Origin of the sequence: Endozoicomonas sp. NE40 (assembly GCF_040549045.1) — a bacterium.
GTDB classification, from domain to species: Bacteria; Pseudomonadota; Gammaproteobacteria; order Pseudomonadales; family Endozoicomonadaceae; genus Endozoicomonas_A; species Endozoicomonas_A lisbonensis.
In genome coordinates this window covers 57672-115342 of sequence record NZ_JBEWTB010000001.1, presented here as the reverse complement: position 1 = coordinate 115342, position 57671 = coordinate 57672, and the positions used below count along the sequence as shown (strand labels likewise).

46 protein-coding genes (2 of these 46 cut by a window edge) are annotated in these 57671 nt (G+C 50.3%); 22 read left to right on the top strand and 24 right to left on the bottom strand.

The annotated features are described in order from the left end of the window. Positions 1-885, top strand: partial view of a hypothetical protein gene (locus V5J35_RS00405; RefSeq protein ID WP_354011692.1) — the 3' portion only. 429 nt of this gene lie to the left of the window's left edge; only the last 885 of its 1314 coding nucleotides appear in the window; its start codon lies beyond the left edge, outside the window; its stop codon occupies positions 883-885. A 79-nt stretch (positions 886-964) separates the two neighbouring features. Here V5J35_RS00405 and V5J35_RS24250 read toward each other — a convergent pair whose 3' ends face one another. Further along, a complete protein-coding gene (locus tag V5J35_RS24250) occupies positions 965-1075 on the bottom strand; it encodes a hypothetical protein (protein ID WP_419095796.1) in 111 nt (36 codons plus the stop codon). Between the two features lie 543 nt (positions 1076-1618). On the opposite strand from V5J35_RS24250, the gene uxaC reads away from it, so the two are divergent. From uxaC to V5J35_RS00390, 3 genes are all read left to right on the top strand, one after another. Beyond that, positions 1619-3034, top strand: coding sequence for a glucuronate isomerase (gene uxaC, locus V5J35_RS00400; protein ID WP_354011691.1), 1416 nt, complete (start codon positions 1619-1621; stop codon positions 3032-3034). 62 nt (positions 3035-3096) lie between these two features. Then, on the top strand, positions 3097-4029 hold the full coding sequence (locus tag V5J35_RS00395) for a sugar kinase (RefSeq protein WP_354011690.1): 933 nt from the start codon (positions 3097-3099) through the stop codon (positions 4027-4029). 24 nt (positions 4030-4053) lie between these two features. Further along, positions 4054-4680 (top strand): bifunctional 4-hydroxy-2-oxoglutarate aldolase/2-dehydro-3-deoxy-phosphogluconate aldolase, encoded by a 627-nt coding sequence (locus tag V5J35_RS00390; protein ID WP_354011689.1) that lies wholly within the window; start codon positions 4054-4056, stop codon positions 4678-4680. A gap of 161 nt (positions 4681-4841) precedes the next feature. Here the strand turns inward: V5J35_RS00390 and uidA (V5J35_RS00385) are convergent, their stop codons facing one another. The 6 genes from uidA (V5J35_RS00385) to V5J35_RS00360 all read right to left on the bottom strand — a co-directional run bounded on the left by uidA (V5J35_RS00385) (position 4842) and on the right by V5J35_RS00360 (position 12987). Then, the gene (gene uidA, locus V5J35_RS00385) at positions 4842-6689 is read right to left on the bottom strand and encodes a beta-glucuronidase (RefSeq protein ID WP_354011688.1); all 1848 of its coding nucleotides are present in this window, start codon (positions 6687-6689) and stop codon (positions 4842-4844) included. 388 nt (positions 6690-7077) lie between these two features. Then, a complete protein-coding gene (locus V5J35_RS00380; protein ID WP_354011687.1) occupies positions 7078-7971 on the bottom strand; it encodes an OprD family porin in 894 nt (297 codons plus the stop codon). Positions 7972-7976: 5 nt separating this feature from the next. After that, positions 7977-9044, bottom strand: coding sequence for an IS4 family transposase (locus tag V5J35_RS00375; RefSeq protein ID WP_354008024.1), 1068 nt, complete (start codon positions 9042-9044; stop codon positions 7977-7979). An 87-nt stretch (positions 9045-9131) separates the two neighbouring features. Next, positions 9132-9548, bottom strand: coding sequence for an OprD family porin (locus V5J35_RS00370; RefSeq protein ID WP_354011686.1), 417 nt, complete (start codon positions 9546-9548; stop codon positions 9132-9134). A gap of 223 nt (positions 9549-9771) precedes the next feature. Next, on the bottom strand, positions 9772-11589 hold the full coding sequence (uidA, locus tag V5J35_RS00365) for a beta-glucuronidase (protein WP_354011685.1): 1818 nt from the start codon (positions 11587-11589) through the stop codon (positions 9772-9774). A 51-nt stretch (positions 11590-11640) separates the two neighbouring features. Next, a complete protein-coding gene (locus V5J35_RS00360; protein WP_354011684.1) occupies positions 11641-12987 on the bottom strand; it encodes an MFS transporter in 1347 nt (448 codons plus the stop codon). A gap of 312 nt (positions 12988-13299) precedes the next feature. Between V5J35_RS00360 and V5J35_RS00355 the strand changes: the two genes are divergently transcribed. The 3 genes from V5J35_RS00355 (at position 13300) to V5J35_RS00345 (ending at position 16974) form a co-directional block, all read left to right on the top strand. After that, entirely contained in the window at positions 13300-14781 is a 1482-nt protein-coding gene (locus V5J35_RS00355) for a mannitol dehydrogenase family protein (RefSeq protein WP_354011683.1), read from the top strand. Between the two features lie 114 nt (positions 14782-14895). Next, on the top strand, positions 14896-16092 hold the full coding sequence (gene uxuA, locus V5J35_RS00350) for a mannonate dehydratase (protein ID WP_354011682.1): 1197 nt from the start codon (positions 14896-14898) through the stop codon (positions 16090-16092). 135 nt (positions 16093-16227) lie between these two features. Continuing rightward, positions 16228-16974: an FCD domain-containing protein gene (locus V5J35_RS00345; RefSeq protein WP_354011681.1), complete on the top strand. Its 747-nt coding sequence runs from the start codon at positions 16228-16230 to the stop codon at positions 16972-16974. Positions 16975-17184: 210 nt separating this feature from the next. On the opposite strand, the gene V5J35_RS00340 is transcribed toward V5J35_RS00345, so the two are convergent. After that, positions 17185-18213 (bottom strand): DNA-binding protein, encoded by a 1029-nt coding sequence (locus V5J35_RS00340; protein ID WP_354011680.1) that lies wholly within the window; start codon positions 18211-18213, stop codon positions 17185-17187. A gap of 540 nt (positions 18214-18753) precedes the next feature. Here V5J35_RS00340 and V5J35_RS00335 point away from each other — a divergent pair. The 7 genes from V5J35_RS00335 (at position 18754) to V5J35_RS00305 (ending at position 28947) form a co-directional block, all read left to right on the top strand. Further along, a complete protein-coding gene (locus V5J35_RS00335) occupies positions 18754-19524 on the top strand; it encodes a hypothetical protein (RefSeq protein WP_354011679.1) in 771 nt (256 codons plus the stop codon). 106 nt (positions 19525-19630) lie between these two features. Then, positions 19631-20821, top strand: a complete 1191-nt coding sequence (locus V5J35_RS00330) for a tyrosine-type recombinase/integrase (RefSeq protein ID WP_354011678.1) — start codon at positions 19631-19633, stop codon at positions 20819-20821. A gap of 368 nt (positions 20822-21189) precedes the next feature. After that, positions 21190-21327, top strand: a complete 138-nt coding sequence (locus tag V5J35_RS00325) for a hypothetical protein (RefSeq protein ID WP_354011677.1) — start codon at positions 21190-21192, stop codon at positions 21325-21327. 542 nt (positions 21328-21869) lie between these two features. Further along, positions 21870-22670 carry a ParA family protein gene (locus tag V5J35_RS00320; RefSeq protein WP_354011676.1) on the top strand — a complete coding sequence of 267 codons (801 nt, stop codon included), beginning with the start codon at positions 21870-21872 and terminating at the stop codon, positions 22668-22670. A gap of 2 nt (positions 22671-22672) precedes the next feature. Beyond that, positions 22673-23803: a ParB/RepB/Spo0J family partition protein gene (locus V5J35_RS00315; RefSeq protein ID WP_354011675.1), complete on the top strand. Its 1131-nt coding sequence runs from the start codon at positions 22673-22675 to the stop codon at positions 23801-23803. A gap of 26 nt (positions 23804-23829) precedes the next feature. Beyond that, the gene (locus tag V5J35_RS00310; RefSeq protein ID WP_354011674.1) at positions 23830-24426 is read left to right on the top strand and encodes a hypothetical protein; all 597 of its coding nucleotides are present in this window, start codon (positions 23830-23832) and stop codon (positions 24424-24426) included. Positions 24427-24735: 309 nt separating this feature from the next. Beyond that, positions 24736-28947, top strand: coding sequence for a hypothetical protein (locus V5J35_RS00305; RefSeq protein ID WP_354011673.1), 4212 nt, complete (start codon positions 24736-24738; stop codon positions 28945-28947). Between the two features lie 52 nt (positions 28948-28999). On the opposite strand, the gene V5J35_RS00300 is transcribed toward V5J35_RS00305, so the two are convergent. From V5J35_RS00300 to V5J35_RS00270, 7 genes are all read right to left on the bottom strand, one after another. Beyond that, positions 29000-29293, bottom strand: coding sequence for a PAAR domain-containing protein (locus V5J35_RS00300; RefSeq protein ID WP_354011672.1), 294 nt, complete (start codon positions 29291-29293; stop codon positions 29000-29002). An 80-nt stretch (positions 29294-29373) separates the two neighbouring features. After that, positions 29374-30540 carry a lipase family protein gene (locus V5J35_RS00295; RefSeq protein WP_354011671.1) on the bottom strand — a complete coding sequence of 389 codons (1167 nt, stop codon included), beginning with the start codon at positions 30538-30540 and terminating at the stop codon, positions 29374-29376. 28 nt (positions 30541-30568) lie between these two features. Beyond that, complete coding sequence (locus tag V5J35_RS00290; protein WP_354011670.1) at positions 30569-30982, bottom strand: DUF6795 domain-containing protein; 414 nt, start codon at positions 30980-30982, stop codon at positions 30569-30571. A gap of 81 nt (positions 30983-31063) precedes the next feature. Beyond that, positions 31064-31690: a DUF6931 family protein gene (locus V5J35_RS00285; RefSeq protein ID WP_354011669.1), complete on the bottom strand. Its 627-nt coding sequence runs from the start codon at positions 31688-31690 to the stop codon at positions 31064-31066. Position 31691: 1 nt separating this feature from the next. Beyond that, positions 31692-33551, bottom strand: coding sequence for a type VI secretion system Vgr family protein (locus tag V5J35_RS00280; RefSeq protein WP_354011668.1), 1860 nt, complete (start codon positions 33549-33551; stop codon positions 31692-31694). Positions 33552-33634: 83 nt separating this feature from the next. Further along, on the bottom strand, positions 33635-34123 hold the full coding sequence (locus V5J35_RS00275; protein ID WP_354011667.1) for an Hcp family type VI secretion system effector: 489 nt from the start codon (positions 34121-34123) through the stop codon (positions 33635-33637). A gap of 205 nt (positions 34124-34328) precedes the next feature. Next, positions 34329-36581, bottom strand: coding sequence for a PAN domain-containing protein (locus V5J35_RS00270; RefSeq protein WP_354011666.1), 2253 nt, complete (start codon positions 36579-36581; stop codon positions 34329-34331). Between the two features lie 252 nt (positions 36582-36833). Between V5J35_RS00270 and V5J35_RS00265 the strand changes: the two genes are divergently transcribed. Next, a complete protein-coding gene (locus V5J35_RS00265; protein ID WP_354011665.1) occupies positions 36834-37202 on the top strand; it encodes a VOC family protein in 369 nt (122 codons plus the stop codon). Between the two features lie 7 nt (positions 37203-37209). On the opposite strand, the gene nagA is transcribed toward V5J35_RS00265, so the two are convergent. The 5 genes from nagA to V5J35_RS00240 are packed head-to-tail and all read right to left on the bottom strand — an operon-like array spanning position 37210 to position 42672. Continuing rightward, the gene (nagA, locus tag V5J35_RS00260; protein ID WP_354011664.1) at positions 37210-38367 is read right to left on the bottom strand and encodes an N-acetylglucosamine-6-phosphate deacetylase; all 1158 of its coding nucleotides are present in this window, start codon (positions 38365-38367) and stop codon (positions 37210-37212) included. Next, on the bottom strand, positions 38357-39634 hold the full coding sequence (locus tag V5J35_RS00255) for a D-tagatose-bisphosphate aldolase, class II, non-catalytic subunit (RefSeq protein ID WP_354011663.1): 1278 nt from the start codon (positions 39632-39634) through the stop codon (positions 38357-38359). Before V5J35_RS00255 ends, nagA begins: the two co-directional genes overlap by 11 nt. A 44-nt stretch (positions 39635-39678) precedes the next feature. Beyond that, positions 39679-40506, bottom strand: coding sequence for a carbohydrate ABC transporter permease (locus V5J35_RS00250; RefSeq protein ID WP_354011662.1), 828 nt, complete (start codon positions 40504-40506; stop codon positions 39679-39681). After that, positions 40490-41428 carry a carbohydrate ABC transporter permease gene (locus tag V5J35_RS00245; RefSeq protein ID WP_354011661.1) on the bottom strand — a complete coding sequence of 313 codons (939 nt, stop codon included), beginning with the start codon at positions 41426-41428 and terminating at the stop codon, positions 40490-40492. The genes V5J35_RS00250 and V5J35_RS00245 overlap by 17 nt, the downstream gene beginning before the upstream one ends. Positions 41429-41439: 11 nt before the next feature. Then, positions 41440-42672 (bottom strand): ABC transporter substrate-binding protein, encoded by a 1233-nt coding sequence (locus V5J35_RS00240; protein ID WP_354011660.1) that lies wholly within the window; start codon positions 42670-42672, stop codon positions 41440-41442. 230 nt (positions 42673-42902) lie between these two features. Between V5J35_RS00240 and V5J35_RS00235 the strand changes: the two genes are divergently transcribed. The 6 genes from V5J35_RS00235 to V5J35_RS00210 all read left to right on the top strand — a co-directional run bounded on the left by V5J35_RS00235 (position 42903) and on the right by V5J35_RS00210 (position 49262). Further along, on the top strand, positions 42903-44024 hold the full coding sequence (locus tag V5J35_RS00235; RefSeq protein ID WP_354011659.1) for an ABC transporter ATP-binding protein: 1122 nt from the start codon (positions 42903-42905) through the stop codon (positions 44022-44024). Beyond that, complete coding sequence (gene agaR, locus V5J35_RS00230; protein ID WP_354011658.1) at positions 44021-44806, top strand: transcriptional repressor AgaR; 786 nt, start codon at positions 44021-44023, stop codon at positions 44804-44806. Before V5J35_RS00235 ends, agaR begins: the two co-directional genes overlap by 4 nt. 3 nt (positions 44807-44809) lie before the next feature. Continuing rightward, entirely contained in the window at positions 44810-45931 is a 1122-nt protein-coding gene (locus V5J35_RS00225) for an SIS domain-containing protein (protein ID WP_354011657.1), read from the top strand. Positions 45932-45967: 36 nt separating this feature from the next. Further along, the gene (locus V5J35_RS00220) at positions 45968-46876 is read left to right on the top strand and encodes an ROK family protein (RefSeq protein WP_354011656.1); all 909 of its coding nucleotides are present in this window, start codon (positions 45968-45970) and stop codon (positions 46874-46876) included. Between the two features lie 35 nt (positions 46877-46911). Further along, positions 46912-47766 (top strand): tagatose bisphosphate family class II aldolase, encoded by an 855-nt coding sequence (locus V5J35_RS00215; RefSeq protein ID WP_354011655.1) that lies wholly within the window; start codon positions 46912-46914, stop codon positions 47764-47766. Between the two features lie 200 nt (positions 47767-47966). Beyond that, a complete protein-coding gene (locus V5J35_RS00210; RefSeq protein WP_354011654.1) occupies positions 47967-49262 on the top strand; it encodes an OprD family outer membrane porin in 1296 nt (431 codons plus the stop codon). 55 nt (positions 49263-49317) lie between these two features. Here the strand turns inward: V5J35_RS00210 and V5J35_RS00205 are convergent, their stop codons facing one another. The 3 genes from V5J35_RS00205 to V5J35_RS00195 all read right to left on the bottom strand — a co-directional run bounded on the left by V5J35_RS00205 (position 49318) and on the right by V5J35_RS00195 (position 52120). Next, a complete protein-coding gene (locus V5J35_RS00205) occupies positions 49318-50046 on the bottom strand; it encodes a hypothetical protein (RefSeq protein ID WP_354011653.1) in 729 nt (242 codons plus the stop codon). 969 nt (positions 50047-51015) lie between these two features. Beyond that, a complete protein-coding gene (locus V5J35_RS00200; RefSeq protein ID WP_354011652.1) occupies positions 51016-51435 on the bottom strand; it encodes a nuclear transport factor 2 family protein in 420 nt (139 codons plus the stop codon). Further along, positions 51407-52120, bottom strand: coding sequence for a transposase (locus V5J35_RS00195; RefSeq protein ID WP_354011651.1), 714 nt, complete (start codon positions 52118-52120; stop codon positions 51407-51409). The genes V5J35_RS00200 and V5J35_RS00195 overlap by 29 nt, the downstream gene beginning before the upstream one ends. 137 nt (positions 52121-52257) lie before the next feature. Here V5J35_RS00195 and V5J35_RS00190 point away from each other — a divergent pair, with 137 nt between their 5' ends. After that, positions 52258-53145: a Stp1/IreP family PP2C-type Ser/Thr phosphatase gene (locus tag V5J35_RS00190; RefSeq protein WP_354011650.1), complete on the top strand. Its 888-nt coding sequence runs from the start codon at positions 52258-52260 to the stop codon at positions 53143-53145. A gap of 146 nt (positions 53146-53291) precedes the next feature. Here V5J35_RS00190 and V5J35_RS00185 read toward each other — a convergent pair whose 3' ends face one another. Further along, on the bottom strand, positions 53292-57671 hold the 3' portion of the coding sequence (locus V5J35_RS00185) for a hypothetical protein (RefSeq protein WP_354011649.1). 27 nt of this gene lie beyond the right edge of the window; the window shows 4380 of its 4407 coding nt (coding positions 28-4407); its start codon lies off the right edge, out of view; the stop codon is at positions 53292-53294.

The window sequence follows — 57671 nt, the reverse complement described above, 5'->3', positions numbered from 1 at the left end:
AATATTGTTCAGATCTTTGGATCAACAAAGCTGGTACAGGATTCTCACGGTCGCAGTTACACTAAGAACAGGGCTGATGGAAGTGAATATACTAACAATTGCCGGCATATAAGGATGGGGCTGGGTGATCACGAGGGAATACTGGTCAATCCTGACCTGTTAAAAGATAGTTATAGAAGTGCTTTATCAGATCACTATCAGTCCCTGAAAGAAAGACTGCCTGGTCTGGCACAATTTATTGAGGAATCAGCTAATAACTATTACGTGAGCTACATGCATTCGGGTGAGGGCCTTGTCGATTTTGTTGCTACCGCTTCACGGTTAGAAGGTGAAAAAGGGGCATGGGTTATTACCAATCAGGGTAAGAACGATGTTTTTAGTTATTTCGCAAAATCGATATTTACTCAACATGGTATATCTAAGATTGAGTTTAAAGAGTTCAGGGTTGGTCTGGATCCATTAACGACTGAAGAAGTAATCAATAACCTTAATGGACAAACAGTTAAAATTTTCCATATTCCCAAGATAGATTCACAGCATGAATACTATTCATTGATCGAAAATTCAAATCCTATGGTAGGAGTAACGGGCAATTCAAGTCTGTTTGATGCAATCACATTGGGTAAGGTTCCTTTTTATAAAGCGAACCACAGGCATCAGGATCAAATCAACTCCCAATTAGCTGCGCTTGATCAGTCAGGATTGCTAAAGCCATTTTTTAAAAACTACGTTGACCCGGAGACAAAAGCAAATACCATTCGTGATTACTCTTATCAAATACCTGCATGGACAAAGTCAATTCTGGAAGAACGCACTTTTAACTCACAGCTTGCAGAGGAAATTAAATTCAGGATCAACAGCCACCAAGCCCCAAAAGCATGGTAACAATCTTATGTGTAGTTCCAGACCTGACCGACACCCTCTATGAACCGGTAACTGTCAGATCAAGTCTGAATTACTACACCTAAACTGACCACTCTCTATTTTGCAGGACGACCCGATAGCCATCGATGTCTTCATAGGTTTTACCGGAAACATCCCAATAATCGTTATAGGCTTCCACTTCAATAAACACGGTTGATTACAGTCATACTATTTCTTCAGCATATATGGCTTACATAATCGTACGTTTTTCCGCACTTGGTCATGTCCATACCCTGCTGCCTCAAACCCCTGAGGCATAAGCGGTTGAGCTTATTTTCAATGAATGTGAGCGCAAGATAGTCTCTCTTTTCAAGCAGAGCCTATCTTGCTTTCAAGCGCCTACAGCTACTAAAAATGTATACGCAAAAACGCTGAAAATTCAAAGGAAGGAGCTTATAGCCGTTCGTTCCGTTGGGCTTCAGACCCCACCAGAGCCTGATAAAAATTCAAATCAAACATGTTATACCAACACGGAAAATTACAAATATTGGTATAACATGATGCGCCGTTGACTCAAGTCAAAAGGTCGGTCTGTTATACCATTTTATTTTCATAGTGACTGGGATTTAATAGCAGAGTCCCCGCCCGAATCCGGAATGATTCCGTTCAGGCGAGTAAAGAGGTAACACTAAGCAGGCCTGAAGTGAGTAACTTCAGGCTCTTGCTGGAAGCAGAAGTAATACCTGAGCCATAGATGATGAAATACCAGCCACTACACCCCGACCGCCTGTTTTCTGCTGAGCTTTCCATACGCTCTGCCGCCCGTGAAATTTACCAGGGCATTAAGGATTTACCCATCATTAGTCCTCACGGACATACAGACCCTGACTGGTATGCCAGCAATAAACCTTTTGACAATGCCGCTTCCTTTCTGGTGACACCGGATCACTATGTTTTCCGGATGCTTTACAGTCAGGGAATCAGCCTGGAATCCATGGGAATCCCGGCTGCCCGCAAGGACGTAACAGTAGAATCCGATCCTCGCAAAATCTGGAAACTGTTTGCAGAAAATTTCCACCTTTTCCGCAGTACGCCATCCCGCCTCTGGATGAACCACGCTTTAACCGAAGTTTTGGGCGTTGATGAACCATTGAATGGAGAGTCGGCTGACAGAATATTTGACCATATCGAGAAGCAACTGGCCTCTGAAGCGTTTCTGCCCCGCAATTTATTCAGGAGATTCAATATTGAAGTACTCTCCACCACCGAATTTGCAGTGGACACGCTGGACGCACACAAAAAAATTCAGGAAGAATGGGATGGTCGCATAGTCACTACCTTCCGGCCTGATGATGTGACCAATCCGGAGCACCCGAAGTTTCGTGAGCATATGCAGATTATGGCGGAGCAGACCGATGAGGATGTTGCCAGCTGGGATCACTATCTGGAAGCCATCCGCAAGCGCCGCCGGTTCTTTAAATCAATGGGGGCGACGGCAACCGATCACGGGTTCCCAACGGCGTTCACCACCCTTCTTCCGGCCGGGCAGTGCCAGACCCTGCTGACCAGGGCTCTGGAAGGAACGATTACACCAGAAGAAGCGGAACTGTTCCGTGGGCATATGCTGGTCGAAAATGGTCGCATGAGCCGTGAAGACGGACTTGTGATGCAGATTCATGTGGGGTGTTCGCGCGATCATAACCAGACGGTTTACAGTCGTTTTGGTGCCGATAAAGGCTGCGACATACCCACCCCGGTCAACTTTGTTGATGGCTTTAAGGCATTGCTGAATGAAGTCGGAAATGACCCCGATGTCACCATTATTGCCTTTTCCATGGATGAAACCACTTATACCCGTGAAATAGCGCCACTGGCAGGTCACTACCCGGCCTTGAAGGTAGGACCAGCCTGGTGGTTCCACGACAGCCCTGAAGGCATGATGCGCTATCGTCGCCAGGTCGTTGAAACCGCCGGTTTCTACAATACGGTCGGGTTTAATGACGACACCCGTGCGTTCCTCTCCATCCCTGCCCGCCACGATGTGGCTCGTCGTGTGGACTCCAACTTTCTGGCTCATCAGGTGTGCGAACATCTTCTGACTATTGATGAAGCCCATGAAGTGGCCCGGGACCTGACTTACAACCTGCCGAAAAAAGCGTATCGCCTGTAACCGTTCTGCAGACAGGATAATACGACGCCTGTCTGCAGCCCAACCGGAACAACATACAAACCATGACGTACAAAAAAATAGCCTGCCTCGGTGAGTGCATGGTTGAACTCAGCCCGCTGGATAATGATACCTATGCCAGTGGTTTTGCCGGGGACAGCCTTAATACCGCCATTTACCTGCAACGCTCTCTGTTACAAAGACCCTTTAAGACCAGTTACGTAACGGCGCTGGGCGCTGACACCCTGAGCCACAAAATCAGGGCATTTATTGCCTCTGAAACCATTGACACCTCACTGGTCGGTACTGTGCCGGATAAGCATCCCGGCTTGTATAGCATTGAGCTGGATGCTGACGGAGAAAGATCCTTCACCTACTGGCGCGGCGACTCCGCAGCCAGAAAGCTACTGAAAGGCGGTTTAACCGCAGAACAGCAAAGACAGCTGGTTGAGGATTTTGACCTTATTTATTTCTCGGGCATCAGTATTGCCATTCTGGATACTCAGAGCAGACAGAAGCTGCTTAATCTGCTGACGGCTGCCAGGGAACGGGGTACCCGGATTGCTTTTGACAGTAACTATCGCCCAGCTCTGTGGGAATCAGAGGAGGTTGCCAGAGAGGTGATCGACCAGTACCTGACGATCACCGATATTGCCATGGTCACTTTTGATGATGAGCAGAGCCTGAACAGGGACGCTGCACCAGAAGAAACCCTGGCCCGATTAAAGGCAAAGGGTGTCGCTGAAATTGTTGTTAAGAACGGCTCCACTGGCTGCCTGGTTCACAGTGCCGGGTTTGAAGGGCTTGTGGCATCAGAAAAGGTTGAAACTGTCGTTGATACCACGTCAGCCGGTGATGCTTTCAATGCCGGTTATATGGCAGCCAGGCTGTGTGAACAGCCCCCTGAAACCGCAGCCGTTTTTGCTCATCAACTGGCTGGCAGCGTTATACAGCACAAAGGGGCGATCATACCTCTGTCTGAATGTCCGACTATTTAACCAATGAACCGTGAGAGACAAATAATGAACCACAGAGACGTTCTGAACCGGGCCAATCCAGTGATGCCTGTTATGGTGATCGAGCAGATCGAGCAGGCTCTGCCTCTTGCGCAGGCGCTTTATAAAGGCGGCATTGAGGTGTTTGAAATTACACTGCGCAGTGAGTGTGCATTAGAAGCCATTACCCTTATCAAAAAAGAAATGCCTCAGTGTCTGGTGGGAGCCGGAACAGTTTTGAACCCGCAACAGCTTCAACAGGCGAGCGAGGCGGGCTCTGACTTTGTACTGACGCCGGGCCTGACCGAAGCGTTGCTGAAACAATCTAAAGAGGTGGATATACCCTTGATTCCCGGTGTGGCATCCGCCGGTGACGTTATGCTTTCATTGTCGTATGGCATTGACGCTATGAAGCTGTTTCCGGCTACGGTGCTGGGTGGGGAGGCGATGCTTAAGGCGCTTTCCGGGCCATTCGCGGAAGTGACTTTTTGTCCGACAGGTGGAATAAATCCCGATAACTATCAGTCTTTTTTGCAGCTCCCTAATGTTGCTTGCGTAGGCGGTTCATGGATTGCACCGACCTCTTTCGTCAATGAAGGGCGCTGGGAAGACATTACACGTCTAGCTGCGGAGGTGACAGGAAAAGCCTGCTGATTCATTCACTAACAGGCTCTTAATGGATTCCGGGGAGCTGCCATCAATGTGGTTTCCCCGATTGTAAATAATGAGTTCGGTTAACTCCCTGCAAAAATAAAAGCCTGAAGGCACCGACATCCGGAGCTTTCAGGCTTATTGTTTTATGATATTAAGTACGGTTAAGGCTTATGGTTGAAGTCTGCAATTTTTTCCCAGCGAGATTTCAGGTAATGGGCAGACATCTTGGGTTGGCGATTACGAGTGAAGGCACCTTTCTTGTTGCCATCAACTCGCATGATGCCTTCCCAGGTCTGGAAGTCTGCAAAGTTCCACATCTGCTCACCGACCAGTGCCTCGCAGCCATCAAAGGCTTCGTGTTGCTGGTCAAGATATTCAATCTGATATTCTTCGGACCACTGAACGCTTGGCAACTTGTGAACACCTGCCATTGTATCAGCACCATATTCAGTGATCACAATGGGTTTGCCTTCGGTTGACCAGCTGCTCAGTTCAGCAGCAAACGCCTTGCCTGCATTGCGCATTTCATAACCACCCATCATGTACCAGCCATAATAGCGGTTCAGACAGATAACATCGGCATGTTGTGCTGCCTTGCATTTCCCGTGAGGAGCAACCAGTACGTTTACAAATGTCATTGGGCGATTTTGTGGATCCTGGCTACGGGCATAGTCGAAAACTTCACCAAAGTATTCGCCAGCCGCTTCGTGGGTTGTGTCAGGCTCGTTGGAGATAGACCACATCACGACGCACGCATGGTTTTTATCGCGCTGAATCAGCTCTCTAACAGCGTCTTTATGATTTTCCATGCCCTTCGACTTAACCTGATCCAGCTCGAAGAAATTCTGAACCTGATTGCTGCCACCACTACCCAGCATGGCAAATGCACCACCCATATCACCACCAAATGGCAACAGGTTGATCTGACCTACCGCGGGTGTTTCATTAATGACAACCAGACCTTTACGGTCAGCCAGCTGCATAAATTCTTCAGCGTAAGGATAATGAGAGGTACGGATTGAGTTGGCACCAATCCAGTTCAGCAACTCCATGTCGCGCAGATTGACAACTGGATCATAACCTCGACCACGATGGTCTGAATCCTCATGTTTGCCAAAACCTTTAAAGTAAAAAGGTTCGTTATTGATCAGGAATTTGGTACCTTCCACTTTCACAGTACGAATGCCAACTTCGAGAGGATATTGATCAAGAATCTCTCCCTCTTTCTCAATAGTGGCTTCCAGCGTGTAAAGATAGCCTTTCCCTGGCTGCCACAGGTTTACGTTATCAACCTGTAGCTCTCCTTTAGTGCCTTCTCCCTGAGAAACCTGTTTGCCATCAGCGTCATACAATTTGACTGAGAGCAGAGCACCCGCCGGGATATCAGCCTCAATAGTGAAGTCAACTTTACCCTGAGAGCCTTCAAAGTCGGTAAGAACCGTCATGTCGGTAATGCGTTGTTTTGGCAGAGCCAACAACTTAACCGGACGATGCAGGCCTGAGTAGTTAAAGAAATCAAACCACGGCTTAACTTCACGAACACCATCATCGTATTGCTTAACATTACCGCAAGGGATGGTGGTTTCTGACAATTCGTTGTTAACCACAACTACCAGAGTATTTTTCTGGCCAAACTTAACAACATCATTCAGCTTACCCGCAAAAGGCATATAGCCACCTTCGTGACTGGCTACCTCTTCACCATTAACCCAGACAATGGCACGATGAGTGGCTGAGCCAAAGCGAACGAGAACATCCAGATCCTGCCACTCTTTTGGTGCCAGAAATTCAGTCTGGTACCAGACATCACCACAGTGGTCACGCAAAGCTTTATCGGTATAGATATCGTTATAACTGGAAGGAACAGCCATATCGGTTGTATTTGTCAGTCCGTCTTTCCAGCCTTCAGAGCGGCCTTCACTGTCGGTATCAACTTTGAATTTCCACAGGCCACTGATGTCAACGACACGACGTGAAACAGTTTCTTGAGGGTACAGAAAAGCAGTCACAATTATTTCCTTTTACTCTTACATCTACGGTTTGTTTATTTTGGCTATAGTCTGGAAAAATAAGTTGTAGGTCAAGTTGGTTGTACCAGTCTTTCTTTCTATGACTCAACATTTACAAAGGCGAGAGAAAGCAGAATGCAAATGGTTGATTTTCAATCTAAATTGATTGATTTTCAGCAGTTAATTGTAAAAATAACAGCTATTAGAAAGGTCGTGTAAAGCCTATCGATAAAAGGAGAGGTTGTTTATACAATAATCGTGAACTTAGTGTGAGGAGGAAGTTAATGGCAGTCATCCTGTTTATTGCACACAATGCATAATATCAAGATTAACTTAGAGTCGGTTGGACAACTGCCACTGTTTATTGCATATAGAGTTTTCCTGATGATCAGAACAGATTCATTGGGTAGTGTACAGTAAATTTAAGATCGCGATACTTTAGCTTATCACCACGTTTGCTTCCTTTTCGATCTTCTTTTGCTTTGCTGTACATAAACGAAGTTTGCATGCCTTTTAGCTGTCCGCTTTTAATTTCATGCATTAAAATTAGAGTGCCGCCCAGGCCTTTTTGTTCAACCTGTTTGGTGTGATCTTCATATCCATCTGTAACGGTAACAGCAAAACCTGCATTCAGGTCAGGAGTTAACTGATAAAAACTGGCAAGTTGCCATGAATACATATCATGACCGTTACGATCGATGCTCAGATCAAATACATAGCCAAGGTCTGTGTCGATATCGAGTAATGCATTTAGTTTGTTGCCAGCTCGACCCGCTGCTCCCATCAGTGTCAGCTTGTCCTTGATCCAGAACATTTGTCCGGACACAACATAGGTACTGTCTTTGCCGTTATAGCTCTCGGACAGGCTGCGCGAATCACCTTTAGTTTTTGCATAAAAGGCACGCGCATCAGCTTTCATGAAGTTCCCGCCAGGTGTCGACCAGGTGTGACCGCTTTCGATCCAGATTTGGTCGGAGTGCTGATTTTGTGTCTGTAAACCTAATTTGGCGTTTGATTTCTGGTTGTCCCAGACTGCTGCAAAATTGTAGATGGGCTGCTTGTCTATGATTTTCAAATCACCGTCGACTATGCCGTTCAAGCCTGTATTGGTCCAGCTCTTCTTGTAACGACCGGCTTGCTTGGTGCTGTACATACTATACAGATTCAGGTTGTCGAATGTTCCGCGCCACAGCGCGCCTTCGACCATAGATGGCTCAGTTCTGTTCGATGGATCGTCAATCAGGGGAACGGCCTGATCAAGAGTGCCGTAATAAGAGTCCACACTGACTACGGGACAAAAAAGTTCAAAGCCTGTTTAAATCCACGTTTCAATTTATCAGGATTCAGAAGTAGTTCCTGCAGGTACTCCAAGCCTTGATGGAAAATGCTTTCTGCTGGCCATGATGCACCAAAGCGCGTTTTCGCAATTCTTGATGGAGAAATTGCTTGCCTCTTCAACCCTTCGGTGTAGCTCCAGCAGAATGCCAAAGCCAGCAAAGCCGTCAGCTTGTCCGTCCTCTCTGGTGCGGTCAGCCTGCAAGCTTCCATGTCAAACCCTCTGGTTTTAAGGCAACTGAACAGAGACTCGATTTCCCAGCGGCAATGGTAGTCGGGAATAATCGTATCAGGCTTATCCTGGCTGACAACAAAGCAGTAGCCTTTATGGGACAAACTCCCTGCAACATAAAGCTTCAAGCCCCAGATTTTGCAAGGCTTCGAAATTGCGTCCCAAGTGCCAGCCTTCAGTGAACGAAACTGCAACCGCACGGAGATGGCAGAGCTTCCGGGCTTCGCCACTTGTGTATTCTTCTTGATGCGTACTCTGAACAGTATTCCTTGCTCCATGAGCCAGCTTAGCCAGCCATGTCCATGAAACTCCCGGTCTGCAGACAGGCAGGCAACTGGCTGATCCGGAAAAGTTGCCAAAAAGCGTTTCATGAGGGCAATTCTCTGATTCGACTCGGAGCAACCAGCTTTATCAAGGTTGCTCCAGAACAAAGGAATGGCAACACCCTGACAACAAACAGCCAGAACCAGATGGTTAATGTCCTGACTTCCGAGTTTCCAGTTGGTTCTGTCGAGACAGAGAGTCCACTTAGGCTCAAGAGGCACTAACGTGACAATCAAGCGAGCAATAGCGGAGTAGTCCAGTGAGTAGCTTCTGAAAAAACGTTGAATCCGTTTGTAGCTTGAGTCGGGGGAGGCCTCTCTGACAAAGGCGACACGGAGTCTGTATAGAGAGCTGGTTCTGAGTTTGATCAGACCAAGGATAAATTGAGCAATAAATTCACAACGAGCCTTGTTCCAATCGAGATGAACACTAAGCTTGTTCTGGAGTGCTGTGACAGGGTTCATTGGCATCAAAGAAAGTTTGTGTGAGAACTACTCTCTTAGCTCATGCTGCTGACCTTGCCAGCACTCTCCTCAAAAAATGTCCCGTAGTCAGGAGTCCACACCAAATCGTCCAATGCGTAATTGTGCCCAGTCAGCCAGATCCAGATTGACGTTGGCAGCAGCTAGTGTGTAGCTGTCGTGACCATCCAGATAAAAGCGTGTTGCCTTATTTTTATCAGCATCGAGTTTTTCAACGTGATACAACGCGGCATCAATGCTAATTTTGTCATTAATCTTTCCGGAAGAAAAATCAAACAGAAAGCCTTGAACCCAGGCATAAATTTCCGGGCCGTAAGGCATGTCTGCACTTGGGCGGCTTGCATTTCGCAATTCGTTTCTTAATTGCAAATCAAGTGTTGAGTCAGAAATAAAGTCGGCAAAGACAGGTTGAATTCCTCCTCCTATTAATGCCAGTGTAAATGCACTTAGCTTAAAACAATGACTAAGAGTGTTGGCTGTTTTCATGTTGTAATTTTTCCCCGATCAACAAATTAACTCTAATGAGCTTTCTTTAAGGCGAATCAAAGCGGGAAATAATCAAAGTTATTTCCTGGTTGATTTGGTCTAAATGGCATTTAAAAAAACGCCTTTTTGTTCTAATTGACGAGAGGTCCATGCCACCAATGCAGAGATTGTATTGGTGGACTCATTTATTTAAACATCAATCCATGATTGAAGAGTAAAGCAGTTAAGCTTTATAACCAAAGTCATCGATCTTATCCCAGCGACGCTTCAGATGGTGGGCAGACATTTTAGGCTGGCGATCACGGGTAAAGGCACCTTTTTTATTGCCATCTACACGCATGATCCCTTCCCAGGTCTGGAAGTCAGCAAAGTTCCACATCTGTTCACCAACCACCGCAGGGCAGCTGTCAAACGCATAGTGCTGTTGATCCAGATATTCGCACTGATACTCTTCAGACCACTGAACACTTGGGAGCTTATGAATGCCAGCCATGGTGTCAGCACCGTATTCAGTGATAACCACCGGTTTGTTTTCTGTGGCCCAGCCAGCCAGCTCTTTGGCAAACGCTTCGCCAGCATTATCCATCTCGATACCACCCATCATGTACCAGCCGTAATAGCGGTTCAGGCAGATTACATCAGCGTACTGGTGCGCATGGCATTTGCCATAAGGCGCCAGCATGAAGTTAACAAAGGTAAGCGGACGATTCTGTGGGTCGAGATCCCGTGCGTAGGCGAAGACTTCTTTGAAGTAAGCATCGGAAGCTTCCTGAGAGGTGTCAGGCTCGTTAGACAAAGACCACATCACGACACAAGCATGGTTTTTATCACGCTTAAATAATTCTCTGATTGCATCTTTGTGCGCTTCCATCCCTTCGTTCTGAACTTCGGGGCGCTCAAAGAACTTAGACTGGGATTCCCCACCCTGACCAGCCGCCATAAAGTTCATCATAACGTCGAATTGACCAACGGCGGGTGTTTCATTGATAACAACCAGTCCCTTTCGGTCAGCCAACTGCATAAACTCTTCAGAGTAAGGGTAGTGAGAAGTACGAATGGAGTTAGCACCAATCCAGTCCAACAGTTCCATATCGCGCAAATTCAGGGCTGCGTCATAACCACGGCCATGAATATGAGAGTCTTCGTGCTTACCAAACCCTTTGAAGTAGAAGGGTTCGTTGTTAATCAGGAACCGGGTTCCTTCTACCTTGACCGTACGAACACCCACTTCAACTGGATACTGATCCTGTAACTGGCCAGCTTCACTCAGGCTGACCTGCAGCGTATAAAGGTAAGCATTGCCCGGCTGCCACAGTTTCACGTTATCAATTGTCAGACTGCCCTCACTGCCTTCACCGGCAGCAACCAGCTTGCCAGCCTCGTCGAACAACTCTACAGAAACATCGCCAGCGCCCAGGGCTGAGACTGCATAGCCCACCTTACCCAAAGACTGATCAAAGTCCGTTAAAACGTTGATATCATCAATACGCTGTTTTGGCAGAGCCATCAGTTTTACTGCGCGATGAATACCAGCATAGTTGAAGAAGTCAAAGAACGGTTTAACTTCTCGCGTCCCATTGGCATGAGTCACAATGTCACCGCACGGAATAGTCTTACGGCTCAGCTCATTATTGACCACGACAACCATGGTATTTTTTTCACCAAACTTAACAACGTCGTTAAGTTTTCCGGCAAATGGCATGTAGCCACCGTCGTGACTGACTACTTCCTGACCATTCACATAAACAATGGCTCGATGGGTGGCACTACCAAAACGAACATAAACCTCTTTTTCCTGCCATTCTTCGGCAATATAAAAGTCAGTCTCATACCAGACATCGCCACAATGATCTCTAAAGGCTTTTTCGGTACTGATATCGTTATAGCTGGCTGGCACCGCCATCAATGTGGTGTCAGATAATCCGTCTTTCCAATGGTTGTCACGCCCTTCGTTGTTCTTATCCAGCTTAAATTTCCAAACGCCACTGATATCTATAATGCGACGTGTTTTTGTTTCGTGAGGATAAAGAAATGCTGTCATGATTTACTCCGGTTAATTCGGTACTGATTAATTAACAATTAATGAATTCCGTCAGGAAGCCACAGGCTCAGGTGTTGTTTGATTGTTTTCCTTCGTTCTTGAGTCCAGAGTCCACATGAACTGGTATAAGAAGAAGCAGATAAACATAGCAATGGCAGGCATCAGGAACATAATGCCCTTGATTCCTGACAGGGTGAAAGAAGACTGAATCTCAAGTGCTGCATCGTATCCGACCAGGCTAAGCCCCATACCGGCAATAAAGCCTGCTATAGCCTGCCCCATTTTACGCATGAACGAATAAGAGGAATAAATGATACCTTCCTGACGCTGACCCGATATCTCATAGTTATGATCAATACAGTCTGCCACGTTCGCCCAGATAAGAACGTTAGGTATCATTACAAAGGGCATACCCAGAACGTAGAAAAACAACGTACTGTAAATTGAGGTGGGTAACAAAAAGGTGATCAGTGCAAAAATGCCAGCAATCAGAAAGCTGGTCGTCATGATTTTTTTAACACCAAACTTTTCAGCGACTTTACCAATGGATGAGCCCACGATGACAACCGTAACTACCTGCAAAACGGCTGTCAGGCTGATCATCCAGAGTGCTCCGTCAAGGCTGAGGGAGAGATAATAATAGAAAACAGCGCCTTGTCCCATCATGGCAGTGAGGAGAAAAAGAGACGAGATGCTGACACACAGGAACGGCTTGTTGCGACCCAGCGTATTCAGTGTATCTTTCAGAGAAAATTTAGTATCACAAGAGGAGGCCTCATGCTTAATATGCTCTTGCGTAAACCGGTAGGCCAGCAAATAACATACAACAGACAGCGCCCCGAGAATAATCATACTGTAAAGGTAAGCTTTACTCAGGTCATCAGCAAAAATGGACAGCATGAAAGGCACAAGAATGTTGCAGGCGATGGAACCACTGACCCCCCCCATGGCCCGCGCACCTGACAGTGACGCTCTTTCACCCGGGTCCTGCGTCATGACAGTAGCAAGCGATCCGTAAGGGATGTTAATAAAGGTGTAACACATACCCCAGATAATGTAAGTGACGTAGGCCCATACCAGTTTCTGTGTAGCCGTTAATGATTCCGGAGCCCAAAACACAAGGATACCGGATACCAGCAACAGCCAGCTTCCCCGCAAAAGAAACGGCCGAAACTTATCGCCAACCCCATTGTGCTTTTGAAACAGCTTATCGCAGAAAGCCCCCATCATCGGGTCATTAACGGCATCCCAGATTCGTGCAACGAGAAACAGGGTACCTGCTGCGGCGGCTGAAATACCCAGCACATCTGTGTAATACGCCAGCAGAAACATAGACGTCATACCAAATGACAGCGTATTCGCCACATCCCCCAAACCATAGCCAATCCTGTTGGCCATCGTTAGCACCTTTGACATGAACCCTCCTATAAAAGCACTAGAAAAACTTACTGTTTGAATACTTAATGGACATTTACCTGAGATGTTTTAAATCCTATACCTACTAGTAAGACCAATTATTGATATTGGTCATATTTGTGTAACAAAGTTGTTCCTTTTTAATTAGTCTTTCTTGATATTGGTACAACCAAACTGATACTTTTTATGTGGGATTTGCAGACAGCTATCGCTTTGACTATCACTTTGACGTTATTCCAAAACAGATTAGCCTGAGCGAATAGCCGAGAAACCGGAAACGAAGCAAAAAACATTATGACCATTAGCAAACACTATCAAAACGACCTGATACAGCCCAACGGCTACGATGCAAAGGAAATCTCTACTGGTATCGTGCACATTGGCCTGGGTGCTTTCCACCGCGCTCATCAGGCTCTGTACACTCATGAAACCATTGCGGCGACCGGTGAATTTAGCTGGGGTATTTGTGCCGCTAATATCCTCGGAGGTCAGGACCTTGTCCATGAATTGGCTCAACAGGATAACGCTTACACCGTGACTGAAATGAATCCTGATGGCAGCCGGACGGTTAAGCTGGCAACGGCTATTCATAAATCCCTGGCCGTAGAAGAAGATCGTCGTCCTTTACTGGAGGTTATGGAACAGGAATCTACCCGTATTGTTTCCCTGACCATAACCGAGAAAGGCTACTGTCTGAACCCCGCCACCGGACAGTTAATGAAAGACAGTCCGCTGATCGATCATGACCTGAATAACCCGGAGCATCCCCGCTCTGCTCTGGGGTTGATTGTCACCGCCCTGGCTCGCCGCAAGCAGGCCGGACTGAAACCGTTCACGGTGATGAGCTGCGATAATGTGCCGGATAACGGCAAGCGCGCTCGTGAGGCGGTTATCCAGATGGCTGAGGCCATGAACCCGCAGCTGGCACTGTGGATTAGTGAAGAGGTGGCATTCCCATGCACGATGGTTGACCGTATCGTACCTGCCATGACACCGCAGAATTTTGCGGAGGTACAGGAGCGACTGGGTGTTGAAGACAAAGGCGCCATTGTCACTGAAGCTTTCCGGCAGTGGGTTATTGAAGACCATTTCACAATGGGACGACCCGACTGGGACCAGGTAGACGGCGCTCGTTTTGTAAAAGATGTCCAACCATACGAAGACATGAAGCTTCGCATGCTCAATGGCAGTCATTCTATTCTGGCTTACCTTGGCTATCTGGCAGGTTACGAAACCATTGATGCCTGCATGCAGGACGACAACTATTTAAACGTCACTCGCCATTACATGAACGAAGAGGCGGCAGCAACTTTAAATATGCCGGAAAAGACCGACCTTGCCGGTTACGCGGAACTGCTGATTGAGCGCTTCACCAACCCGGGACTGAAACACCGTACCTGGCAGATTGCCATGGACGGCTCGCAGAAAGTTCCCCAGCGCTGGCTGAACTCTGCCCGGACCCTGCTGGCTGAAGGTAAGTCGCTGGCTTGTATTGCCCTGGGCATTGCGGGCTGGATTCGTTACGCCGGTGCCATTGACGAGCAGGGCCAGGCCATTGAAGTGTTTGACCCTATGGCTGTGGAACTGAAAGCCCTGGCCGACCGTCACCGGAATGACCCTGAAGCCATGGTGGCAGCATTCATGGGGTTAGAGCAGGTGATTGATCCGGCACTTGCCGCCAATACAACATTTATTGCAGCGGTTACTGATGCTTATCAGCGATTGCTTGCCAAAGGTGCCAGGCTGGCAATGGCTGAACTGGCAGCCACTCTGTAACCGCTTTAAAAAGCCAGTTTAAGAAATATGGCTTTCGTTATTACACACCATTGCGAAATGAACAGATCATCAGGTCTGCAAAGCAGAACCTGATGGGTTCTAAGGAAAATTAAAATGGAACAAACATGGCGTTGGTACGGACCGAATGATCCGATCACTATTAAAGACATCCTTCAGACCGGTGCCACGGGCATTGTAACGGCACTGCATCATATTCCTAATGGCGAAGCCTGGTCCGTTGAAGAGATTGAAAAGCGCAAACGTGAAATTGAATGGGACGAAGAAAAAAACAAGCCAACCGGGTTGCGCTGGTCAGTGGTAGAAAGCGTCCCGGTTTCTGAAGATATAAAGAAACGTTCCGGAGATTATGAGCGTCACCTTGCAAACTATTGCACGACCCTGATGAATCTGGGCCGGTGTGGCGTTAACGTTGTCTGTTACAACTTTATGCCCATTCTTGACTGGACCCGTACCGACCTGTCTTTTGAAGTAGAAGACGGAAGCCGTGCGCTTCGTTTTGACAAATATGAGTTTGCAGCCTTTGAACTGTTCGTGCTGAAACGCCCCGGCGCTGAAAACGACTACACCGGACAGGAACAGGAAATCGCCCGGACCCGCTTCGAAACCATGACAGAAGACGACATTCAGCGTCTGACCAGAAACCTGATCGCCGGGCTGCCGGGGGCGGAAGAAGGCTATACCCTGAAACAGCTTCAGGAGGCTTTAGACAGCTATGGTGATATTGACGCGGAACAGCTGCGACAGCATTTATTTGCCTTCCTGCGTGAGGTAGTGCCTGCCGCAGAAGCAGCTGGAGTAAGACTGTGTATCCACCCTGATGACCCACCCTGGGGGATTCTGGGCTTACCACGTGTCGCCAGTACAGAAGAAGACTTTGTGAAAATTACCCGGGCCGTTGACAGTATCGCCAACGGCATCACCTTCTGCACCGGCTCACTGAGTCCCCGTGACGATAACGACCTCCCGGGCATTATTGAGCGCCTTGGTGACCGTATACATTTTGTCCATCTGCGCAGCGTAGAGCGTGAGGCAGATGGCAGTTTTTATGAAGCCAACCACCTTGAAGGCATGGCGGGTTTATATGACGTAACACGTGCGCTTATTCTTGAGCAACGTCGTCGTGTTCAGGCAGGCAGAACAGACTGCGCGATTCCAATGCGCCCTGACCATGGCCATCAAATGCTGGACGATTTGAACAAAGTCACCAATCCCGGCTACTCATGCATTGGGCGTATGCGCGGACTGGCTGAGCTGCGTGGCTTGATGCTGGGTATTGAAAACTCAATCTGACGACTGACTTCTCTGAGGAAGATGGAGATATTGGCATGACCAATTTCTCCATCTGTCACCAACCTTTCCGGATTTCATGTTAAAGTACCTCACCTGATACACACACACTCCTTTTGAGATTTACGGAGACCACTGATGTTGGGAACCCTCGAACCCAAGCGTCTATACCAGAAAATAGGTCGTGATATTCGCCAGCAGATCATTGATGGAGACTTCCCTGTTGGCAGTCGTCTACCAGCAGAACGTGACATCGCAGAAAAGATGGCTGTGAGCCGGACCATTGTGCGTGAAGCTCTGATCATGCTGGAACTGGAAGGCCTGATTGAAGTCCGAAAAGGGTCAGGTATCCATGTGATATCAAACGGTGATGTCATTGCCGCCAATGACCAGACGCTGGAAAATGATGTCGGGCCTTTTGAGCTATTGCAGGCCAGACAGCTTATTGAAAGCAATATCGCTGCTTTTGCAGCCACGCAGGTTAACAAAAGCAACCTGCAAAGCATGAGGGCTGCCCTGGAACTGGAACAGGAGGAGCTTCGTTCCGGCTTGTCATCCCGGGGCGACGAGATGTTTCACATTGCTGTTGCCGAGGCGACACAGAACTCTGTGCTGGTTTCTTTGACTCAGGAACTCTGGCGTATCCGTGAGAACAGCCCCATGTGGAAACGCCTTCACGACTGGATTGAGAAAATTGACTATCTGGAAGACTGGGTTGAGGACCACAAAAAAGTCATTGAGGCTCTGGCCAGCAAAAACCCGGAAGCAGCACGACAGGCCATGTGGCAGCATCTGGAAAATGTGAAAAACACGTTGCTGCGGGTATCTGACAGTGCGGAAGATACATTTGACCGATACCTGTTTGATTACAGTCCGGCTGTTTAATACTTGAGTGTATGAGGTTGAGGAGGGGTAGTGATTTGCCTTTCTTGAACATGCAAGGGATTGCAGCAATTGACATGGACGAAACTGAGCATGACGACCATGTTCAAGCCAAAACAACTATTTTGCCCTTTATTTCATTGCTAAGCGTTCTGCTTATAACTGCAAACAGTTTCTGTCCCTGACTGGTGGAAGCACATAATGTACTCTTTGTCATGGCTCTTGATAGTCCGGCTGATCATCCGTTGCCGCCACCTGCTGCTGAACAAAATCCAGCCGGGCTTTCAGCTCGCCGCTCTCTTTATAAAGCCGCTTGTTTTCCTGTTTCAGTTCACCGGTTTCAATGGATAATTCCCGGATACGCGCCAGTGCGGCTTTCAGCTCGGTGTCTGCCTTAACCAGCGTTTCAATACGCTCTGCCTGTTCCCGGTTCTTCTTTGACAGCCGTTCCAGCTGGGTGGAGCGGTCATCTATCCGGCTTTGCAGACCGGCGACGGTGGTTTCCAGTTTACGGATCTTGTTTTCGGTGTTCTGCCGTTCTGTCGCAAAGGCTGCGGTCGCTTCCTGCAGGGACTGCTCAGTTTCCGCTTTATCCGCCGTTAATGATTCAATCTCTGTCGTCTGTTTTTCAATGGTTTCCCGGGTCTGGTCTTTCTCCTGATAATAACGTTCATTCAGTGCCTGATACTCCTGGTTAAGGTCTTTAACCGTTCGTTCAGAGTCCAACAGGCGTTCGGCACCCGCTTCAAGTTTGTCCTGCATGGCAAAAAGACGCTGGTCTTTTATACGCAGGTCTTCGGCCTGACGTTCAGTGAGTTGTTCAAGTCGCTGTTTTTCTGTTGAGAGGGCTTTGGTTTCGTGAACCAGCTGCCAGTAACGGGACTCCAGCTCAGACAGCTGTTGTTCAGAGGCTTCCCTGTCAGCCTGTGCAGCCTGTTGTGCCTGTTCGATTTTTTCATCGGCCAGCTGCGATACAGCACTCCAGAGTTCAGCGCCGGTTTGTTTAACCAGCTGTTCCACCGTTGCCATCACTGGTTCAGGCAGCTCGGAAGGTATGGCGTATACGGGTTTGCGTGCCTGTCGACGATCACGAAGAACGGGCGATACATATTCAAAGGAGCCACCGCCCATAAACTGAATAACGGACTTGATGGTGACTTTCTGTCCTTCCGCTTCCAGGGCGTCGGCTGCCGCCATGATGTCCTGTCGTTTTTCATCCGAAATGGTGAATTTTTTTGTCATGGCGAAGTCTCTGTTGTGGCTATGGAAAATTGACTGTCGGTGGTCTTTTAATATCGTATTATTTATGCGCTACGAAGTATACAGAAAATACGAAATATACGAATTATAGAAATTGACATTAGTCCTGTAATGTCAATTAATGGTATAAAACAAGCCACTCTTAAAACGGTTAATGACAGACATTACAGAGGAACTCTGGCACATGCTCGACGCACGTTCACTCATGAGTGAAAAGGCTAAGAACAATGCGCCCTCACCTGCCCTGACTGAAGCCCACTGATTAACTCGAACGGATCAACAGGCGCTTATGGCACCAGTCAGACTTTTCTGATGGTGCAGCTTTAGTACTGAATGGTTTAAGTCAAAACGGCTTATGGCGTTTTTGCATGAGTGGTCTATCTTTCCAACCCGAAAGCCACTATCTGGAAACCACTGTACGTCATGAGCCTTGCTTCTAATAAGTCTGTAAGATCGTTCGTTCTCTGCGCGCTTTGTTTTTATAATGGCTCTGGCCATGCCCGGTTCTCTGGTGCTATGTTGATGACCGGAACTCCGGGGGGTGACTACCTTATCCAGCGCAAACCAATTCATCTGCCCGGAATGCAGTATCCAAATGGTGGTGTTAGCAGTGAAAGACCTGAGCCTGCCGGGAGCATGGTGAACCCACAGGGCGCTGCCAGGAAAACTGAACCTGAAAAAAAATCCCTTCAGGATCTCTGTGAAGACTTACTTAAGAATCCGGCTCATGCATGGGTTAAAAGACGTGAAGATTACCGGCGCATAGTTGAGGCAGCCCTGAAAAACAGTTATGACACAGAAACCGGGAGGGCTACATGGCTCAGTTACTTTACAAGAGGGCTGGTTGACCACGCAGTTAGCGAGTCGACGGAATATACCGCTATTGCGGGTCACCTGAAACACTCTGACGCCGGCAACTTGTTACTGATAGCAAATAATTTTATCCAGAAGCAGCGTTTTGAAGAGGTTCAGGTTCGTCTGGGTCAGCACAACCCTGTTCAGAAATTTCGATTTAAAACATGGAAGGCAACTGCACCAACTCTCAAAGAGGTAACAAGTAAAATTCCCGAAGATATTCTTCAGTTTATTTGTGAACTGGCCCGGGGAGAACCCAGTCAACAACAGCTTAAAAAACTATTCGAGAGCGCTATTGCACCAGCAAACAGTGATCTTAGCGATTTTTCTTCCGAAAATATCGAGAGCCTGCAGGGCGTATACAGCGAGATTAAATACCTGGGCCTTCTTCCAGATGATATTCTTGCCTACTTTTACGCTTTCTTTGCCCGTTTTTAAAACAGGAGCCCTGCCCCTGACGGTCGGAATGATAGAGCAACATAGCTTTACAGCAAAACCGCCACTCCGGTAATGTGGGTAGCCAGAGCCCAATATTGTACACGCCATGAACCGTCAGGAACTTATTCCCACATCCCCGCTGGAGCACCATGATGCGCCCTCACCTGCCCTGATTGATGCCCGCACCGATCAACAGGCGGTGCAGGCGTTTCTGGATCAGCAGACCACATCCGGTTCGGCGCGCTTTGCGCCGACGACCCGTTCCAATTACGAAAAAGAGTTCAGACGACTGCTGTGGTACACCGCCAGCCTGAATAAATCGTTCAGCCAGCTTAACCTGGAGGATGCCAGAGGGTTTGTGGCGATGCTTAACCACCCTCCCCTGTCGATGGTGGGCTTGTCCAAGCGGCCTTATGGTGCGCCGGACTGGAAACCCTTTGTGGTGAAAAAAAACTGGGCAGAAGGCGATCCGGTGTTGTCGCCAGCCAGTATTCACTTGTCGATCACCACCATCAAAGGCTTATTTAACTGGCTCCAGAGTGTCGGTTATGTGTCGCTTAACCCTTTCGTGATGATGAAGACCAGTCATCAGGAACGGCGGCTGGATGACTTTAAGCGCAAAAGCAGAGCGTTACTGATTCAGGATATTCGTCATATTTTTCAGACACTCGCTCAGGATGAACAGCGCCATCAGGGCAACGAACAGGGAACGCGGAAGGTTCAGCGGGAAAAGTGGCTGTTTCATGCCTACCTTTATTCCGGCCTGCGCCTGTCGGAACTGATTCGTAACAATACGTCGTCGTTACAGTCCATGACCATTGCCAATAAGGCGCTTTGGAAAATGAATGTGATCGGCAAAGGCGGCAAGCCGGCGGAGTTACCCGTACCCAAACCGTTTATGGAAGCGCTCTACCAGTACCGTGTCAGTCTGGGCAAGCCCCCTGCCCCGTCGCCCCTGGTGCCTGAACCATTTTTTTTCAGCCTCTCTGGTAAAAAGCCGTTGACCAGCCGGGCCAGTCTGCACGACATCTTTAAAGGTATGATGGAGCGCGTCGCCCTCACCCTTGAAACTCAGGGAAAACTGACCGATGCCGCCCGTATCCGCGCCAGTTCGGTACACTGGCTGCGGCACAGCTTTGTCACCATCGGTGTTGAACTGACTAACGATGTGGCTGCGATGTCGGAGCTGGCGAGGCACTCCGATATTAAAACGACCATGGGATACAATCACCAGCAGCTGTCCAGACTGGCGGATACGGTGGAGTCGATTTCAAGGCATATTGAGGACAGCGTATAGGCGTAGCCACTTCAGCAGCCTATGTGGCCCTGTGCGATAAGGGGGAATGATACCACTCCCACCACTCATTCGTGGGTGTTCCCGCAGAGTCAGTCATTCGTATAAAGCGCATTTTGCCAACACACAATTTTTGAGACCACAGTGTCGGCAACTCTGTATGGTCAGAATTGAAAATCAACTTACCTTCGCACTCCCACTGCAAGGATTTGATGCTGGTCATCAGGCTATACAGATGCATTCTGCAGTGTATCTTAAACCATGGATCGCACACCCAGAAATTGTTGCTGTCAAACTGATGGAACTCATGTGCTTCTAAATCATTAAAGCTGGCTATATCAGCCAGCACTAAAAACTGATGGGTATGGTGAATGACAAGCCATATGTTGGGTATGTGTAAATCAACACCATTCCTGATCGCTATCATGGAATATTCAAAGCAGTTTCCAGACCTTCCCTCAGGGGATGCCAAAGCCAGAATATCCAGTAACTCTCTGGTCGTACAATGATTGCTTAAAACGGATATCCAGTCGTTAGCCTCAACGCTGTTCTCATTACGCCTTTGCCTTCTCCCCGGACTGGCGCTACCCCCGGACGGTGAAAAAACTTTATTTCCTGACTTTAGCGAACCTTTAAAAAACGTCCGGCTATACATTAACAGTTTCCATGCATTTTCCATCTCATTCATAACCTTCATACTCCAACAGTAGTGCTGCAGTTCTGGGTACAGCAGCAAGAGTTATGAAGGTTGTCTGACTGAGAGATCAGTTTCTGGTCGCCGGAACTGACTCTGGCGTAACCCATTTTCATAGGAATCGGACAACGTGTAGGCTTTCTCGATAAAAAGTAGACAAAAAGTCTATGGACGGCAAAACGAACGCTTTTTCTTTTCCCGGAACTAAAAAACGTGTCACGTGACACGATAACCAATAACAGACATACTGTTTATTCAGTCACACGGCTTGTCCGGATCAACACTTGCTCAGATAAACACTTGTTCAGATAAATAATAGTTTTCACTCATGAGTGAAAATGGAGAAAGGATGACGACATGACGGCAAAAATACTGGCAGTCACTAACCAGAAAGGCGGCGTTGGTAAAACAACCTCTTCGTGCAACGTGGCTAAAGAGCTGTGCAGTCGCAACAAACGGGTGCTTCTGGTGGATAATGACCCCCAGGGCAATCAGACCAAACTGATCTTTGGTGATGATATTCCGGAAGAGATCTTTTATATCGACGACCAGGGTAAATCCCGTTCCGGCCCGGCCAACAGCTACACGCTGTATGAAGAAGGCCGGGAGGTGGAACCTTACCGGGTCTCTGACTACCTCTCCATTTTTGGCACCAACAAAAAGCTGGCCGGTATGAACAGCGAAGACGTTATAGAAGTCGGGATTCCCTTTAAGGAAAAGCTGACGGACATTGCACAACAGTTTGACTACATCATTATCGACTGTCTGCCAGGCTGGGGAACTCTGTTGAATTCTGCCCTGCTGACCTCGGATTATGTGTTGATTCCTACCGAACTGGACGGGTTTGCGGTAGATGGCATTGCCCAGCTTTATAAGACCGTTGGTTCAGTGAAAAAACACCTGAACCCCGGTTTGCAGGTACTGGGTATTTTTGCCAATAAAGTAGACGGCCGTCGTGTTCAGGTACAGCGCCATTATAAACAGGATATTCGTGAACGCTTTGGTGATGCGATGCTGGAACATGAAATAACGGCCTCGGTGAAAGTGGCGGAAGCCAATGCCCTGAACCAGTCTGTGGCGGAATATATGCCAACCCTGACGCAAACCCATCAGTATCAGCGGTTAGCCACTGAGATTCTGGAACGGATGGAGGGCTGACCATGGGATTTCTGGACAAGGTAAACGCCAGAAAACAGGCGAAAAAAGAGCAACCCGTTAAAAGCAAAGAGAGTCTGAACAAATTATTGTTGGATGATGACCTGGATGACAGCCTGACGCCGGATGTGGATATTGCCTTCCGGGCGAAGGAGACCCCGGACGACAAAATTCTTGAAGGTGAACGCATTATCCAGCTTGATCCTGCCCTGGTGATGAACAAAAAGCAGGTTCGCAAAAAATTCGACCCTGAGTACATCAGCCAGCTGGGTCAGACCATGAAAAAGTACGGGCAGTACTCGCCCATTATCGTTTCACCGCCCAATCAGGACGGGCTGTACGTGATACAGAAAGGCGAGTGTCGCTGGCGTGGCGCCAGAGAGGCGGGTATTTCGCTGGATGCGGTGGTGCGTGAAGCGCCTGCCAGCAAGAGCCAGGAGATTATTGGTGAACTGATCGAGAACATTCAGCGTTATGAACTGGAATGTCTGGAACTGGCAGAATCCATCCACGAGCTGAAGCAGGAAGGCATGACGGTGGAAACCATCGCGGCTGAGATCGGCAAGAGCGAAAAGTATGTGTACCGGTATGCGAAACTGATTGACCTGCCGGACGTAATTCGTGAACTGGCCGTGGACGGTGTGGTGACGGATGCGCAAACCCTGGATGAACTGCGCAAGATTTACGATGTCAGTCAGGAGCGGGCCAGTGCGTTATGCACAACAGCCAGGGCAGAAGGCATTACCCGCAAGCAGTGTGCGCGTTACCTGAAAGAAGAGAAAGCGCTCCGGAAGGTCTCCGCAAATAAAACATCGTCGTCTAATAACCAGCCTGATGCTACATCGCATTCAAAAACACCTTCAGAACCGCAGGAAACCGGTCAGGTTGCTACTGAAGAACCGGTGACAAAGCGGCATTACCAAAGGCATGACGATTATGCGTTTTTCGATCTTGACGATGATCGTCGTTTAACTATTTCGGTTCTGGTTGAGGAGAATAATATCCGGGGCAGTCTGTGTCTTAGCCGTGTGGATGAAGACACCGACTATCTCTGGATCGAAGTGGAGGGGGGCAAGATTCGTGCGCACCGGGACGATATCCGTATTCTCGGGGTTTCCGAGCAGGCGAACCATTAGAATGCGTTGCTATGAATACACTTGCTATGAATACACTTGCTATGAATACAAGAGTTAAACCCCTGTATAACCATTTCACCCTGTTCTGTGACGCGCAGGAAGCGGTTGATTATCTGAAGGCAGGGCAGGGCGATATCATCCGGCAGTCCGAAGCCGTGGCCTTTGCCCAGGATGAAGGGGTGAAGCTGGCACACCTGGCCCGGGAGCTGGGCAAGGCGGACTATCTTGTACGGCAGATGGCAAGGGTTGGGCGAAGTCTGGTGCAGCCGGTGAAAGAGATGGTGCTGAACCCCCGTCTCCGCCTGGGCTTTAACCACGCCAGGGTGATTGCCGGTTACGAACCGGATGAGCAGGAAGCCATCGCCCGGGAAGCGATAGTGCGCAGGAAAAGCGTCCGGGATCTGGAAGCGGACAGGCGCGGCTTTGATAAACGGCTGGACAAGCAGACCGAACGCTTTTATCAGCAGTTGTCAGACCGGTTCTTTATGGCCACAGGGCTGAATATCACGATTGTTCCGGACAGCGACAACAAACACGCCGGTCAGGTGATGCTGCGTTATAAAGACCTGACGGAGTTTGATGTGATTGCTGATAAGCTGGGTATTGATTTTTCGGAGTGTTGAAGTGGTTTATTTTTCTGAGGATTTCAGTCTGAAATAAATCCGGAAAAATCCCTGAAAGCCTTTATTTTCAAAGGTTTCCGGCCTGAAATACCAATGAGGAAAAAAAACGCTCCTGAACGGCAACGCCAGCTGCCATCATCACGATAGAGCCACGTCTTCCACAACTCCAGACTAAGGCTATACTTGCTTCCTCAAAAGCCACCCGGTCTGGGAAATTTGTATTATTTGCCGGTTAAAAAAAATCTTAAAAAGTTTGGCCTCATATCCGGATTTGCTATCCGGAGGTTCGGGGCTACCCGGCTGCTTTTATTGCTTGCTTTCTGCCTGCACCTTGTTTTCTGCCTGAACAATGCCTTTGCTGATACCGCTGATAACGGGCTTCATGATCAGGAACCCTTTGTAACCTGTCAGGAACAGCCCCCTGCTTCCTTCTCTATTGGTTCACTGACATTTGTTCTGGATGTGGACTTCCGGAGCCTGAAAACCACAGTGGATGACATTCTGCAAACCATGCTGATGCTAAAGCTGGCGCACGCGGGCTACCACTCTTACCGGCGCATGAGATGGCCCGGCCTGGCGGATACGCTGATACAGGCATTTTATACAGGCTGGCAAAGCTATCTGATCTTGTCATCCAGACTGCTGTTTGCAGGTCGTTGCATCGATAAGGGTGTCACTTATCTGCGCAGAATGAGGGGCAACTGTACGTTGTGGCAGGAAATGCCCGTTTATATCGAAGACCCTGAACTGGCCCGGCGGGTTTATCTGAAAGTCGTGAACCGTGGCGGTGCTTCAGCGCTGGTGATCAGAGTTTTGCCATCACAACCGGAAACGGTTGCCCCGCGACCAGTTAATTACAGGGCAATGCATAACCTGGCGGACTGGATGGAAGCACACTTTATTCAGACCGTTGAAGTCGCCGTCACTTCAGATCCGGAAACCATGGTGAACGGCAGTAAACAACTGGAACTGATACTCAATGGCAGGGAAGGGTGGAAGCTGCCACTTCCCGTATCGGATGTTTCCTGGTTGCAGGAACCCTGTCAGTTTGGACAGGAGGCTTACAGCAGTATGCATACGCTTCTGTCGCCGCAATGGCTTGACTGGATTACAGAGTCTCTGAGAAATCTGGAACAACAATCGAAACCGGGTGAGAAAGAAAACCCCGTCAAACCACCTGATCCAACACCAGTGACCCGCCATGGCAGCTCTACCACAGCAATAAACGGTGATGCCGACGAAGGCGCCCCTTACTGGATACTCTTTGCCAATGCCGACACACCTTATATCCAGATCTCCCGGCCTTCTTCCTCCCTGCCTGACTATGACCCGGGAGCTACCAGCGTGTTGGCCGCCGGCCATTCCAGCCAGATTGTGTGGCGAGATCAGGACGTGTACGACACTTTCTGGTCAGTGCAGCTGATGCAGGCTATTGCCAGTATCCGCATACAGGATACGGCACAGACGATCCAGTCGCCTGCCATAGAGGCTGAGGGTATGGTTGCGTCGGAAACGACCGGTTTGAGAGAACAGACCGATTTGAGAGAAGAGAAGCTAGTGCTTAGTGAACGGCCGCTGGTTAAAACCCCGGAGCTTCCTCCGGCAAAGAAGGCTCCGGTTGCCCAGTCTGAACCAGCGGCAGGTTCACCCGAACAGACTCCTCCGGCAAAGAAGGCTCCGGTTGCCCAGTCTGAACCAGCGGCGGGTTCGCCCGAACAGCCTCCTCCGGCAAAGAAGGCTCCGGTTGCCCAGTCTGAACCAGCGGCAGGTTCACCCGAACAGCCTCCTCCGGCAAACAAGGCTCCGGTTGCCCAGTCTGAACCAGCGGCAGGTTCACCCGAACAGCTTCCTCCGGCAAAGAAGGCTCCGGTTGCCCAGTCTGAACCAGCGGCGGGTTCGCCCGAACAGCCTCCTCCATCTCAACAGAAGCCAGAGAAAAAATCTGAATGTTCAGGCCCTTGCAAGGGAATATACCCGGCCAGTCAACTCGTTCCTGCCGGTGACAGATCCCAGGAAAAACTGTGTAAGGGCTGTGAGAGAAAACAGAACGGATCTGTTAAACAAAGCATCCAAACAGCCTCGAAGGCCATCGAACAAGTCAAAAAAGAGATCAGAAAGACACAGTATGATGTGCGTTCTGCAAAGGTCGATGAAGCGATTAATTTAATTTATGGATTTACCAAAGACCCGGATGAAGAAAAGATACGCACCCTTATCAGTACATTTGTTGATGTTTTTCTCTCGGCCAGCATGGAAGTGCTTAATTTGTTTTCACCGTCCGTGCTGGACGAATTGAAATATCACAAAAAAAATAAATACAGAAAAGATGTTGAAAACATTGTGATTGAACAGACCAAAAACAACATTGCCATCTACCTGAGAGGTCTTAACCGGCTGGCGAAATTTTATAAAACCATCACCCTTGAGTCTCTGGACAGGCTAAGAAAAAAAGAGTCAGAAACAGAGCCTCTGAAAACACCCTTTACGATGGGGTTGATCCTGTTTTATCTGGAAAAACACCACGACTATATATCCCGGGCATTGGCTGCCTTTAGTGATCGGGAAGAAGAAAAACTATTAAAAGAACTGTTCAATACGGCAACGGTCGTTCCCCTTTTGCTGGATACACTGAACTTTCTGGATGCAGGCCGCATGCAGTGGACACTGCATTACGATGAGGAAGTGTCTCAGATGGCTGGTTTATCAGAGCAAAGTAAATGGGAAGAGCTGCTTCCCACTATGAGCCGGTATTATCGCTCAAATGATCAAAAGTACCTGTTGCGGATATTTGTGACCTGGCTGGGGCAGTCTTATTACAGTCGTTCACTTTATCTGTTTTTAAGCAGCAAGCCATCTTTGAAAATTCCTGAAGAAACCATGGCTGAGATACTGTCGGGTTTGCCCGCGATGCTCAGGTCATCCATAAAAATAAAGAATGATGATTACAGTCATAAGGCATTTTCCCTTTTCACCCAGATGCCGGGTAAGGCAAAGTCCTTTTTAAAAGCGTACCTTCTGAAAAACACCGCCTTCAGGGAGGATTTTTACAGCAGTCTGTATTTGTATTTATATTATATTCACTACCGTTATCATCAGCGTGTCCCGGGTTACACCGAACACTTTATCGAACAGGGCTACCCGGCTTATTTCGATGAAGATATCCGCAGGCTGGACCGGCTGTTTGCCGATGAGTTCCCGGCGTTGGAAAAACAGCAGCCCCGGAGAAGCCCGGACAGTGTATTAGAGGAACACAGACGCAGACTCAATATCCGGGAAGCTGAAGACAGGCGTACGGTTGAGAGAGCCGAACAGGCGCAAAAAAGACGTTTTGAACGTTACCTGAAGGACGTATCAAAAGAGAAAGAAATCAAAGATGCCAGGGACAGAAAAAAGCTTGAAAAAGCCCGCAACCGGTTTTTTATCCCCGACAACGAGGCAAAACCAGAGCCTGACGATAAACCACAGACGACGGATCAGACCATTGAGCTGGCTGCTATGGAATCCCCGTGGGAAATCGGCATGAACGAAGTGGCTGAGTCCTACGCGCAAAAAGATTTTGCTTATTCCATACAATGCATTAATAAGGCCATAGACCTTTCATCCGATGATGAACAGCTCGTATTAGCCAGTTATGAAAAAGCCAGCCTTTACGCGAATGAGTTATTCAGAAAAACCAGGGAAGCTATGAACTGGCTGAACAACATGGGACGGTACGAAAGGATCGCTGCTCAGCTGGACATCCACTTTATAACGGATTTAATCAACCGGCCCGAACTGCCCTTAAAGGAACGTTTTGCAATGCTTGAATTACATAACATTCAATTCGCAAGCCGGGAGGATCGGGAGAATTACATTACCAATGCCGTCCGTTTGCACAGGGAAGTCAGCAAGGAAATCGAGTCATGGCGTGATTTGGTTGCTGACATGCTCAAGACTGTAGAGCTGCTGAACGAAAGACTCGAATTACTGGACACAGTGGATCAGTTGCGGGTAGAAGGTGCTTTTGTTTCAGAGGCAATGATCAGGGCGACCGCTGCATTAAACCGCCTGAAGCAGGCACCTGCTGAGATCATGGCGACCGAGCAGAAAACAAAGGACTTTGTTACCGCTTTAGGGGTATACGGGGCTAATAACGTCACAAAAAAATCAAAATCAAAAGCAAAAGCAAAAGCAAAAGCGAAAAAAAAGCCGCCTTCACTAGGCAGGACATACAAGAAAATCGAATGGGTCATTCCTGACCTGTCTCCGGTTGATACCCTGATCGGGCATCTGGCCTCTCCTTCAGAAACGGCAGAATCGGAACCGGTACCTGAAAGTCGAGCAACTGCCTTTCCAACTGACTTGATGTTCCAGATGCAGGATTCAGATACGGCCACCAATGAACCCGATACCGCAAAACCAAAACGAAAGACTAAACAGCCGAAGCCGCCCACTCTCTCTGATTTTGGTGATAAAGAATTTTATCTGCCAGAGGAAATGTGGTGGATGTTGGAGGAAAAGTCGCCTGGTTTAACTGAGTGATTAAGGTTTTTCTTAATGTGAACAGCACTAGTAATGGCTGAGCGCTTCATCATCAGCCTATCAGCACTGTCGGCGCGCCTGCCACCACCTTTCCGCCGTGGCTTGTTGTATCTCCCAGTCGTGCAGCCGGTTTGCCGCAGAACATCACGGTGGTGCTGCCCATGGCAATGCTGTCCGGGGGGCCGCTGCAGACACAGGCACTGCCAACCGTTGCTGAGGGCAGGTTGGCAATCAATACCGTTGCCCCGCCGGCCACCGATATCGGACCGCCCACATGGGGAACCGGGCCGGGGTTGGTCATGGGGCAGACATGCATATCGGTCACTCGTGCGGCAGGCATTCCCATTGGCGTTCTTCCTGATTGTTTTTATGTTTGTTCAACGGGTTGGCAGTGGTCTGGCACAGACTGAGGGCTGTGCTATTCAATTAAGTCGTCTGGGTAATAAAATTGACGGCCTTTTGTACCAGGCTTCGTATATGGTTTGACATGGATTGCAAAACGTAGCGAATAAGTCTCAATGTCAGGTTTGCCCCCTTCCTTATAGTGATTCCGAGTGACCTCGCCATTTTGGTAATCAACCGAACAACCCAGCCAGAGACTGCCTCTGGTGCTGTCATCCCTCTGTGAAGGATATAGGCTAACTGGTCCAGAATTGTTGTTGCTGTTCCAAAAGCCGTTTGCAAGGTAACTCCTGTTGCTTTAAGCACCTTGCGTATGACATACCCAATGGCTCTGCTGAATAGCTTTATCGTGTTGGCGTTTAAGCTGGCGAAACTGTCGGAAGCAAGCCATTGTTCAATAACAGTATCTTCTATCGTCTCTTTGTATAGCGAACCCAGTGCTTCCCAGTCACTGGAGCCGATTGTATTAAGGTATTGAGTGATCTTGTGATATTCGGGGTTGATATAGTGACCACGACCGGGCAGGTAAAAAGAGTCTTCTTCCAACAGATGCATGAAAGGCCAGACAGGCACCATAGGAACAGGGTCTGTATTGTGGTAAGCCCGGTATATCCCTACTGAAGGCTGGTTTTCGAAGTAGCTGACATAAGGCAACATACCGACTCTCGGGCAGCCAAAAGTATAAAGATTAATCTGTGAGCCAGAGTTGGTTTGCACTGCCCACTCAGCTGCCAGCGTTGCCAGAGCCCCCCCAAGGCTATGCCCAATGCAATGCACGGTATTCACCGTTGTGGGCTGCTGGGCAAAAAACTGTTCAAGCTGAGGTTGTATGGTTTTGAATGTTTTATTGAACCCAAGATGAACGATGTGGCCGTTGTTAGAGCGTGAGAAACCAGCATTCAGGTCTGTCAGGACATCATACCCCGATGCAGTGCCACGCAGAATAATAAATACGTCGTCTGAATAAGCCCCTTTCCCTTGCGAAACAATACCAAAACTTGTCGTCTTATTGAGAATCAAACCACCAGACTTGCCCTGTAGCTTATTTTCAATACCCAGGTCGAAATAAGGTTTATAAGTTTTCAGAACAGCTTTCAAACGTCTGTTGATGTTTAAATCCAGGTTATCATTATTAACAAGATAGATATCTGAAGCCATCATCACGGATAGCTTTGCAGGTAAAGTAGACATAGTTATCCATTGTTATCAAAGCTGATCATTATTCTATGATTTCACATCTTGTGCTTAACAGGCTTGCGCCGAACCTATGAGTGCTTTCGTCCCGGCTTAATTCGCACTTCAGGACAGTTTTTCCACCAAATTCGACACCGGGTTCTTCAGACCTTTTGACTGCGTAAAGTATTTCTGTGTATTCCCCGTCAATGTCTATCTGAACCAGAGTTGATGCTACAAACTCAAGCGGCAGAATGCTTCTTACCAGTGACCGCATATAAAGAGCAGGTAATTTAAACTCACCTGATGCGCTGGTCGTTGTGCTATCGCTCTTTTCACCCACATTGTCCCACTCAACCTGGCGGGTTATTTTTGCACCTCTTACTGGCTTGCCATTATGAGTAACGGTGACACTGAGTTCAGACGCTATGCAGGCTTTTCCTGCATCTAAAATAGACATAGCCGCTCCTGGTGATGACACGAATATAAGAAAAACAAGGCTGATAACATTTCGGATCATTGATGGTTTCCTGAGCTTCCGCTAAACCGTGGCCGGGTCCATCTCCGGTGCATCCAGCAAACTTAAAACATCGTCGTGTATCATCCCTTTGCCACCACGGGCAAGGTCAAGCCCCTGACTCAGAAATCGCTGGTAGTTCCGGTTGATGGCTTCTTCCGACTCAGCCACTGCCGCCAGGCCAATCGCCCCCGTAACCGCATGGGCATAGAGGTAGGGTGGGGCAGCCATCGGGGGCGCACCCTCATCGGCAATACTGCCCACACTCCAGAAGGCTGCGGTGGCAACCCAGCAGTCCGGTGTCTTGTATTTACCCAGTATCGCCAGTTTTTCAGCCTGCTGGCGCAACTCTTCAGTGGGGTTGCGTACCCAGCTTTCAGCCACCTGCAGGGTTCTCTGTTGCAGTGCGTCGGTATCCGGCGTATGGGTAAAACGCGCAGCCAGACAGGCCCACCAGATGCCTTCCCGTTTCGGCAGGGCATGGGCAAGAAAGCGCGCGCACTCAAGGTAGTGCTGCTGCTCCAGCAATACCCGTATAAAGGCTTCCGGTGTCATATCCTCAGTTAACAGAGGTTCCAGTTCGTCGTCCAGCTCATAACGACTGGTGACCTGGCTGGCACGACGGGTGTCTAACTTTTTTAATGCAGGCATATTAATTCACCTTGACCAGTGCGCCTTTGACGGAGGTAATGGCTCCTCCTTTTACATCCATCATGGCACCCGCCTGAACCTTGGTATTGGCGGAAGATTTGGATTCGATCTGGGTGGCTTTAATGGAGATACCGTTTGGGTCTATCTTGATCACCGACGTACCGACCTTTAACGTGATGCTGGTTTTCGACTCAATGGTCACAGCACCTTTGACCGTGGTTTTCTGGGTTCCCTTAGTGACTTCCTTGGTCTCGTTGCCGTCGCTGACGGTAACGGCGCGGTTGTTTTTGACGTCGATGGTCTGGTTGTTTTCAACGGTTTCCGTGTTGTCGTTATGGACCAGCACTTTCCAGTCTTTGCCCGCCTCGATATAAACCTCTTCGGACCCTTTTTTATCGTCCAGACGCATCTCGTTAAACTGGCTGCCTTCCCACTGGGTTTTCCAGCCGCTCTGGGTTTTGGAATAGCCGGGACCCGGATTGTCGCTGTTGTATAAGGCACCGGTCACCACCGGCCGGTCGGGATCACCATTAAAATATTCAACCACCACTTCCTGACCAACGCGGGGTACAAAACTGGCACCCCACTGGTTGCCGGCGAAGGACTGTGCGACCCTGACCCAACAGCTGTCCTGCTGACTTTTCCAGGGAAACTGCACTTTTATCTGGGTATGGGCATCCACATCGCCCTGTTCTCCGGCGGCCTGCACCGCAATCACCAGGGCAGAGTGGGGCGCATGAATCATTCGACGAAACCGGTCCGGGTCAGGAGGGCTGTAGACGTCGGCAGGCTGGCAGGTAAAGCGGTTAGTGTACCGGGTCTCCAGATCATTGCCGTCTATTGCATGATGGCTGATGGCAGACACCAGATAATCGCCGCTTTCGCTGCTGATGCTATGATCCAGCTCAAACCGGGAACCCGCATAGAGTTCACAGCAGCTGCTCTGGCCATTGGCCGTGTCGAATGTACCTTCGTGATTCAGGATGGCGTTACGGGCTTTCTGTTTGGCGTTGCTTTCCGTCAGTTTGGTCTGATTGTCGGTTTTTTTCTCGTAATGAAAGCGGCCATAGTACTCACGTAAAGGCTTTTCACTGCTCAGCGCTTTATGGGTGGTGGCGTCTTTAATCTCTTTTTTCATCCACTCCGATGCGGAGAAAGGCTGGTTATCCCGATACTCGACACTGGCCGTGTGATAACGGTAATGCCGCTGCCATTCCGTCACGCTGTTCTCCAGCGGGCTGCTGCCGGTTCCGGTAAAAGGGACCGGCGCAGACAGTGCTGATGAATAGGCGCTGGACTTGTCCGCAAGGCAGAAACGATGAGCCCCCCGGGCATGTTCAAAATGGAAGCACACCCCTTCTTCGGCCAGCAGCCTGGCAATGAACTCAAAGTCCGTCTCTTCAAACTGGGTACAGTAACGTCGCTTGACGTAACTGCCTGAGGTGTTTTTGCTGAGGGTCACGCTGGTGTAATCGGCCAGCACTTCCTGAATGATCTGCAGGAAATCCTTGTTCTCGAAAATTCTGTTTTGTCGGCCCAGTGTCGTAAACCACAGGGCCGGTACGATCATGGCCTGATAAAGACGACGAACGCCTTCCTGGCTGTCCAGGGCAACGAACTGGTTAATATGACCATGGATGTATCTCGGATTATCGTCACCGGAGCTGTGGATAGCCAGCGTAACGGCTTTACCCAGAATCTGCTCAGGGCTGATGTTGTCATCATCCGCCAGCAGGGTGACCTGAAAACTGAACAGTTCTGACAGAGCCTCTCTGCCTTCCAGCTCACGAACCACAAAAGCGTCTTCTCCCAGTGGCGTGTCAATGGTGATGAGTCGTTTATTCTGATTGAGGGAGGGCATAGCTTACAGACATCCGTATCGATAAACACTGACAGGCAGGGACATCGCTGTCCCTGCCGTTGGAGACAGAAACCGTAACGGCTTCAGATCGGCTCAGCCGTGGTCAGGTCGTAACCGACTTTCATATTCTGCTTGTTCTTGTTGGTCTTGTCGGCGTGGGAGAGGTCGCCTTCAATCCGGGCAAAACTCAGGGTGATGGTTTCCGTTGGCGCGCCGCCGGCAGAAGCTCCAATGCTGTAAGACGACACAATGCAGTCTTCCAGAATATAACTGGCAAATTTCTGCACCGCTTTGGCACCGGTTTGAACAATGTCAATCTGTACCTTCACCCCGTCAGAACCGGTAACAGACTCTTTGAACAGTCCGCCTGAAGAAGCGTCCAGCATTTTTGTGAGCGACACTTCACTGAGCGAAGGGCGGCTGGCCTCACGGTTGGCCATGGCACCTGACTCCATGGTGATACTGCGACCGACCCCGAAGGAGAAAGAGTCTACTTCGATCCAGTTTTCATAACCTTTTGCTGTCACATTACCGGCGGGTGTTTTGTTGTTGTAGTTAAGGTAAATCGCCACGTTTGAAGTCCTCTTTCAAATAATGGGTGCTAAACAACTTTGACAAACAAAGTTGACTGACTGTTATCTAACCAGAATGAAAAGCCATCGGAAAGGCTTTACCACACCTATAAAAGCGACTCTGACACTATTTTTTACCATGAATATTTTTTCATCACCGGGGGTGACGAAAAAATATTTCATTCGCTCATGGCTGTTTATGTGGCTAAAGCGGTGACTGGCCCAGACTGTTGCTGATCCTTACGTCGTCGAGTTTGCCGGAGAATGTGGCGATGCCGCCGTCCTCGCCCTCGCGGATATCCGGTAGCGCCCCGAGGTAGAGCGAGCCTGCGCCGCCGCCGGTGGGCAGATGGCTGAATGAGAGCGTCTCTCCCAGTTGCGAGCCGTCCACCACAAAGCGCAGGGTGTTATCCCGGGCGCTGCGAATCACCTCAATCTGGTGCCACTGCTGAGGATCGGCTACGGCGGCTGTCGAGGTGAGGATAACAGTCTTTGCCTGCGCTTCGGCCTCGGGCTGGTCGAAATATTCCCACCTCATCTGTAAGTGGCCGGCTGTCGTGTAGGACAGAATGTAGCTGTAGTTGGCCAGCTCTTCACTGAAGACATCCTGCCAGCTTTTGCTGGTCAGCGCTCCGTCGGAGTCGCCAAAGGCGACCAGCACATTATCGAGGCTGTCGCTGCCCAGCTCACCGTCTGCCTCTGCCCAGAGCTGCAGGCGCAAGTCCCCCAGAACCTGAAACACATGATCATTGAGGCTCCTGGAATCGGCGAAACCCTGGCCGTCGAGGATCAGCACGTCGCTGCTGCGGTCACTGTCGAAGCCGCTGTAGGCCCCCACATTGAAATTAAGCGCCACGCCCTTAGAGAGAGGCGAGCCGGACTGGTCTGACTGGGCGTTGCCGCCATCAAAGCCATACCAGGCCAGTTCGCCGGTGGGCAGACCGCTCTTATCAGCCACGGTAAAGGTGTCGAGGGCTTCGGTAAATGACCAGCCATCGATGCTACCGTTGCTGTCCCCAAAGAAGGTGCCGGTGGCGACACCGTCTTTGATGACCACCTCCATAAAGCCATGTACCCGCCGCTGGGGGGTGGCGCCAAAGACGGTATCACCGCCGCCGGTGCCGACAATCACCTCCGAGGTGCTGGTGTGAGGGTCCGGGCGGTTGGGATGATAGGAGTGCATGTGGCCGGTAAAGAGCGCGTCAGCTTTGGCGCTGCCGCTGTCAAAGCCCCTGGCGATGGCCTGCCACCAGACTGTGGGCGTGCCTTTGGTGAGGGCGATGGGGGAGTTGAGTTCGCTCATCTGGGTGGTGATGGAGTGATGGGTCATCACGAACACGAACTCTTTCTGACGGGTGGACTCCAGCGCCATGACGCTGCGGAACCAGTCCAGCGCCTTAGGCTCGCCGCCGATGATCTCGTAGCCGCCGGAGTGAGTGTGGCTTTCTCCCGACAGGGCATCCCGGTCGGTGGTGGCGGAGATCACCCGAATGTTGGGCGTGATGTCGAGGTAATAGTCCATCCGGTCCATGCCGGTCACCGTGTCGCCGGGGTCGGCGGTGGCGATGTTGGGTACCGGCTGGCTGTCGGGAAGCCAGTTGAAGATCTTCTGCCAGTCTTCATTGGTGGCAGAACGCCCTGGCAGATCGTGATTGCCGGGGGTCATGATACGACGGTCGCCCAGTGCGCTGGTCAGGGATTTCCATTCATTGAAGGTGGAAATTGTGCCGGTGGCTACCAGATCGCCGGGAAACAGCACCGCGTCGGGGCTGCGGGCGATGATGTCGCTGATCAGCCGGGGGACGATGGGTGCTACGCCCGGGTTGCTGTTGCCCTGGGTATCGGCCACCACAATCAGGCGAACAGTGTCGTTGGTCCTTCGGCTGTAATGATCAAGAGGGTCACCGGCGTAGTCGGTCTTGAGGCCGCCGACACCGATGTCGGTAGCGCGCTGGTCGCTGAGGTCGCACCACTGATCCGCCTTATGGTAATCGAAGGAGACGCACCAGCCGTTTTCTGGGTCGTCGCAGGCGGCGGCGCACTGGGCGACGGTGACGTTACTGAGGCGTTTAACGTTATGACCCCAGATGGCGGCGTTGGCGGTATGGATAAACCCGTCCGGTACAGGGGGGCTGGGCTTGAGGCTATAGTGGTCGAGAGGGTCACCGGCGTAGTCGGTCTTGAGACCGCCGATGTCCTCGGCGCGCTGATCGCTGAGGTCGCACCACTGCCCCGCCTTATGGTAGTCGAAGGAGACGCACCAGCCATTGGCCGGATCGAGGCAGGCGGTGGCACAGGCCTCGGGACTGACGTTACTGAGGTTCTTGACGTTATAGCCCCAGATAGCGGCATCAGGGGTATGGGTGAACTGGTCCGCAGAGGCCGCCAGCGCGGAGCTTGCCAGAGGCAGACTCAGCAGTGCCAGCAGCAGTGCCGTCGTTCGGGAGCGAATAGACATGGTGATTCCCTTTATTGTCATCGTTAGTCCTTTAACAGTCATCTTGTGAGAAGTTGAAAACGAACAACGGATACACTAAACGGGCGGCGTGACAGAGATGTGTCAGAAGGGTTTCAGGGAGATGTCGTCAGGATGACAGGGGTGGACTGACAACTCGCTGGAAATGCTGTCAATAAAAGACGGCAGATGTTACTTATTATGTCTGTGGTTATTATTTCATAAAGGCTGTCGTGTAACTTATCAGGGGGAAATATGATCGGCTATATCACTGTGGGTACGAATCATTTAGAACAGGCCACCGCCTTCTACGATGAACTGTTCAGTGAAATGGGAGGCTCCAGAAGCTATCAGACCGATCACCTGACCGCGTGGGGTTTTGGCGAAGGCCGTCCCGCTTTCACTGTGGCTCAACCCTTTGACCAGAACGAGGCGACCGTCGGGAACGGCGTCATGATTGCGCTACCGGTTAAAAATCCGGCAGCGGTTGACCATCTGCATGCCAGGGCGCTGGCGCTCGGGGCGAGCAGCGAAGGCGATCCGCACCTGAAAGGAAAGAATTTCTACGTGGGCTACTTTCGGGATCTGGATGGTAACAAGCTGAATTTTTTCTGCTACACCTGAAGCAGCGTTACCGCTGATACACCAGATGGCCATCAACCCAGGTCGAGCTAACAGAAAAGTCCTTTCCGGTTGCCGCTATATTTGCCCGTTTCCCGGGGTGGATACTGCCTGTTTTCTTATCAATACCCAGATAGGTGGCCGGGGTCAGGCTCGCCATGTGAACCGCATCCAGCGGACTGACACCTGCCAGCTCTATCATATTGGCGACCGCTGTATTTAACGACAATGTACTGCCAGCGAGCGAGCCTTCCCGGGTTCGGGCAATCCCGTCCACCACCTTAAAGGCCATGGAACCTAAAGCATAATCACCATCGGGCATCATACCGGCGCAGGTACAGTCGCTGATCAGTGCGGTCTGCTCGCGGCCCTTGATGCTGACCACCAGTGACAGCACCGCCGGATGCACATGAATGCCATCAGCGATCAGTTCCGCCAGTACTCCGGCCGATGTCAGTACCGCTCCGGTACAGCCTGGCTCGCGGTGATGCAGTCCTTTCATGCCGTTAAAAAGGTGAACACCGCATCCGGCACCCTGCTTTATGGCAGCCATGGCCTGATCATAGGTAGCATCGGTGTGTCCCATGGATACCTTTACACCCTGTTGCCGGAGAAAGGCAATGGCAGCACCGGCTTCCGGCAGTTCGGGAGCAAGCGCCACCTGCCTTAACGTATTTCCGGATGCCCTGATCATGGCTTCCAGACGTTCCCTGACCGGGGCGAGAAACAGACGGCTGTCGTGCGCTCCCTTATTCCGGTCGGTAAAGAAAATCCCTTCACTGTAGATACCCAGCAGCTCGGCACCGGGTTGTGGCCGGTTCACCTGTTCGCCTAGTCGTTGCAGGCAGGCAAGGGTTTCCTGCCACTCTGCCGTTGCTGTAGTCGACAGAAAACCGGTAACCCCCCGGGATGCCAGCAAGGTTGAAATAGCGGGTATTGTCTCGGGGTTGTCGTCCATCACATCATGACCGCCACAACCATGAATATGCAGGTCAATCAGCCCGGGGATTACCCGGCTGTGGCCCAGATCAATGACAGGGGCATCCAGCGCTCCCTTTTCCGAAGAGATTCCGGTTATCACGCCGTCTGTCACTTCCAGCCAGCTATCTGTCAGCACCCGGTCTTCCGTAAACAGCTCACCGGCAAAGAGGTGAAAACTATTGCCCATGGCAGGCTTCTCCGTAATCTCCAAGCACCTGCTGGATATGCCAGTGAACCAGGGTGCGAACATCAGGGTTCAGCCTGCCGTCACGGATCGCCTGATACTGTCCGGGCAGATACTGGCTGAGCAGCGGCTGCGGAATGCCGGTCTCCTCAAGGTTCAATAACAGGTGATCAATCGCCTCTACCGCTTCGGACTGGTTCCAGTAATAGCGAATCCGGTCGCTGTAACTGAAGCGTCTGGAAAACGCCTGCTGTTGTGCGTCGCCGGTATAGTATTTCTGCCAGTGGTCCGGGTTCGCCAGCATCAGCGAATCGACCACCTGACGGATATTGGAGCGCTTCGTCTCAGACACACAGTGTTCTTCAATGGCAGCCAGGCCGAACAGCGCTTCTCTCATGGCAAAAGTCAGCTGTGGCCCAACCTTGAGAATGGCGAAATGATCCCTGACCAGTGCCTTGTAGGCTAAAGGTGTCTGATAATCCGTGGAATGGGCTTCGTAGACAATGTTCGGTACAGTCTCGATAAACTGGCTGAGCGCCTGCGCACTGTCGGGCTTATAATTAACCACAGTCGTATGGTCGAACTCCACACCGGGTTGCACTACCAGTCCGATCACTCGTTCCCAGGCATCGGACAACCCCGCCTGTTGAAACAGGGTTTTATGGCACTCCAGGGTGTAGCGGGCGGCTTCGGGTGAGGTGACCTGTAACGCTTCAATGGTGTCAGACTCGCCCCCCGGCACCGGAACTTCTGTTCCGATCACATAGGTGACTTCTGAAGCCCCGAAACATTTCAGGGCGGTCTGTTCTGCAACACGGCACAGTTCCGCAGCCCGGCGGGCAACGGTTTCATCGCTGAGTGGTACCGGGTCACCGGCACAGCTCATGCTGGCATCCAGATGAATCTTGCGGAAGCCTGCCGCTACATACGCTTCGATCAGCACTTTGGACTTGCTCATGGCCTGTTCTGCCGGTTCATTCTGCCAGCAGTTAGGCCCCAGATGGTCACCGCCCAGCCAGATCTGTTCCCGGGGAAAACCCAGCTTCTCCCCTATGCCATAGACATAATCCCGGAAGTCAGCCGGTTGCATGCCGGTGTAGCCACCGTACTGATTCACCTGATTGGAGGTGGACTCAATAAGAACGGGGGCGTTATCGTTTTGCGCCTGAAGAATCGCCGCCTCAATAACCAGTGGGTGGGAAGAACAGACCGAATAAATACCTTTCTGCTGTCCCTGCCTGTGAGCTGCAATAATGTCCTGCAGTGTCATAACCGTTCCTGTTTTTATAGTCTTGTGTCGTTTATTTCAGTCCGTTATTTAACAGCCCCGGCCGACAGCCCGGTGACCAGGTGCTTCTGGAACCAGCTGAAGGCAATGGCCACCGGCACCGTGGTCAGGAAAATAGCCGCCATAATCTGTTCCCACTTGGGCGTATAGACCCCCACCAGAGAAGCCACTTTTACCTGCAGGGTGATATTTTCCGGCGAACGCATCACCACCAGAGCCGTGGAGTACTCGTTCCAGGCAAAAATAAAGGTAAAGGTCGCGGCCACGCTGATGGCGGGTGTCGCCAGGGGCAGAAATACCTTACGCAGGGAATAGAACCACCCGGCACCTTCCAGCCAGGCGGTCTGTTCAAGGTCCAGGGGAATGGTTCTGAAGAAATTGGTCAGCATCCACACGGCAAACGCGATGCCAAACCCGGCATAAATCAACACCAGGGCGTTCAGGTCATCCACGAGTCCCAGCCAGACCACGAACTTGAACAGCCCCACCATCAGCAGAATAGGCGACAGCATTTGCGTCACAATCAGAAAAAACTGGTACGCAGTCTGCCCCTTAAAATCAAACCTTGCCAGCGAATAAGCGGCGGGAATGGCAACAAACAGTACGACCAGCGTCGACAGTACCGTGACATAAAGGCTGTTTACCAGTGCCTGCCCAAAGCCGGTTTCGTTCCACATGGTGGTGTAATTCTCCCAGGCAAAGCGGGAGGGTATCCAGCTGGGCGGATATTGATAGACTTCGTTGCCCGGCGTCAGGGAGACGAACAGCATGACCGCAAAGGGGAACAGGATGATCAGTATCAGGGGCGAGAGCGCCAGCCAGCACATCAGGCTCCTCTTAGTGTTTTGATTCATTTTTCATCACCATTCGGGCGTAGAACACCACAAAAACCAGCAGGATGGCGAGCATAATGACCGACACCGCCGAGGCTTCACTGATTTTTCCGTAGATAAAAGCCTGCTCATAGAGATAGGTGACCAGGATCTCCGTGCTGTTGCTGGGGCCGCCTCTGGTCATGATCCAGATAATCGGGAAGGAGTTGAACACGTAGATAATATTCAGCACCACCGCAATATTGATAAACGGCCGCAACAGGGGCAGGGTGATTCTCCGGAACTGTTCCCACAGGCTGGCTCCATCGATTTTTGCTGCCGAATAAAGATCGTGAGGAATGGCCGCCAGCCCACCCAGAAAGATGGTGACGGTGAAAGGGATGGACACCAGAATACCAACGAAAATTTCAACACTGAACGCCATCACCGGATCAGACAGCCAGACAATGTTTTCCCGGATAATGCCCAGCTGCATCAGACTGTGGTTCAACATGCCGGACTGGGAATCCAGCCCCCACTTCCAGACCAGTGCGGTCATGGGCAGCGACACCGCCCAGGGCAGCATAATAATGGTGCGTGCCAGCCCCCTGCCAGCAAATGGCCGGTTCAGTATGGCAGCGACCGGTATCGAAATCAGTATCGTTCCTCCCACCACGCCCAGCGTCCAGATGCCGGTGCGCCAGAGCGCATCAATAAATAAAGGGTCTTCAAACACCGTGACAAAATGCTCAAGGCCGGCAAAGCCTTTGATCATGCCAAAACGATTGGTGTCGTGAACCGAGTAGTTCAGCAGCTGGTACAACGGCGACAGTATGACAAACAGCGCCACCAGAAAACTGGGAATAATCAGATACAGCGGCATGCGGTAGCGAATATGCTGCCGCAGCCTGTACCCGGGTGTTTCCCGACTTAAAGAAAGGGTTCCCACATCCGGCATTGTCATGGCTTCCGTGTTTATTTGATAATCCGGTTAATCCGCTGCTCAGCCTTGCCCAGCACTTTATCCGCAGGCGCACCACTGTAGATGGCCTGGATGGCGTCTGAGGTGACCGACGCCACTTCAGGCCATTCGGCAATGGTGGGAGCAAACCGGGCCTTGGGCAGCATATCGACAAAGGTGTTAACATCCGGGTTAGCGGCGAACTCCGGCTTGGCGCCCACGGCTTTCAGCACCGGCAGGAAACCTTCTCCGGCACTGAACTCGGCGCGCTTTTCAGTGGAGTACATAAAGTCGATGAACTCTACCGCACCCTGCTTGTTCCGGGAGTTTTCAAACAACACAATGGAGTCGGTCACGCCATAGGTTGCGGAAGACGACGCAGCCGGAATATTCGCGATGGACCAGTTAACATCCGGTGCTTCTTCACGCAGCTGTTTGGCCATGAAGGGCGGCGCGATAACCATACCCAGTCGTCCGGTTTTGAACAGGTTCATGACCGCTTCACGACCGTCTTCAAGAAAGCTGGGCTGGACCGAGTTGCTGCGGATCATGCGCTGAATTCGTTCAGCGGCTTTCAGGGACGCCTTGCTGGCGAGGTTAGAGCTGCCATCATCCGACAACAGGGTTCCGCCTTCAGCCCACATGGTGTAATAGAAATACACATCCGTTTCTATCTCGTTACCCTGCAGGCCATAGCCGTATATGTCTTTGCCCAGGGCATTGATCTTGCTGGCGGCAGCTTCCATTTCATCCAGGGTGGCAGGAATGGACACGCCTGCCTGACTCAGCAGGTCATTGTTAACGAACATCGCCCGGGCGGATGCGGCGACTGGCACACCATAGAGCTTGCCGTCAAGGGTGCCGGGTTCCAGGAAGGCCGGAATAAAGCGTTCGCGAATGTCCTTGTCGAGCAGCTTGTCCAAAGGTGCCGCTATGCCTTCGTCCACATAACCAACCAGCCAGCGGGTACCGATTATGGCCAGGTCGGAATTGGTGCCTGCGGAAATGTCGGTGGTCAGGCGTGTCTGCAGATCGTCCCAGGAGACTGTTTCGACCACCACCTTATGATCTGACTGACTGGCATTAAATTCTTTTGCCAGCTGTTGATAGTAAGGGTCGGTTTTAGAGCTGTATTCAGCCACGGTAAATTTAACGGTTTCCCTGGCCTGGGCTATTCCGGCTGCACAGGTCAGCGTTAAACCAAGAGCAAGTCCGTAGCTAAAGGTTTTGCAGCGTTGAAAAGTCATCTTGCAGTTCCTTTCTTTTGCTTTTCTTTTGTTATTTTTTTTAACGCCTAAATACAATTACCATTCTGGTTAAATCCTGTCCACGATTTTGTTGTAGTAACTGGAAAACGTGAATAAAAATAAAAAGCATCAGTCGCCGTGTATTAAAAATAAAATTCAAAAAGCCTTTCTTTTTGTTTTCTTTTTTCATTACTATGAAAGAAAAAACAAGATTTATACAGGGTGTAAGCATGGAACAGCTCAAGCTCAGTGGCATCACCAAGCGGTATCAGGGAACCACTGTACTCCACGACATTAACCTTGATATTCAGGCGGGCGAATTTCTTGTTCTTGTCGGGCCTTCCGGCTGTGGAAAGTCAACGCTGCTGAAAATGATCGCCGGGCTTGAGGATATTACCGAAGGTGAAATACGCGCTGGTCACCGGCTGTTTAACCGCCTGCCCCCGCAACAACGCAATATCGCCATGGTGTTCCAGAGCTACGCCCTGTACCCGCACCTGTCCATCTACGAGAACATCGCCTTCGGCATGAAGGTAAGAAAAGAACCCGCCGCCAGCTTCCAAAAGGTTGAAAAGGCCGCCGCCATGCTGAACCTTACCGATTACCTGGAGCGTCTGCCCGGTCAGCTTTCGGGTGGGCAGCGTCAGCGTGTTGCCATGGGCAGGGCATTGGTGCGGGACGCCGATTTTTTCCTGTTCGACGAACCCCTGTCCAACCTCGATGCCAAGCTGCGGGTGCAGATGCGCGGCGAAATCAAGGCGCTGCATAATCAACAGAAAAAGACCACCATCTATGTCACCCATGACCAGGTGGAAGCGATGACCCTGGCCGACCGGGTGGTGATTATGAACCGGGGGCGGATCGAGCAGACCGGTAAACCTCTTGATCTCTACGACCAGCCGGACACCATGTTTGTGGCAGGCTTTCTGGGTTCACCATCTATCAGTTTTATTCCTGCCGTCACTTCCCGGAACGGCGTGACCATTACGTCCTGCGAGGACGGTCAGCCGGTTCATCTGCCCCTGAAGGTTGAAGCCGACCAAGGGAAAGATGTCATGCTGGGTGTCAGGCCGGAAGGGTTTGTGATCGGCAAAGGCAACCTGCCGTTTGTGGTGAACTATGTCGAGCTGATGGGGGCGGAATCCAATATCTATGGCACGCTGTCCGGCTATCCCTGCACCATCGCCCGTTTCGAACGGGTGTCACTGCAACCGGGGGAGGTCATCCGGGTCGGGCTGGATTACAGCAAGGTTCACGCGTTTGACAAAAACAGCGAAGTCAGGCTGAACAGCTCTGCTCTCCCTGACCGCACCCCGGCGGCAGAGCCGGTGGCCATCATGAGTGTTTTATGATGAAAGAAACAGTGGAACGTCGGGACGACCTGATCAACCGGTTGCGCAACGACGGCAGGATCAGGGTTTCGGAAATGGTCAGTCATTATGGTGTCTCCAGTGTCACCATTCGTAATGATCTCGCTTATCTGGAGAAACAGGGCATTATCTACCGCACCCGGGGCGGTGCCATCCTGAAAAAGCAGCTTGTGGTGGAGCAGCCCGTAAACGTCAAGCAACAGGCTAACTATTCCAGCAAGCAGGCCATCGGCAAAGTGGCAGCAACGCTGGTCAGGGACGACAGCAATATTATCCTGGATTCCGGCACCACCACCTTTGAGCTGGCCCGGCAACTGGTAGACCGTCGCTTACTGGTGATGACCAACGGTCTTAATGTCGCCCGGGCGTTGTCCAGTGCTGACGAGATCGAAGTGCGGGTCACCGGTGGCACCCTGCGTAAACGTGCCGAGTCGTTTTATGGTCCCCATGCAGAAGACAGCCTGAAAAACATGCATTTTGACCAGTTCTTTCTGGGTGTAGACGGGTTCGACCTGAACACCGGCATCACGACCTATAACGAGATGGAAGCCCGTTTAAACCGCAGGATGTGTGAGGTCAGCCAGGAGATTATCGCAGTGACGGACTCCAGCAAATTTGACCGCAGAAGTGTACACGCCATCTGCAACATAACGGACATCTCACGACTGGTGACCGATCCGGGTATCCCTGACCGTTACAGAGAACTGCTCGAACAGAATCATATTGAAGTCATCATTGCCTGTGAAGGATCACAGAAGGCCTGAACCATGATAAACCTGCATGACAAAGATACCTCTTCAACCCCCGCCGGAGGCTACTGGACTGAAAAGGAAATTCATCAGCAACCGGCACTCTGGGAAAAAAGTGTGCAGAATGTCCGGAACCAGCAGTCTGCGTTAAATGAATTCCTGCAACCGCTGCTGCAACGACCGAACCTGCGCATTCTGTTCAGTGGGGCCGGTACTTCTGCGTTTGCCGGTGAGGTACTGGCGCCACATCTGGCCGGTTGTACCGGACGACGGTTTGACGCTGTCAGCACCACCGATATTGTTGCCAGTCCCGATCTTTATCTGGCCGAGAAAGTGCCGACCCTGCTGGTCTCTTTCGCCCGGTCCGGATGCAGTCCGGAGAGTGTTGCCACGGTTCAACTGGTTGACCAGTTGTTACCGGAAAGCTGGCACCTGGTGCTGACCTGCAATCCGGAAGGCACACTGTTCCGGAACTTTCAGCAGAGACAGGACAGCTACTGTCTGTTAATGCCGGAAGGCAGCAACGACAAAGGCTTTGCCATGACCAGCAGTTTTACCTGCATGATGCTGTCGGCGCTGTGCATCTTTACCCCGGACAGCCAGTTCGCTGAACAGGCCGGGAAGCTGCAGGCGCACTCAGAAAGCCTGCTCCGGAATAACGCTGATGCACCAATGGATATACCGGATCGATTGATTTTTCTTGGCTCCGGCCCCCTGAACGGCATTGCCCGGGAAGCGGCACTGAAATGTCTGGAACTGACCGCAGGCGCTATTAACTGCTCCTATGATTCACCACTGGGGTTCCGCCATGGTCCCAAGTCAGCCATTAATGAAAAAACGACGATTATCGTCTTTTTAAACAATCGTCGTCATACCCGGCAATACGATCTGGATTTGTTGTCGGAAATTCGCAGGGAGAACCAGGCAATGAACATTGTTGCCCTGGACTTCAGTGACACCCTTGATGAGTCCATAGACGGAGCCTGGCTCGCTTTTCCCTGCATTCTTTATGCACAACAGCTGGCGTTTAATTTTTCCTGGCGTTTGGGCATCACGCCTGACAATCCCTGTCCTTCCGGTGAAGTGAACCGGGTAGTGCAGGGGGTCACCATTTATCCCTACGAACAGGCAGACTTTTGATGCCCAGGCCAATAACAACATAAACAGGCAAACCCTATGCACTATGGACTGGATGCAGGTGGTACAAAAATAGAGCTGGCCGTGTTTAACAGCCAGTTTGAGCAGGTAAAAAGCCTGAGAGTGGCGACCCCTGCTAAACATTACAAGCAGTTTCTGCGCACGATCAAAGAGATGGTCCTGGAGGCTGACAACGAGCTGTCTGTCCGGGGTACCGTCGGGATCGGGCTGCCCGGCGTGTGTGACATTCGTAACCAGACCTACCTGTCCAGTAATGTTCCCTGCCTGACAGGTCACAGGCTGCATGACGACCTGACGACGATTCTGGACAGACCCGTTGCTATTGAAAACGACTGCAAATGTTTTGCACTTTCAGAAGCGGTTGATGGCAGCGGCAAAGACTATGAACGGGTTTTTGGGGCCATACTTGGCACAGGGGTTGGCGGTGGACTGAGTATTGGTGGACAGCTGTACACCGGCCTCAACCATATTGCCGGTGAGTGGGGTCACATGGCGCTGACTGCGCCGCTGCAGAAGAAGTATAACCTGCCGGTCAGAACCTGCGCCTGTGGGCTGTCGGGGTGTTGTGAACACTATATTTCCGGTACCGGCCTGAGTCAGTTGCATCTTCACCTGACGGAGGAGGCTGTGACCGCTCAGGAGATAGTTGCCCGTATGGAAGAAGGGTGTGCAATAGCGGTCAACACCTTTGAGGTATTTCTGGATCTGCTGGCAGCGGCCATGGCGAACCTGGTGATGACCTATGACCCGGACGCCATTGTGCTTGGGGGCGGGTTGTCGAACGTTAACGCCATCTACCAGAAACTGCCCCGGATTCTTAAACGACACCTGTTCCGCACCATTGTGCCGCCGGTCATTTTGCCGCCGGATTATGGCGATGCCAGCGGAGTCCGTGGCGCTGCAAGGCTTGGAATGGCGCTTGCCTGAATAATTTATTGAATAACAACAGTCAGTGAGGAATAATGGCCATTTTATCGACAAGGGATATGTTGCTGAAAGCGCAGCAACAGCAGTATGCTGTTCCCGCCTTTAATATCCATAACCTTGAAACCCTCCGGGTGGTGATTGAGACCGCCGCAGAGCTGAGGTCCCCGGTTATTCTGGCAGGAACCCCCGGCACTATAAACTACGCTGGTCGTAAGTACCTGGTCGCCTTATGCGACGCAGCCAGCCGACAGTATGATATTCCGGTCGCCCTGCACCTGGATCATCATGAATCCCTTGAGGCGATAGAGCCGCTGGTCAGGCTTGGGGTCCGGTCGGTAATGATTGATGGTTCGCACCTGCCGTTTGATGACAATATCGAACTGGTCAGTCAGGTGGTTAACTTTGCCCACGGCCATGATGCCAGCGTCGAGGCCGAGCTTGGGAAGCTCGGGGGCATTGAGGACGACCTGGTGGTGGATGAAGCCGACTCGACGCTGACTGATCCGGATGCAGCCGCCGAATTTGTTGAGCGTACGGGGATTGATTCACTGGCCGTTGCCATCGGCACTGCCCACGGGCTGTATAACCGTGAACCCAGGCTGGATTTTGAAAGGCTGGCGGCTATTCATAAAAAAGTGCCGGTTCCCCTGGTTCTGCACGGTGCGTCAGGCATTCCCGCCGACGATGTTCGGGAAAGCATACGACTTGGGGTGTGCAAGGTGAATGTGGCGACAGAACTTAAAATAGCTTTTTCCGGTGCTGTGAAAGATTTTTTCCAGAACCATCCGGACGCGAATGATCCCCGTCATTATATGCTTCCGGGAATGGCTGCCATGGCAGCAGTGGTCAGGGAGAAAATCGAAATCTGCGGTAGTGCGGCTACCGTTTAGGTGCGGTTTTAATAAAAATAATTAAAGAGGGAGGATTGATCACTACAGAAAAAAATGCTGACACTGTAATTGGGGAACATAACAAAAAGCAGAATCCATTATTAATGGTTGCGTTATTTTCACGGATTGTTGCCATGAAATGATGCAAGGGATGCTTTTTGCTTTAAAAAAATAACAACACACAAGCGAAGAATAAGAAGATGACAACACGTACAACACTGCACACACTCACTGCAGCCATTATTGCTGTTACCGGCGCGTCGCTGGCCCAGGCCAGTTCAATGGATGCGGCGACCCGGTCCGATGCAGAAATGATGACATTCGACCCGAGCCTGACGCTCACTTATAAGAATTATTATTTCAGGGACAAGCCAAAATCAGACAGCGGCTATGAGATCGATGAATGGGTTCACGGCGTTATGGCTGACTTTGATTCCGGCTATGTCAACAACAAGGTCGGTGCCGTTGTGACCACCGGCTTTGCCAGCCCTATCAGCGTTAAAGATGGTTTTTCAACCAGTACACCGACCAACAGCAAGGGTGATGGTGCCAATGCCATTGCCGGTTTCCAGCAGGCTTATGTCAAGGCGCGTTACGGCGTTGACCAGCTGGAGTTTGTGCTGAATGCCGGTGTTAAGGTACGCAGCTTTGAACTGTATGGCGACAGCGGTTCCCGTGTGCTGCCATCCAGCACCAATGGCGCAGACCTGACGGCGAGTTTTGCTGACGCTAACCTGTATGCCACCAGGATCAGAGGGTTCAGCGCCCGTAATGATTCGGTATTTTCAGGGGATTTGACCAATGGTTCGGAGAAAATTGATCACCTGACCATTGTCGGTGGTAATTATTCTGTAGCGGGTGTTGGCCTGGCGGCCGAAGTGGCGGAATCTACCGATTACCTGAAGAAGAGCTTTGTTAAAGCGTCTTACGATGCCGGGCTTAATGATTCCACAAACCTGAGCATGGACGTTCGTTACGGAACGGCTAAAGAGAACGGCAAGCTCTACGCGAACAATGACTATAAGTCCAAATACTACAACGTGAATGCCAAGGTTGGCTTTGGTAATGCGTATGTGGGCCTTGGCTATAACAAGACCGCTGATGGCGATTACGACAACGGCTTCTTTGCCGGAGACCACGGTAAATTCAACTCCGGCCTGGCCCAGTGGGAAGACAACTCACTGCAGGATGAAAAAGCCTACGTCGTCAGTGCAGGGTATAACTTTGCGGACCAGGGCATGGCTGGCCTGGGTATTGACCTGTGGTATGTCAACGGTTCGGATGCCAAAGACATTGATGACTTCAAACGTCGTGAGTTTGGCAGCCTGATCAGCTATCAGTTTGATGGTCAGCTTGAGGGATTGAGCGTTAAGTGGTTGCACGTCAACTATAAGGCAGAAGGTACTGCGACCGGTTCCCGCACCAGCCTGCCCGGCACCATCTATAAAGAGAAAATCAACCGCTTCTACGTCACTTACGACTTTTTAGTGTTCTGAAGCCGCCAGAATGGTAACCGGTCTGGGTAGTCCGGTTACCCTCACATGCCTGCCATTAGTAGGGGGGTGGAACGAGGGGCGTCATGAAGGGGTGCTCCAACTGAAAAGGCTGAACCGGTTCAGGAGTATTTTCAGGAGTGTGTTCAGGAAGCTCAGGCATTTTCTCCAGCAGTGTTGAATCAATGGTAAACGTTGTATAAGAGGGATACATTGGCGCGTAGTCACGTGATGCCCCGCTATACAAATAGCTTAATATATAATACAGATAGTCAAGATAGGATGCGGTATCGGGTACGGCTTTACGGAAAGCGTAAAATATTTGAGAGCTTCGCCTGAATCTTCCCTTTTTATTCTCAGAATAACCCTTTCTGGACATAACATGACTGATTCTTGGATCTTTACTCAGGGCATTATAAAGACCAGCATAGTACCGGGCCTGAGAGTTGACTAATGTTTCTAACTCCTTCTCTCCAGCCCGTTTAGCAGAAGAACCTCTGATAAGGCGAGTCATCATTTTATGGTTAAAAGAATTGCTACTAATATGAGAAATGGCAATCATTGGTTCCGTGTCTGATATATGCTCTTCCAGTAAGGGCTTTAATACCTTTTGCATGCAATATTGCCAGGTGTTTTTTCCAATTATCGACTTAAAATAATTAACCCCGTCATCCTCGCTCGAAGAGATCATCATTTTCAAACCGAGATCATTAAAACGCACCGTTAAAAACAGAGTGTAGGCAAATTGAACCAAATGGTTGTTCTCGGAATACAAACCACAGCCCATACCAGAAGCACCCTGTTCGGAATGCAGAAGCCGGATAGGTAACAGGCTGATAATGGCGATTTCACTTTTGTGGATAAAGTGAGTGTATGTGTATGAGTCCGGATTTACCCTATGCCCTTTATTGAAAGGGTTTTGGCATCTTTTATCGAGTGGAGGGAGGTGCTCAGGGTCTCCCAGTTCAGTGGTAATGGCGTTACAGAGAGATTCCCATTGTTGTTCATTTCTGCTGCCGGGAGCAAACCACTCCGTACCGGTAAAAACCAGTATGTCAGGCTTTAATTTGTTGCGTCGCAGATGGTCTGCCAGGTCTGATTGAATATGTTGCAGCTGGGTGCTTCTACTTGTATTTGAGCTGCTGGAGGAAAGATGCCAGTGAAAAATCCGAACCCTGACTCTGTCATTATACTGGCTCAGGGAGCTGGTACTGGAGTCAGCGACATTATCCGCTGATTTGCAGGCCCGATGGCAAGCTATTTCGTTTAACAGTTGCGATAACACGGGGGTGGCTGAGTTATGGGCGGGATAGCAATGATGGGTATTGGCGTACTCAAGAGGGACTATATTATCCGGCACCATCACCCAGCCCTGGCCCGGCTTTACACAAGGGCTTCCATAAAAAACATCCCAAAAAGTTTTCTCTGCGCCCTTCTGGTCTGTTGCTGCTGAGATACCAGCGTACCCCCCTGAGCATAAGCAAACGATTAACAGAAAGCCCGGTAGCAACGCGCTTGAAGCATTGTCGAGCACTTTGACTATGAAGGAGGCACAGCCCCGGACTTCATATTCATTTTTATATTTATGCCCGAAGGCGAGAGTCATTGTTAGTTTATGGTTGTTCAGTGCTGGCAAAGGAAGAAAACTCTATGTCATAAAGAATGAAGCAGTTTAGTCCCTTAACCCGAATCTTCCATAAAGGAGCAGTAATCCCGGTAAAGCGGGTGGGCAGACCTGTCCAGCCAATAATTCAGGTCATGTTATCTGACAGAGAACCCGCTGGCTTTCTGAATGTTTTTTTCTGACAGGGTAGGTGTCATAAATAATCGTCAGCCGGGTAAACAGTGTTTTATCCTCTGTTAAATTGAAGACATCAACACACTCAAATTCAACAATTTCTTTACTCTGCAATGTCCACCGGTAACGAAAATGAAGCGCTATGGAGTCATCATTTTTTGAAGAATCAAAGACCGTTAATAACGTTGTCTCGGACTGTTCGGTATCGGAGAAAAGCTCTTTATAAAAATCTTTAGCCAGAATCTCACCATAAAGAGGGGAGACTACAACCGCATCTTCTGTAAACAGGGAGAGAACCTGATTTAAATCGCCATTATTCAGGGCGCTAAGGTATGTATAAAAACACCAACTATCCAGAATCCGATTTAACCACTGCACGTTTCTTTCTGGGCCGACCACGCTTGAGCGGTCTGACCCGGTGGTTGGCAATGGTTTCTATCTTACCTTTGAAGGCATCGCCACCCAGAATCTGCCCCATATTCACGGTCTCGGCAATAAACTCAATAAGTCGTCTGTCAAACCGGTACCGGAACGATTCACTGTAGGCGTTACAACGCTGGCTGTGGGTGTCGCCAAGGGCAAGAAAGAGCCTGTGATCCTGAATCAGCCAGTCTTTCCTTTCGCCGCAATGGTGCGGATAACTGGACCAGGGGTAGTCGGCCAGGTTCTCCACCAGGCCAAGATGCAAAGGCCGGAGTTCCACATAGCGGTAACAGGTCAGCAGGTAGTTTTCCGAATCAATCAGGCTGGATTTATAGCGCCCTTCCCACAGGGTTCCGGAACGCTTATAACGATGGTTGATGTATTGCACATAGCGTCGCCCCAGTGACTGCATCATCGAAGAGATGCCTTTATCAATTCTGGGTGTGGCAATAATCTGGATAGAGCCGGGTAGCAGTACATAAGCATGTATCTCAACCTGGTACTGATCCGAGGCGGCTCTCAGGCTGGTCAGATAAAATGCATAATCATCGTCGTCGAAAAAACAGGGCAAACGGTTATGGCCTGTTTGAACGATATGTTGCGGAATACCAACAATATTAATTCTCGACGGCCGACCCATGACGTCTGATTATTCCTTTTATTATTATTCAGGTTTGAGAAATTATACTGCCACGATTTTCGAACAGAGTCAGTCTATTATTGAGCCATATTTGTCTTTAAACTAATCGTTTGACGCTCACTACGGAAAATAAAAACGTGTGCCAGATTGCCATTGAGGGTAAAACAGATATTGGCCGCCGCCGTGATGAAAATGAAGACGCTGTCAGCTGGAATAACGGCACTCATCAGGGTTCATTTTCATACCTGATGGTGGCAGACGGTATGGGCGGCTATCAGGGTGGGGCAACGGCCAGCCAGACGGCGGTCCGGATTGTATCCGGTCATTTAGCCTCTTTGCAGACCACCTTTTCTTCCTACACGCCCGACCAGAAAACCATGGTGGTCAAGTCCGAACTGTTTCAGGCTGTCATCAATGCCAATGAAGCGATTCTTGATCAAAAACTGCAGAACCCCCAACTTCAGCAGATGGGAACCACCCTTGTTGTGGCTGTTATCTGGTCAGGCTGCCTGATGGTGTGTCATATCGGTGATTCAAGAGCATACATCTGGGATGAGCGGCGGGGTATAAGACAACTGACAAAGGATCACTCTGTCGTGCAACAGATGATCGACAGTGGTTCCCTGACGGAAGAGCAGGCACGAACCAGCAACATCCGTAACCAGCTTACCCGGGCTCTGGGTGTACAGCGATCCCTGTCGCCGGTGATTAATACCTGGGAACTGACCGACGACTCTCTGATCCTGTTGTGCAGTGATGGCTTAACGGAATATTTCTCCAACCACCAGATCGGCCATCTGCTTGCTACCCATAAACCGTCGCTGGAATCCTGTTACCGGTTTATTGATGAGTCGAACCGGCAGGGAGGGAAAGACAACATCTCGGTGGTGATCGGGCAGTACGAAACGTCGGCGGCTATGCACCCGACAGCAATGCAACCGACAACCATGCAGAAGAGGCCGGAGTCCGATGCGACCGTACCCAAGGCGGATAAAACGGTTCCTTATAAGGTGGCAAAGGTCTGAACTTATCCAATCATATTTCTGGTGCATACCGAAGGCTGATTCCGGGACTTTCCAGTACGTTGTACTGGTTGTTGGGTATCGTTTCACTCCACCCAGCCTACGCAACACGTCAAAGTCATTGAATCCACGTACTAGTCAACGACAGACTAATACTTCCTGATTTTGGCATGAATCGGCTGTGTCCAGGACAGGTGCGGCATTTCAGGCAGTTTTCTCCTGATACTGTCATGCTGGGTCAGCTCGTTAAATCGTTTTATCTTTTGTATGGGAAAGAAAATATAACTGGTTTCTTTTGTATCGTCAGAAACAACCCGGTATAACTTGTCAACCGACAGGTTCAGCTTAATGGTTGTTTTGCCTGCCGCTGTCTTAAAGCTCAGGGATTCAACGGGGTGCCAGCGGGACTCCTGCGCAGAGAACAGATCAATATGGTAGCTCTTTTCAGGGGTTACCCCCTCCAGCACCACAGCATGTACCCAGTTGTGTTGCGGGTCGTCCAGGGAGGCGGGAAAATAACCGTCTTCTCCCTTAATTTTCATCATCGGAATATGCAGCACCCTTTCTATTTTATGGGTACGGCCTAACACCCAGATTTTGGTCAGTTTGGCGACAGGTTTTTCTCCGCGGGCTCCGGGGTAGTTATAGATTGAAAAATCCACGGGAGAGCTTACGGTTTTATCCATCGCCTGCCATATATCACTGTCAGGCGACTGCAGTTTTGACAAAATATCCCTTGCACACCGGGTGTGTAGAGAATCACAGAAGAGCCCGCAGTTTGAAATGACCAGGTACAGCGCCTTCCAGCGAACAGAGTGATGCACTCCCGCCTCGTTAATCAGGTTAAAATAGCCCTCAAGATGTTCTGCCCCATTTTTCAGCGCTATAAAGTCAGAGTAATGGTCAGAAATAAAGTGGTAAAACGGCTTGTTCTCCAGAGGTTTGGGAGTATCAGTACACTGCTGTCCTTCCGGAGTCATCACGATTTTCCTGCCCCGCCTGTCAGAAGCCAGAACGCCGTAATAAGGAAAAGAGACCGGTATCTTAAAGCCCCGGGAATTGTGCCTGGAAATTTCAAGGAGATCACTCAGCAGGGTGATATGACCGAACGCCAGCAACTGGTGGCACAACTCGGAATGTATCCCCGTTTTCTCAGGCTCATCACAACTTAATGGCTTCTGAGCCGCTTTGGCATACGCTTCGGCATCGAAAAAAAACACGTTCCGGGAGTAATGGTCTTTATCGTATGAAAAAGCCGGCCGCGCCTCCGGAAGATAGGGGTTTTCGGGTTCAATAAAGTAGTATCTCTTTCCTTTCAGACTGTCGCTCGCGGTTATAATACGAGTGCCGGAAAAAAACTCCACCAGGACAGGGGGAGCTTCGATGGTGAAGCTTTCACTGCTTACAGACAGGTCCTTTGTCAGCCGGTGTGAATAATAATCACCGGGAGGCAAATTAAGGGGCTGTTTCACCTTATTGGCCTTCTTATCAACCACTATTTTGCGTTGGTTGCCATGCTTCAGGCTGGGAATAAACCGTGGTTCCGTTAACTGGAATAACCCCAGTCTGGCTCGTAAAGCAATCAGTTCAATCTGTGGTTTTACTGCGGGTTTTGTATTGGAAAATCCTTCAGTAAACTCAGCCGCAGCGCCGGTACTTCTCCAGCCAGGCTCAGTCCTGTTTTTCTCAATCAGTTGCTGGAAGCAGGCGGCAGCCAGCTCCTGAGAGCCACTTCCGATACCGACACCACAAAACAGCTTCGCCATATCCACAATGTCACTGACTGTCTGAGGGTCGGCCTGTTCCCGGTACGACGCATCCACCATTTCAGAGAGTAACCAGAGCCACTGGTTCAGTAGCGGTTTTTTTATCTTTTTTAAATGGGCAAATTTCAGGCCCGACAAATGCCAGAGCGGGGTACTTGTCGGGCGCTTTAACCAGGCAGCCTGCTGAGCCGATGTGATCGTTTTACCCCTGGAATAACTGGTTTCCAGACTTACCAGGCACTCTTTACGGGTTTTACAGGTCGCTTCCCATTTCTGCAGCTGTTCAAGTGTCCCGGTCACTTTTTGGGGAGTGCCGGCAAACAGGTTCAGCAACAGGCGATTCTGCTGGGCCTTCAGCCCAAAGTTAATTGCCCAGGCATGGGGAATATATTGTCTGTCCTTGAATGCCGAAAAATACGCCAGTTCCCTGTTCGCATGCACTAATAGCTTTGCCTCCGTATTGACGATTAACTGCCTGATGGTTCCGCCACCGATGGTCGTCAACACCTCATTGCTGTGGCCCCAGGTGAACTCGCCGTTATTCTCTGAGAATGACGCTTCGATGTACTCTCCGTCTTCCAGCACCTGTAAGTCCCGCTGAACCGTAGAGCACTCTGATCCCGGGCTGTAAAGGTAAAGTAATGAAAGAGAGTGATTGTTATTGATGAAAACCGGGAGAAAGGTCGGGCTGCCAGCAAGAACCCCGTAGCCTGTACTCCGGTCAACCTGCCAGCCGTTAACCAGGCTGGATTTACCGGAAAAACGCTTATCGTAAAGGGTCAGGGGGTGGTCAGGCACAGGAATGTTTTTCAGGTTTGGCGCACCGGAACGGTCAAGCTCTTCCACTCGGGCAAAACATTGCGATAGCAGTCCGGCGGGCTGGCTCCCACAGAAAAAACCGTAAAGGCTTATTTTTTTCACTCGTTCCAGCAGGGTGTCTTCCCGAGCGTCGGACGTCCCGGTCATAAGCCGGATAAAACGGATTTTTTCAGACCATTGCAACTGTTCAAAGGTGACAAACTCTTCGGGTACCAGAAACAAGGTCTGATGGTGTTTTTCACCGGATTCCGGGGTATCGGCCTGAAAGGGCAACAGGGTGTCATCCCCGTTCAGCCTCTCATACAGGGCGTAGCGGGCGACCAGAATATCGTGCCGTAAGTTCCAGATCAGTAACATCAGTTGTTGTTTACCGGGTACCTGCCGGACGCAGTGTTCAATCAGCTCATACTCCTGCAAAGCGTCACAGGGGTGAGCCGGACGATTGACGTGCTTCGTCGTTTGTTTTGGCTGAACCAGCGTTATCTGAACCCGTCCTGCCAGGGGAGTGGCCTCCTGTTTCACGACCGGGGTTGCAACGGGCTTAGCTTGTTGGGTTGCAAAAAGGAGTTTCTTAATTACATAGTATCCCGAGATAATACCTGTCGGAATGAGAAGGGATCTTAATCGGATGTGCGCATGGTGCACTGTACTGTCTTTTAATGGAGTGTTTGATAACGAGGGCTCAGGTGCCGGAGAATCTGCCGGCTTATCGGACAGTGTGTGGTCGTCTGGCGTTGATGCCTGTTTCTGTTCAGGCTGATTTTTATTATTCCTTGCCTGATTTTTAACGGGTTTCTTTTTTTTCTGCTCTTTCCCGTTTCGTTGTATTTTTTTATCGTTGGCATCATCGCTGGTCATTGGTCTCCCGTTCGACGAGCATTCGGCGGGGCAATCATCATCAACAATAACACCCGGGGACGACCCGGACGCTCTGGCTGACTGCAATGCCAGCTGTCGCCGAAGGCCTCTGTTCCTACGTTGCAGTTCTTCTATCTCTGACGTTGCCTGAGCGCCAGCTTCGACGACTTCCTCTCTTAAACGTGCGGCTTCCGCCCTCAAGCGTTCGATTTCTTTTTTTAAACGCTTGGATTTCGAGGTCGCCGCCGAGTCGGTTTCTTCCAGTTGCCGGGTAAGGTCTTCGACCTGTGCATTCAGGTTATTTATCTTCTGCTCCCTGCTGATAGCTCTTTCACGCCCGGCGGCTATGGCCGCCTGACGCCTGATGTCTTCCTGTTGTATCTGCTGTTCGAGTTGTGCGAGCCGTTCGGTTAATAAGGCAATATCCTGGTTCTGCGACGCTATCGTTCTTATCTGCCGGTTTTCTTCGGTATGCCTTTGCAGCAGAAGCTGTGAAAGCTCTGCCCGGGTTTGCTGCAGCTGGGCTTGTAACTCCGCAGAGCGAAGGTCTTCAGGATAAGGCATTTGCGGAGGGGGCATCATGGCAACAAGTTGTGGCGGATACCCCATAACAACAGGCGGTTGCTGAGGAACTACCGCTATGACATGCGGGTTTGGTGCGGCTGGCTCACTGCTGGCAGCCGGGGGCAGGCCAAATAAGTCGGACCTTCTATTCTGGAAGTCCTGTAACAGCATTGCAGGAGGCCGGTTTGGGTGGGGGTAGTCCAGATAAAAGCGTATAAACTCAACAAAAAATGGTTGGGCGCCAACAGACGTTTGTGCCCTTGCCAGACCCATGGAGAGCATCACCTGGTTCCTGGCATCGTTCAGGAGGTATTTTTCCTGTTGCTCTGTCAGATCTTTAAAACTATTGACTGTTCCAGTGTAAAGCTCATTGTCATGACTTTCCCCGGCCTGACCATTCCATGGTGCCAGTGAACCCAACATAAGAATGATAAGTGTGAACGACCACCGCCTGAATTGAGCCACTGCCAGCCCTGCTATTGAATGCGCCCACGACAGGTTAGATGGCAAGCCGGGACTCTG

Coding starts and splice junctions, on each gene's coding strand:
- uxaC (WP_354011691.1), top strand. CDS start 1,619: ATGATGAAATACCAGCCACTACACCCCGACCGCCTGTTTTCTGCTGAG.
- V5J35_RS00395 (WP_354011690.1), top strand. CDS start 3,097: ATGACGTACAAAAAAATAGCCTGCCTCGGTGAGTGCATGGTTGAACTC.
- V5J35_RS00390 (WP_354011689.1), top strand. CDS start 4,054: ATGAACCACAGAGACGTTCTGAACCGGGCCAATCCAGTGATGCCTGTT.
- V5J35_RS00375 (WP_354008024.1), bottom strand. CDS start 9,044: ATGAACCCTGTCACAGCACTCCAGAACAAGCTTAGTGTTCATCTCGAT.
- V5J35_RS00370 (WP_354011686.1), bottom strand. CDS start 9,548: ATGAAAACAGCCAACACTCTTAGTCATTGTTTTAAGCTAAGTGCATTT.
- uidA (WP_354011685.1), bottom strand. CDS start 11,589: ATGACAGCATTTCTTTATCCTCACGAAACAAAAACACGTCGCATTATA.
- V5J35_RS00360 (WP_354011684.1), bottom strand. CDS start 12,987: ATGGCCAACAGGATTGGCTATGGTTTGGGGGATGTGGCGAATACGCTG.
- V5J35_RS00355 (WP_354011683.1), top strand. CDS start 13,300: ATGACCATTAGCAAACACTATCAAAACGACCTGATACAGCCCAACGGC.
- uxuA (WP_354011682.1), top strand. CDS start 14,896: ATGGAACAAACATGGCGTTGGTACGGACCGAATGATCCGATCACTATT.
- V5J35_RS00345 (WP_354011681.1), top strand. CDS start 16,228: ATGTTGGGAACCCTCGAACCCAAGCGTCTATACCAGAAAATAGGTCGT.
- V5J35_RS00340 (WP_354011680.1), bottom strand. CDS start 18,213: ATGACAAAAAAATTCACCATTTCGGATGAAAAACGACAGGACATCATG.
- V5J35_RS00335 (WP_354011679.1), top strand. CDS start 18,754: ATGACCGGAACTCCGGGGGGTGACTACCTTATCCAGCGCAAACCAATT.
- V5J35_RS00330 (WP_354011678.1), top strand. CDS start 19,631: ATGAACCGTCAGGAACTTATTCCCACATCCCCGCTGGAGCACCATGAT.
- V5J35_RS00325 (WP_354011677.1), top strand. CDS start 21,190: ATGACAAGCCATATGTTGGGTATGTGTAAATCAACACCATTCCTGATC.
- V5J35_RS00320 (WP_354011676.1), top strand. CDS start 21,870: ATGACGGCAAAAATACTGGCAGTCACTAACCAGAAAGGCGGCGTTGGT.
- V5J35_RS00315 (WP_354011675.1), top strand. CDS start 22,673: ATGGGATTTCTGGACAAGGTAAACGCCAGAAAACAGGCGAAAAAAGAG.
- V5J35_RS00310 (WP_354011674.1), top strand. CDS start 23,830: ATGAATACACTTGCTATGAATACAAGAGTTAAACCCCTGTATAACCAT.
- V5J35_RS00300 (WP_354011672.1), bottom strand. CDS start 29,293: ATGGGAATGCCTGCCGCACGAGTGACCGATATGCATGTCTGCCCCATG.
- V5J35_RS00295 (WP_354011671.1), bottom strand. CDS start 30,540: ATGTCTACTTTACCTGCAAAGCTATCCGTGATGATGGCTTCAGATATC.
- V5J35_RS00290 (WP_354011670.1), bottom strand. CDS start 30,982: ATGTCTATTTTAGATGCAGGAAAAGCCTGCATAGCGTCTGAACTCAGT.
- V5J35_RS00285 (WP_354011669.1), bottom strand. CDS start 31,690: ATGCCTGCATTAAAAAAGTTAGACACCCGTCGTGCCAGCCAGGTCACC.
- V5J35_RS00280 (WP_354011668.1), bottom strand. CDS start 33,551: ATGCCCTCCCTCAATCAGAATAAACGACTCATCACCATTGACACGCCA.
- V5J35_RS00270 (WP_354011666.1), bottom strand. CDS start 36,581: ATGTCTATTCGCTCCCGAACGACGGCACTGCTGCTGGCACTGCTGAGT.
- V5J35_RS00265 (WP_354011665.1), top strand. CDS start 36,834: ATGATCGGCTATATCACTGTGGGTACGAATCATTTAGAACAGGCCACC.
- nagA (WP_354011664.1), bottom strand. CDS start 38,367: ATGGGCAATAGTTTTCACCTCTTTGCCGGTGAGCTGTTTACGGAAGAC.
- V5J35_RS00255 (WP_354011663.1), bottom strand. CDS start 39,634: ATGACACTGCAGGACATTATTGCAGCTCACAGGCAGGGACAGCAGAAA.
- V5J35_RS00250 (WP_354011662.1), bottom strand. CDS start 40,506: ATGAATCAAAACACTAAGAGGAGCCTGATGTGCTGGCTGGCGCTCTCG.
- V5J35_RS00245 (WP_354011661.1), bottom strand. CDS start 41,428: ATGACAATGCCGGATGTGGGAACCCTTTCTTTAAGTCGGGAAACACCC.
- V5J35_RS00240 (WP_354011660.1), bottom strand. CDS start 42,672: ATGACTTTTCAACGCTGCAAAACCTTTAGCTACGGACTTGCTCTTGGT.
- V5J35_RS00235 (WP_354011659.1), top strand. CDS start 42,903: ATGGAACAGCTCAAGCTCAGTGGCATCACCAAGCGGTATCAGGGAACC.
- agaR (WP_354011658.1), top strand. CDS start 44,021: ATGATGAAAGAAACAGTGGAACGTCGGGACGACCTGATCAACCGGTTG.
- V5J35_RS00225 (WP_354011657.1), top strand. CDS start 44,810: ATGATAAACCTGCATGACAAAGATACCTCTTCAACCCCCGCCGGAGGC.
- V5J35_RS00220 (WP_354011656.1), top strand. CDS start 45,968: ATGCACTATGGACTGGATGCAGGTGGTACAAAAATAGAGCTGGCCGTG.
- V5J35_RS00215 (WP_354011655.1), top strand. CDS start 46,912: ATGGCCATTTTATCGACAAGGGATATGTTGCTGAAAGCGCAGCAACAG.
- V5J35_RS00210 (WP_354011654.1), top strand. CDS start 47,967: ATGACAACACGTACAACACTGCACACACTCACTGCAGCCATTATTGCT.
- V5J35_RS00205 (WP_354011653.1), bottom strand. CDS start 50,046: ATGGGCTGTGGTTTGTATTCCGAGAACAACCATTTGGTTCAATTTGCC.
- V5J35_RS00195 (WP_354011651.1), bottom strand. CDS start 52,120: ATGGGTCGGCCGTCGAGAATTAATATTGTTGGTATTCCGCAACATATC.